Annotated in this window: 57 protein-coding genes and 3 pseudogenes (1 of these 60 running past the window's edge); 52 read left to right on the top strand and 8 right to left on the bottom strand. The window is 39.9% G+C overall.

Annotated features, from left to right (window positions below; genetic code table 11):
• The 35 genes and pseudogenes from ACIQXV_RS23585 to ACIQXV_RS23415 all read left to right on the top strand — a co-directional run.
• Positions 1–160: the final stretch of an aromatic-ring-hydroxylating dioxygenase subunit beta gene (locus ACIQXV_RS23585; RefSeq protein WP_402962791.1), read on the top strand. 323 nt of this gene lie to the left of the window's left edge; the window shows 160 of its 483 coding nt (coding positions 324–483); its start codon lies beyond the left edge, outside the window; the stop codon is at positions 158–160.
• A 31-nt stretch (positions 161–191) separates the two neighbouring features.
• Positions 192–1,406 carry a benzoate/H(+) symporter BenE family transporter gene (locus ACIQXV_RS23580; protein ID WP_402962788.1) on the top strand — a complete coding sequence of 405 codons (1,215 nt, stop codon included), beginning with the start codon at positions 192–194 and terminating at the stop codon, positions 1,404–1,406.
• A gap of 104 nt (positions 1,407–1,510) precedes the next feature.
• Positions 1,511–2,467, top strand: coding sequence for a CobW family GTP-binding protein (locus ACIQXV_RS23575; protein WP_402962786.1), 957 nt, complete (start codon positions 1,511–1,513; stop codon positions 2,465–2,467).
• A 25-nt stretch (positions 2,468–2,492) separates the two neighbouring features.
• Complete coding sequence (locus tag ACIQXV_RS23570) at positions 2,493–3,197, top strand: isochorismatase family protein (RefSeq protein WP_402962783.1); 705 nt, start codon at positions 2,493–2,495, stop codon at positions 3,195–3,197.
• A 29-nt stretch (positions 3,198–3,226) separates the two neighbouring features.
• Positions 3,227–4,030: a DUF3891 family protein gene (locus ACIQXV_RS23565; protein ID WP_402962781.1), complete on the top strand. Its 804-nt coding sequence runs from the start codon at positions 3,227–3,229 to the stop codon at positions 4,028–4,030.
• Positions 4,031–4,046: 16 nt separating this feature from the next.
• Positions 4,047–5,186, top strand: a complete 1,140-nt coding sequence (locus ACIQXV_RS23560) for a zinc-dependent alcohol dehydrogenase (RefSeq protein ID WP_402962779.1) — start codon at positions 4,047–4,049, stop codon at positions 5,184–5,186.
• Complete coding sequence (locus ACIQXV_RS23555) at positions 5,159–5,929, top strand: maleate cis-trans isomerase family protein (RefSeq protein WP_402962776.1); 771 nt, start codon at positions 5,159–5,161, stop codon at positions 5,927–5,929. Before ACIQXV_RS23560 ends, ACIQXV_RS23555 begins: the two co-directional genes overlap by 28 nt.
• 375 nt (positions 5,930–6,304) lie before the next feature.
• Positions 6,305–6,676: a DsrE family protein gene (locus tag ACIQXV_RS23550; protein ID WP_402962774.1), complete on the top strand. Its 372-nt coding sequence runs from the start codon at positions 6,305–6,307 to the stop codon at positions 6,674–6,676.
• Between the two features lie 99 nt (positions 6,677–6,775).
• On the top strand, positions 6,776–7,222 hold the full coding sequence (locus ACIQXV_RS23545; protein ID WP_402962771.1) for an SRPBCC family protein: 447 nt from the start codon (positions 6,776–6,778) through the stop codon (positions 7,220–7,222).
• 37 nt (positions 7,223–7,259) lie between these two features.
• Positions 7,260–8,141, top strand: coding sequence for an FAD binding domain-containing protein (locus ACIQXV_RS23540; protein WP_402962768.1), 882 nt, complete (start codon positions 7,260–7,262; stop codon positions 8,139–8,141).
• Entirely contained in the window at positions 8,138–8,656 is a 519-nt protein-coding gene (locus ACIQXV_RS23535) for a (2Fe-2S)-binding protein (protein WP_402962766.1), read from the top strand. The genes ACIQXV_RS23540 and ACIQXV_RS23535 overlap by 4 nt, the downstream gene beginning before the upstream one ends.
• A gap of 17 nt (positions 8,657–8,673) precedes the next feature.
• The gene (locus ACIQXV_RS23530; protein ID WP_402962763.1) at positions 8,674–11,031 is read left to right on the top strand and encodes a xanthine dehydrogenase family protein molybdopterin-binding subunit; all 2,358 of its coding nucleotides are present in this window, start codon (positions 8,674–8,676) and stop codon (positions 11,029–11,031) included.
• A gap of 102 nt (positions 11,032–11,133) precedes the next feature.
• Entirely contained in the window at positions 11,134–11,988 is an 855-nt protein-coding gene (locus ACIQXV_RS23525) for a branched-chain amino acid ABC transporter permease (protein WP_402962760.1), read from the top strand.
• Entirely contained in the window at positions 11,988–12,974 is a 987-nt protein-coding gene (locus tag ACIQXV_RS23520) for a branched-chain amino acid ABC transporter permease (RefSeq protein WP_402962758.1), read from the top strand. Before ACIQXV_RS23525 ends, ACIQXV_RS23520 begins: the two co-directional genes overlap by 1 nt.
• Positions 12,952–13,716 carry an ABC transporter ATP-binding protein gene (locus ACIQXV_RS23515; protein WP_402962755.1) on the top strand — a complete coding sequence of 255 codons (765 nt, stop codon included), beginning with the start codon at positions 12,952–12,954 and terminating at the stop codon, positions 13,714–13,716. Before ACIQXV_RS23520 ends, ACIQXV_RS23515 begins: the two co-directional genes overlap by 23 nt.
• Positions 13,703–14,407 carry an ABC transporter ATP-binding protein gene (locus ACIQXV_RS23510; protein WP_402962752.1) on the top strand — a complete coding sequence of 235 codons (705 nt, stop codon included), beginning with the start codon at positions 13,703–13,705 and terminating at the stop codon, positions 14,405–14,407. The genes ACIQXV_RS23515 and ACIQXV_RS23510 overlap by 14 nt, the downstream gene beginning before the upstream one ends.
• Positions 14,408–14,420: 13 nt before the next feature.
• Complete coding sequence (locus tag ACIQXV_RS23505; RefSeq protein ID WP_402962750.1) at positions 14,421–15,671, top strand: ABC transporter substrate-binding protein; 1,251 nt, start codon at positions 14,421–14,423, stop codon at positions 15,669–15,671.
• A 111-nt stretch (positions 15,672–15,782) separates the two neighbouring features.
• The gene (locus tag ACIQXV_RS23500) at positions 15,783–16,382 is read left to right on the top strand and encodes a TetR/AcrR family transcriptional regulator (protein ID WP_402962747.1); all 600 of its coding nucleotides are present in this window, start codon (positions 15,783–15,785) and stop codon (positions 16,380–16,382) included.
• Between the two features lie 360 nt (positions 16,383–16,742).
• Positions 16,743–18,338 carry an FMN-binding glutamate synthase family protein gene (locus tag ACIQXV_RS23495; protein ID WP_402962744.1) on the top strand — a complete coding sequence of 532 codons (1,596 nt, stop codon included), beginning with the start codon at positions 16,743–16,745 and terminating at the stop codon, positions 18,336–18,338.
• 97 nt (positions 18,339–18,435) lie between these two features.
• A pseudogene (locus ACIQXV_RS23490) lies at positions 18,436–18,624 on the top strand (Lrp/AsnC ligand binding domain-containing protein); the annotation flags it as partial.
• A 121-nt stretch (positions 18,625–18,745) separates the two neighbouring features.
• The gene (locus ACIQXV_RS23485; protein ID WP_402962741.1) at positions 18,746–20,350 is read left to right on the top strand and encodes a phosphodiester glycosidase family protein; all 1,605 of its coding nucleotides are present in this window, start codon (positions 18,746–18,748) and stop codon (positions 20,348–20,350) included.
• Between the two features lie 268 nt (positions 20,351–20,618).
• On the top strand, positions 20,619–21,503 hold the full coding sequence (locus tag ACIQXV_RS23480; protein ID WP_402962738.1) for a PHP domain-containing protein: 885 nt from the start codon (positions 20,619–20,621) through the stop codon (positions 21,501–21,503).
• Positions 21,504–22,148 carry a DapH/DapD/GlmU-related protein gene (locus ACIQXV_RS23475; protein ID WP_402962736.1) on the top strand — a complete coding sequence of 215 codons (645 nt, stop codon included), beginning with the start codon at positions 21,504–21,506 and terminating at the stop codon, positions 22,146–22,148.
• Positions 22,149–22,260: 112 nt separating this feature from the next.
• On the top strand, positions 22,261–22,962 hold the full coding sequence (locus ACIQXV_RS23470) for a GntR family transcriptional regulator (RefSeq protein WP_402962733.1): 702 nt from the start codon (positions 22,261–22,263) through the stop codon (positions 22,960–22,962).
• Positions 22,963–23,128: 166 nt separating this feature from the next.
• Positions 23,129–23,554, top strand: coding sequence for a phosphonate C-P lyase system protein PhnG (gene phnG, locus ACIQXV_RS23465; protein WP_402962731.1), 426 nt, complete (start codon positions 23,129–23,131; stop codon positions 23,552–23,554).
• Positions 23,532–24,164: a phosphonate C-P lyase system protein PhnH gene (phnH, locus tag ACIQXV_RS23460; protein WP_402962729.1), complete on the top strand. Its 633-nt coding sequence runs from the start codon at positions 23,532–23,534 to the stop codon at positions 24,162–24,164. The genes phnG and phnH overlap by 23 nt, the downstream gene beginning before the upstream one ends.
• Entirely contained in the window at positions 24,164–25,309 is a 1,146-nt protein-coding gene (locus ACIQXV_RS23455; protein WP_402962728.1) for a carbon-phosphorus lyase complex subunit PhnI, read from the top strand. Before phnH ends, ACIQXV_RS23455 begins: the two co-directional genes overlap by 1 nt.
• A complete protein-coding gene (locus tag ACIQXV_RS23450) occupies positions 25,293–26,162 on the top strand; it encodes an alpha-D-ribose 1-methylphosphonate 5-phosphate C-P-lyase PhnJ (RefSeq protein WP_402962726.1) in 870 nt (289 codons plus the stop codon). The genes ACIQXV_RS23455 and ACIQXV_RS23450 overlap by 17 nt, the downstream gene beginning before the upstream one ends.
• Positions 26,149–26,994 (top strand): ATP-binding cassette domain-containing protein, encoded by an 846-nt coding sequence (locus ACIQXV_RS23445; RefSeq protein ID WP_402962724.1) that lies wholly within the window; start codon positions 26,149–26,151, stop codon positions 26,992–26,994. The genes ACIQXV_RS23450 and ACIQXV_RS23445 overlap by 14 nt, the downstream gene beginning before the upstream one ends.
• 27 nt (positions 26,995–27,021) lie before the next feature.
• Positions 27,022–28,200, top strand: coding sequence for a phosphonate metabolism protein PhnM (gene phnM, locus ACIQXV_RS23440; RefSeq protein ID WP_402962722.1), 1,179 nt, complete (start codon positions 27,022–27,024; stop codon positions 28,198–28,200).
• 52 nt (positions 28,201–28,252) lie between these two features.
• Positions 28,253–28,963 (top strand): phosphonate C-P lyase system protein PhnL, encoded by a 711-nt coding sequence (locus ACIQXV_RS23435; RefSeq protein ID WP_402962720.1) that lies wholly within the window; start codon positions 28,253–28,255, stop codon positions 28,961–28,963.
• 140 nt (positions 28,964–29,103) lie between these two features.
• The gene (phnD, locus tag ACIQXV_RS23430) at positions 29,104–30,165 is read left to right on the top strand and encodes a phosphate/phosphite/phosphonate ABC transporter substrate-binding protein (RefSeq protein WP_402962718.1); all 1,062 of its coding nucleotides are present in this window, start codon (positions 29,104–29,106) and stop codon (positions 30,163–30,165) included.
• A 40-nt stretch (positions 30,166–30,205) separates the two neighbouring features.
• Complete coding sequence (gene phnC, locus ACIQXV_RS23425; RefSeq protein WP_402962717.1) at positions 30,206–30,994, top strand: phosphonate ABC transporter ATP-binding protein; 789 nt, start codon at positions 30,206–30,208, stop codon at positions 30,992–30,994.
• A complete protein-coding gene (locus tag ACIQXV_RS23420; protein ID WP_402962950.1) occupies positions 30,984–31,769 on the top strand; it encodes an ABC transporter permease subunit in 786 nt (261 codons plus the stop codon). Before phnC ends, ACIQXV_RS23420 begins: the two co-directional genes overlap by 11 nt.
• Positions 31,769–32,629 (top strand): PhnE/PtxC family ABC transporter permease, encoded by an 861-nt coding sequence (locus tag ACIQXV_RS23415; protein WP_402962715.1) that lies wholly within the window; start codon positions 31,769–31,771, stop codon positions 32,627–32,629. The genes ACIQXV_RS23420 and ACIQXV_RS23415 overlap by 1 nt, the downstream gene beginning before the upstream one ends.
• Before the next feature lie 87 nt (positions 32,630–32,716).
• Here the strand turns inward: ACIQXV_RS23415 and ACIQXV_RS23410 are convergent, their stop codons facing one another.
• The 3 genes from ACIQXV_RS23410 to ACIQXV_RS23400 all read right to left on the bottom strand — a co-directional run bounded on the left by ACIQXV_RS23410 (position 32,717) and on the right by ACIQXV_RS23400 (position 36,407).
• Positions 32,717–33,709, bottom strand: a complete 993-nt coding sequence (locus ACIQXV_RS23410; protein ID WP_402962713.1) for a metal-dependent hydrolase — start codon at positions 33,707–33,709, stop codon at positions 32,717–32,719.
• Between the two features lie 46 nt (positions 33,710–33,755).
• Positions 33,756–34,904 (bottom strand): glycosyltransferase family 4 protein, encoded by a 1,149-nt coding sequence (locus tag ACIQXV_RS23405; RefSeq protein ID WP_402962709.1) that lies wholly within the window; start codon positions 34,902–34,904, stop codon positions 33,756–33,758.
• 312 nt (positions 34,905–35,216) lie between these two features.
• Entirely contained in the window at positions 35,217–36,407 is a 1,191-nt protein-coding gene (locus ACIQXV_RS23400; RefSeq protein ID WP_402962706.1) for an MFS transporter, read from the bottom strand.
• 183 nt (positions 36,408–36,590) lie between these two features.
• On the opposite strand from ACIQXV_RS23400, the gene ACIQXV_RS23395 reads away from it, so the two are divergent.
• From ACIQXV_RS23395 to ACIQXV_RS23335, 13 genes are all read left to right on the top strand, one after another.
• Positions 36,591–36,872, top strand: a complete 282-nt coding sequence (locus tag ACIQXV_RS23395; protein WP_402962704.1) for a hypothetical protein — start codon at positions 36,591–36,593, stop codon at positions 36,870–36,872.
• Between the two features lie 456 nt (positions 36,873–37,328).
• Entirely contained in the window at positions 37,329–37,820 is a 492-nt protein-coding gene (locus ACIQXV_RS23390; protein WP_402962701.1) for a hypothetical protein, read from the top strand.
• Between the two features lie 26 nt (positions 37,821–37,846).
• The gene (locus ACIQXV_RS23385) at positions 37,847–38,359 is read left to right on the top strand and encodes a hypothetical protein (protein WP_402962698.1); all 513 of its coding nucleotides are present in this window, start codon (positions 37,847–37,849) and stop codon (positions 38,357–38,359) included.
• A 147-nt stretch (positions 38,360–38,506) separates the two neighbouring features.
• Entirely contained in the window at positions 38,507–39,331 is an 825-nt protein-coding gene (locus ACIQXV_RS23380; protein ID WP_402962695.1) for a M55 family metallopeptidase, read from the top strand.
• 13 nt (positions 39,332–39,344) lie between these two features.
• Positions 39,345–40,277, top strand: a complete 933-nt coding sequence (locus ACIQXV_RS23375) for an ABC transporter permease (protein WP_402962693.1) — start codon at positions 39,345–39,347, stop codon at positions 40,275–40,277.
• Positions 40,277–41,230: an ABC transporter permease gene (locus tag ACIQXV_RS23370; RefSeq protein ID WP_402962690.1), complete on the top strand. Its 954-nt coding sequence runs from the start codon at positions 40,277–40,279 to the stop codon at positions 41,228–41,230. Before ACIQXV_RS23375 ends, ACIQXV_RS23370 begins: the two co-directional genes overlap by 1 nt.
• A gap of 4 nt (positions 41,231–41,234) precedes the next feature.
• The gene (locus tag ACIQXV_RS23365) at positions 41,235–42,233 is read left to right on the top strand and encodes an ABC transporter ATP-binding protein (protein ID WP_402962687.1); all 999 of its coding nucleotides are present in this window, start codon (positions 41,235–41,237) and stop codon (positions 42,231–42,233) included.
• A 26-nt stretch (positions 42,234–42,259) separates the two neighbouring features.
• On the top strand, positions 42,260–43,894 hold the full coding sequence (locus ACIQXV_RS23360) for a peptide ABC transporter substrate-binding protein (RefSeq protein ID WP_402962685.1): 1,635 nt from the start codon (positions 42,260–42,262) through the stop codon (positions 43,892–43,894).
• Positions 43,895–44,000: 106 nt separating this feature from the next.
• Entirely contained in the window at positions 44,001–44,924 is a 924-nt protein-coding gene (locus ACIQXV_RS23355) for a S66 peptidase family protein (RefSeq protein WP_402962682.1), read from the top strand.
• Between the two features lie 14 nt (positions 44,925–44,938).
• Positions 44,939–46,039, top strand: coding sequence for a dipeptide epimerase (locus ACIQXV_RS23350; protein WP_402962679.1), 1,101 nt, complete (start codon positions 44,939–44,941; stop codon positions 46,037–46,039).
• Positions 46,032–46,946, top strand: coding sequence for a C40 family peptidase (locus tag ACIQXV_RS23345; protein WP_402962677.1), 915 nt, complete (start codon positions 46,032–46,034; stop codon positions 46,944–46,946). The genes ACIQXV_RS23350 and ACIQXV_RS23345 overlap by 8 nt, the downstream gene beginning before the upstream one ends.
• 2 nt (positions 46,947–46,948) lie before the next feature.
• The gene (locus ACIQXV_RS23340) at positions 46,949–47,953 is read left to right on the top strand and encodes an ABC transporter ATP-binding protein (protein WP_402962674.1); all 1,005 of its coding nucleotides are present in this window, start codon (positions 46,949–46,951) and stop codon (positions 47,951–47,953) included.
• 3 nt (positions 47,954–47,956) lie between these two features.
• Entirely contained in the window at positions 47,957–48,733 is a 777-nt protein-coding gene (locus tag ACIQXV_RS23335; protein ID WP_402962671.1) for a serine hydrolase, read from the top strand.
• A gap of 155 nt (positions 48,734–48,888) precedes the next feature.
• Here the strand turns inward: ACIQXV_RS23335 and ACIQXV_RS23330 are convergent, their stop codons facing one another.
• A complete protein-coding gene (locus ACIQXV_RS23330) occupies positions 48,889–49,941 on the bottom strand; it encodes a M14 family zinc carboxypeptidase (protein ID WP_402962669.1) in 1,053 nt (350 codons plus the stop codon).
• Between the two features lie 316 nt (positions 49,942–50,257).
• Here ACIQXV_RS23330 and ACIQXV_RS23325 point away from each other — a divergent pair, with 316 nt between their 5' ends.
• The 4 genes from ACIQXV_RS23325 to ACIQXV_RS23310 all read left to right on the top strand — a co-directional run bounded on the left by ACIQXV_RS23325 (position 50,258) and on the right by ACIQXV_RS23310 (position 53,895).
• Positions 50,258–50,698, top strand: a complete 441-nt coding sequence (locus tag ACIQXV_RS23325; RefSeq protein ID WP_402962666.1) for a YaiI/YqxD family protein — start codon at positions 50,258–50,260, stop codon at positions 50,696–50,698.
• A gap of 193 nt (positions 50,699–50,891) precedes the next feature.
• A complete protein-coding gene (locus ACIQXV_RS23320; RefSeq protein WP_402962663.1) occupies positions 50,892–51,626 on the top strand; it encodes a sulfite exporter TauE/SafE family protein in 735 nt (244 codons plus the stop codon).
• Positions 51,627–52,091: 465 nt separating this feature from the next.
• Positions 52,092–53,033, top strand: coding sequence for an HPr(Ser) kinase/phosphatase (gene hprK, locus ACIQXV_RS23315; RefSeq protein ID WP_402962661.1), 942 nt, complete (start codon positions 52,092–52,094; stop codon positions 53,031–53,033).
• Between the two features lie 64 nt (positions 53,034–53,097).
• Positions 53,098–53,895 carry an ABC transporter substrate-binding protein gene (locus ACIQXV_RS23310; protein WP_402962658.1) on the top strand — a complete coding sequence of 266 codons (798 nt, stop codon included), beginning with the start codon at positions 53,098–53,100 and terminating at the stop codon, positions 53,893–53,895.
• 313 nt (positions 53,896–54,208) lie between these two features.
• On the opposite strand, the pseudogene ACIQXV_RS23305 reads toward ACIQXV_RS23310, so the two are convergent.
• From ACIQXV_RS23305 to ACIQXV_RS23290, 4 genes and pseudogenes are all read right to left on the bottom strand, one after another.
• Positions 54,209–55,057: pseudogene (locus tag ACIQXV_RS23305) on the bottom strand (IS4 family transposase); the annotation flags it as partial.
• A 161-nt stretch (positions 55,058–55,218) separates the two neighbouring features.
• Positions 55,219–55,365: a hypothetical protein gene (locus ACIQXV_RS23300; protein WP_402962656.1), complete on the bottom strand. Its 147-nt coding sequence runs from the start codon at positions 55,363–55,365 to the stop codon at positions 55,219–55,221.
• A gap of 300 nt (positions 55,366–55,665) precedes the next feature.
• Positions 55,666–56,910: an MFS transporter gene (locus ACIQXV_RS23295; RefSeq protein ID WP_402962654.1), complete on the bottom strand. Its 1,245-nt coding sequence runs from the start codon at positions 56,908–56,910 to the stop codon at positions 55,666–55,668.
• A 224-nt stretch (positions 56,911–57,134) separates the two neighbouring features.
• Positions 57,135–57,671, bottom strand: a pseudogene (locus ACIQXV_RS23290) (aromatic ring-hydroxylating dioxygenase subunit alpha); the annotation flags it as partial.

Here is a 57,671-nt window from a genome sequence, read left to right as displayed (position 1 = left end):
TTTCCTGCTTGTGGAATTAAGAAGAGGAATACAAACGATGTTTGCTGGCAGAAATGAGCATCATTTGCTCTTCGAAGGAAATGGTTTGAAAATCGGCTTAAAGAAGGTTGAATTATTAAACAATAACGAACCACTTGGGAACCTAAGTTTTATTTTATAAGGCTGCCTTATGATTGAGGGGTTTGCACTTTATGGAAACGGAAGCCTATCTGGGTAAGAAAACTGGTATTCATAGACCCAAACAAAGGCCATTACAAGATCTGACAACAACTAATGTCTCCTCCGGAATCATATCCGCTATGCTTGCAATGACGGGACCGCCCGCTATTATACTAGCAGCAGCTGATGCCGGACATTTTACACATGAACAAACGATATCCTGGATGTTTGCGGTATATTTTTTTGGAGGGCTCTTCAGTATCCTCTTTCCATTAATTTATAAAATTCCAATTACAGGGGCACATTCTTTATCTGGTGTGGCGTTTCTTGTTACAATTACCCCTTATTATTCATTTTCTGAACTAATTGGTGGATATATGATAACTGGGTTGATCATTTATATTGTAGGAGTTTCCGGGCTCTTCACAAAAATAATGAAATGGTTTCCTAATGAAATTATCGCAGCCATGTTAGGCGGAATGATTACAACCTATGTTGTTCGTCTAATATCATCAGTCAATGACTTAGCCATTGTTGGTATCCCAGCAGTGCTATGCTACTTTATTTTTATAAAATGGGTTAAGCGTATACCAGCTGTTCTTGGTGCGGTTTGTATTGCACTTCCAATTATACTTTTTACACAAAATATCGAAGTTTCAGCAATGGAAACTTCATATATTTTTCCTAGCGTATTTAAACCGGAATTTTCTTTAATTGGAATCTTTACAATATCAATACCGCTGGCACTACTTATATTAAGCAATGATGCAGCTCCGGGAATTGGTGCATTAGAAAGTACAAACTTTAAACCGCCAACCCAAAAAATAATATCAGCAAGCGGAATCTTTACAATGATAACAGCTTTCTTTGGGGGGCAAAGTGCAAACATTGCAGGAATGATGTCAGCAATATGTGCAAGTGATGAGACAGGTCCTAGAGAGAAAAGGTATATGGCATCAGTTGTTTCTGGTGTTTTGATTCTTCTATTCGGCATTTTCGCCTGGAAAATTATTCCTTTTATTAAAGCGTTACCAGTTTCATTTGTATCCATGTTGGCGGGATTTGCTCTTATAGGAGTGCTCGGATCAAGTTTACAAATGGGTTTTTCAAAGCAAAAATTCCGCTTAAGCTCAACGTTTGCCTTCGTCATTGCGTTATCAAATATTTCTTTTTTTCATATTAGTGCACCAGTTTTAGCTTTAGTAATGGGCTCCTTTATTGCAAAAGTCGTTGAAAAGCAAGATTAAGTATTGTAAATGATACGGGATAGCTGTTTTTTTATAACAAGGATATTAGTTAGTGCTAACTAATTAATGAAAATAGGGTAGGACTCTAACTGGTGAGGTAAAAAATGAATAGAATTCCTGTTGTGATTTTAAGCGGTTTTTTAGGAAGTGGGAAGACTACTTTACTATTAAAATTGTTAACTGAAACGAAAAAGTACGATTTTAATTACGCCGTGTTAATTAATGAACGAGGTAAGGTAGATGTAGACGGTTTGCTCGTTTCGAAGAGTTTTGATAGTGAAAAAATTGATTCCTTACTGGATGGATGTATATGTTGCAGCAAAAAAAGTGAAATTACACAAAGTATCGATGCACTTTTACAAAAAAAGCCCGATGTCATTTTTATCGAGTTAACAGGGGTGGCAAATCCCGAGGAGGTAGCAAATACACTCAATGAAAGAGAGATTATTGCCAAAGTAGAGTTGAAAAGCATCATTACAGTCCTTGATGCAGAGTTTCTACTTGATGCTCATTCCCATGCTTTCAAAGATACTTTGTATTATCAACTAGAATGTGCCAACCATGTTGTGATCAATAAAATGGATTTGGTTAGAGAAAGTGCAGGGGATGAAATCAAAAAGATCATCAAAAAACGGAACTCTGCTGCAGAAATAGAGTTTGCTCAATTCGGTGATATCGATTTTGAAAAGCTATTGAAACATATATTTTCCACCAATAATGTAAAGCAACACAGTCCAGATAAAGGGAATAGCATGCAAAAAAACTATTCCAGTATGACAACGTTGGTTCTACCTGCTGATCGTTCACTTACAAAAGCAGCTGTAAAGGGGTTTCTCACTAGGCATGCCGACAAAATCGTTCGTGCCAAGGGGTTTGTTCAGATTTTGGAGGAGGGGAAAACTACTTCAAATTTGTTTCAATATTCAGGTGTGAGAAGAATGGAATGGAAGTCAGAAAGCTCCGATCAATATTTTTTGATTTTAATAGGGATTGATCTTGATTCAGGTACGTTAAAGAGCGAGTGGTTGAAAACAATCGGAGCCCAACCTGAATTCGTATAGGACTTTTTAATTAAGGAGGATGGAAATGGGGAAAAGAATTTGGGACCAATATTTAGACGAAAGGGACCAAAAAGTTTATTATGGTGCCGGATTAGGTAAAGTAAATGGACTTGGCAAGAAACCTGCTTTAGTCATCATTGATGTAACGTATGGCTTTACAGGTGAAGAATCTGAGGAAATTGAACAGTCGATTAAAAAATACCCTACTAGTTGTGGAGCGGATGCATGGAAGTCAATCCCTTATATTAAGGAACTGTTGACTGTGTGCAGGGAGGTTAATATACCGATCTTTTATACGATTATTGAAGGACATAAACATAATTCAAATGAGAAAACAGCTATTAAAGGGAATGTTTTTGGACACCCGACATTAGTGGAAGGCGGAAAAGGAACAGAAATTGTCCAGCAGCTAAAACCGATTCCTGGAGAAATTGTTATTTCAAAAAAGAAACCAAGTGCATTTTTCGGAACACCTTTCATCTCGTATTTAGTTGATCAAAATGTTGATACATTAATCGTTGCTGGTACAACAACTAGTGGTTGTGTACGCGCTTCAGTCGTTGATGCGTTTTCCTACAATTTAAATGTTGTCGTTCCCGAAGAGTGCGTATTTGATCGTGGGATCACAACCCATGCCATGAACCTTTTTGACATGTCGCAGAAATATGCAGATGTCCTTTGTACCAATGAAGTGATTACAGCCCTGAAGAAAAAAGTCCAACATGCATAGTTTAAAATATTGTCTTTAGGAGGAAGAGTATGTTTGTTACGAAACACGATAACGAAATTTGGTTAGTCGATCAGTACCATCATTCGATACAGGCTGGTGAAGTAGCAAGTCATTGGGGAAATGAAGAATTCGCAGCACCTTCCCAATCATTAATTACTGCTGTTGAGAAGCATGATATTGGTTGGGTGGAGCCCGATAAAGAAGTTCTATTTAATGAAGAAACTGGGAGACCTATTAATTTCATCAATATTAATGTTAAGCAGCATGTCCAGTTTTATTCAAACGGGTATAAAAAAATGTTAGAAGAGGATCCTTATGCTGGTATGTTAATCGGAATGCATTGGATTGGCTTATATACGAGTCGATTTGGTTACGATCCAACGTTTACCTATAAAATTCCTGAAGATTTAAAGGACTTTATGCAAAATGTAGTCATTGAAACGCAAAAGGAATGGGTCGACGTTAAAATGAAATATTGGCAATTTAATGAAAAGCGCAGCGGATTTGAAGAGAAAATATGGATGGATTATGAATTTTTGCAATTAATGGATCGAATGTCACAACTCGTCTCACTAAATAGACTTCAAGATCAGGCAGAAGCGACGCTAGGCCCTGTTCGTAAAAATCAACATGGTGAAGGGATTCATCTTTCCGTTCAACTACCTGGCAATGGGTCAGTGTTCATTGAGCCGTTTCCGTTCAAAGAAGAATTTGAAACATCAGTTAAGGTTCGAAAAATCCCTGACAGAAAATATGAGAGTCATGAAGAACTATGTCAGGAAATAGAAAACGCTCCATTTGAAGTTATCAAATGGAAGATTAGGAAGAAGTGATGGAGGAGGTTAATAAATGACTAGACCAACACATGCCAAAGCAGCAGTTTTGACGGGAAAAGAACAACTTGAAATGATGGAATTTCCAATACCAGCGGTAGGAAAAGACGATGGTCTATTACGTGTAGAATCTTGTGGTGTTTGTGGGCTGGATAGTGAAGGGTATTTACACGGTGGAAACGCTGTATTTAAACTCCCTTGTATCATTGGTCATGAAATCGTAGGCTATATCGATGAAATTGGACCAGAAGCAGAAAAACGATGGAATGTACAAAAGGGAGATCGTGTCATTGTGGAGGAGTATATCCCATGTGGGCACTGTGATCCGTGTTTAACAGGAAATTATCACCTTTGCTTTGATTTAAGATATGGTGCGATGAGCATCCATAATGAGAAAACAGCACTCTGGGGTGGCTTCGCAGAATATATGTATTTGCATCCCCATTCTATTATTCATAAGGTAAGCGAAGAAGTACCTGCAGATCTATTGACACTATTTATCCCCATTTCTAATGGTGTTCATTGGGTTCAGCAGGTTGGAAATACCACCGTTGGAGATACAGTCGTCATCCAAGGTCCGGGACCAATGGGACTTGGAGCTGTAATCGGGGCTAAGGAAGCAGGTGCCGGAACCATTATCGTTACAGGCCTCTCAAAAGATGCTCATCGTTTAGCAATTGCGAAAGAATTTGGTGCAACCCATGTCCTTTATGCTGACAAACAGGATCTTGAAAAGGAAGTATCAAAAATTACGAATGGTAAGATGGCTAACACGGTGATCAATGCTGCAACAACCCCCATTCAATTCAAGGTATGTTTAGATCTAGCAGGATACCATGGGACAATTGTTCATTCAGGTACAGATCATTTTCTTACAGACGAAGTCATGTCTAGTAAAATCACATGGAAGCTTTTAACAATCAAAGGTGTACTAGGCCGTCCGAAAAAAGCAGTAGGAGTGGCTTTAAAGATCATTGAATCAGGCCGTTATCCGCTAGAAAAAATGATTACACATGAATTTGACGTATCTGAAACATTTAAAGCTGTAAATACCCATGCTAAAGGTTTGGATGGCTGTATACATGTTGCGGTATTGAATCAAGTAACAAATAAGGAAGGGGAAAAATCATGCAAAAAAACTATCGGGTTGGTTTAATTGTACCAAGTTCTAACACAACAATGGAGACTGAAATTCCTGCAATGCTTAATAGCAGAAAGGAATGGTTTCCAGAGGAATCATTTACCTTTCATTCTAGCAGAATGAGGATGCTGCATGTCACGAAAGAAGAATTAAAAAAGATGGATCTTGATAGTGACCGTTGTGCAATAGAACTCTCTGATGCCAAATGCGATGTGTTAGCCTATGCATGTTTAATTGCCATCATGTCCCAGGGTTCAGGATATCATGTATCCTCAGAAGATCGTCTATGTCAAGTTGTGAAAGGCAATAAAAGTATTGCTCCAGTTGTAAGTAGTGCAGGTGCACTTATTGAAGGAATCAAGGAAATTGGTGCTAAGAAAGTATCCATTATTACGCCATATATGAAACCGTTAACAAATATGGTGATTGAGTATCTAAATACGAGTGGCATTGAAGTCATTGACTCTATTAGTCTTGAAGTATCTGATAACCTAGAGGTAGGTAGATTGGATCCAATGAATCTTGTAAAACATGCTAGAAATTTAAATACGAACGGTGCAGATGCAGTTGTCTTGTCTGCGTGTGTACAAATGCCGTCCTTACCAGCTATTCAAATTGTTGAGGACGAAATTGGACTGCCGGTTTTATCTGCTGCAACATCAACGGTATATCAAATCTTGAAAAACCTTGGTCTAAAACCAGTTGTACCAAACGCTGGGAGGTTATTGGCAACAGAAAAATCCGTAATATCAAAATGATGAAAGAGGCTGTCCTGAAAAAGGCTGGCTTGTCCACGTTTGATTTTATTTATCTATTTGTAGCGTTGGAGTGCCCTGCTCTTTGTTTTGGGAAAGCCTCTTTAAATTGCTATTAAAAGGGTATCTTCATTAATAGAATCTGCTGGGAAAAATTTAACTGCAAAACCGAAAATGTCTTGAAAATTCCGAATGTTTAATTTATGATGTATTTAACAAGTTGTTCATAGTGATAAAGTAAATAGCACACAAATGTTAGTTAGTACCCACCAATTTAATTCAAACGGAGATTTTTCTTTTTCTGGCTATTAAGTTTTTCCAGTTCAATAGTGTGAAAGTCTATTATGAATACAATTTAAATAGAAGGGAGAGAACAAAATGGCGAAAATACTTGTACATTTAACACATGGTCCTTCTGCACCTACTCAGGCCGATCGTGCCTTTCTTATTGCAAGAACAGCAATAGAGGAGGGCCATCAGGTTTCAATGTTTTTAGCAGGGGCTGCTGTAGAACTCATCCGTGATGAAAATTTAAATAAAACACTTGGGATCGGAGAAACAGCTGTTACGTTAAGAGATTCAGTGGAGAAAATCATTAAGGGCGGCGGAAAGATTGTATTATCAAAAGTTTCCTGTGGAGCTAGAGGTATGGAAGAAGCGGATTTAGAAGGCAAAAAAGTAGAATTGGGAATGCCAAATGCACTCGTGAGAATGACTGTTGAAAATGATCGTGTGATTACCTATGGATAAACTTTATTTCGATTAACGCAGTATCACTAATTGATAAGAGTTAGGAAAATAAATATTATGTTTGTTAGTGCTAACTATAAATCAGGAGGATCATAAATAATGGAGTTAAAAGGAAATAGGGAATTTGGACACCAAGTAAAAGTCATTTGGAATGCGTTACATGATCCAGAAATTTTAAAAGAAGTAATACCAGGCTGCCAAAAGTTAGAACTTGTTGGTGAAAATGAATACGAAGTGGTCATGAAGCTGGGGGTTGCTGCTGTTAAGGGTGAATATGTTGGGAAAGTAAAGCTAGAGGAAATCGAAAAGTTTCATTATTATGTATTTAATGCCGAAGGAAGTGGTTCGCCAGGGCATGTAAAGGCGAAAATGGACTGCAAGCTCAACCCAACTGAAAAAGGCTGCGTTCTTGAATGGGATTGCCAAGCGGACGTGGGAGGCATGATTGCAAGTGTCGGAAGCAGGGTGTTGAGTGGCATTGCTAAATTTATGGCAGGGAAGTTCTTTAAAGATGTTGAGAAGGAAACTGGGAAAAAAAGTGCCTAACTAATTCCCACCCGATTTACATAGGGGAGGTTTAATAATGAAACCGGCAAAATTTGAATATTTACGACCAGCTACGATTGAAGATGCACTTCAATACTTAGCAGATTATGGGGAAGATGCAAAAATTATTTCTGGCGGACAAAGTTTAATTCCTGTTCTAAATATGCGGTTATCTACGCCGAAGTATTTAATTGATGTCAGCCGCATAAAAGAATTAAATTATATAAAAAAAGACGGTTCAGTCATTGCGATTGGCGCATTAACAAGACATTATGAGGTAGAAGAATCGGAGTTGATCAGTAGATATTGCCCACTATTAATTGAGGGCATGAAAAATGTAGGCCATCCACAAATCCGGAGTCGTGGAACGATAGGAGGAAGTATCGCTCATGCGGATCCATCTGCAGAGTTACCGTGCATCTTAAGTGCGCTGCGCGGGGAAATCGTAATTATCGGCCCAGAAGGGGAAAGGACAGTTCCAACAGACGAATTCTTCCTTACCTATCTTCTAACAACGTTGGAACCGACCGAATTAGTGAAAGAGATTAGGTTTCCTATTATAAACGAGAATTTTGGTTCCGCTTTCATAGAAATGACTAGAAGACATGGTGATTTTGCCCTTGTTGAAGTAGCGGCAGTAGTTGGACTCGATGAAAAAGGTTACTTCTCTTCTGTTCAATTAGCTGTTGGGGGTGCGGGACCAACACCCATCGTCTTAGATGACATTGAAGACTTTCTTATTGGAAAAGAGCCAACGGAACATGTAATAACGGAAGCTGTAGGTTCAATAGAAGACTATCTGGATCCTGAAGGTGATCTTCACTCCTCGGTAGAATATCGGGTTCATTTAGCCACAATTTTAACAAAGAGAGCATTACAGACTGCAATTAACAGAGTACCGAAGGGGATGATGGCATGACCCTCGAAAAGATCGAGTTAACTGTCAATGGAAAAAAAGTTATTAAAGATGTTGAATCGCGTCTTTTACTAGCAGATTTTTTACGTGAAGAATTAAGACTAACGGGTACTCATCTTGGGTGCGAACACGGAGTATGTGGGGCATGTACGGTAAAAATGGATAATAGGCCTGTCCGTTCATGTTTAGTCCTTGCAGTCCAAGCAGATGGAGCGGAAATTGAAACCGTTGAATCACTTGCAGCGGATAATGGCACGCTTCATCCACTACAACAGGCATTTTCTGATAACCATGCGCTGCAATGCGGTTTTTGTACACCAGGATTTCTCATGTCTTTAGTATGTGATTTGGAGAAAAACCCCTCACCGGATGAAAGTGAAATAAGAGAAATGATTTCTGGGAATTTATGCAGGTGTACGGGATATACAAATATCATCAAGGCAGTCAAGCAGTATACAACAGAAAACGTGTCAAATCAAAGGGTAGATAAGAAAGAGCAGGTAGCAGTGAAGTCATAATGAAAAGGGGTGAAATGATGACAAAGTATGTAGGCCAAAGTTACAAGCGGAAAGAAGACTATCGATTACTTACAGGTAAAAGCCAATTTGTCGCAGATATAAAGTTAACCGATATGGTTGAAGCAGTAGTGATTAGGAGCACATATGCTCACGCACTCATAAAAAATATTGATAAAACGGCTGCTGAACAACATCCAGGAGTTCACGCCGTTATTATTGCAAGCGATATTGAAGGGAAGGTAAAGTCGCTCCCTTCGCTTTCAGAGTTTTCTTTACCAAAAAGTTTAATAGATTCCATAAAACCTGTAATAAAACCTTGTCCTGAAGACTTGCTTGCGAAAAAGCATGTAGTGTATGTGGGGCAGCCAGTTGCAATCGTGGTTGCTGAAGATAGATATATTGCTGAAGATGCGGCGGCATTAGTGAAAATAGATTATGAAGCTATGCAGCCTGTTACAGATCCTTATAAGGGAATGGCTGAAGATGCTACAGTTATACATCCTTATTTAGGCAACAATGTTCAAGCACATTTTGACTTATCTATTGGCAACACGAAAGAGGCATTTGCAAAGGCAGACCATGTTTTAGAGACTAAAATTAAAACCCCTCGTGTTACAGCAAATCCAATGGAAACCCGCGGAGTAGTAGCTACGTATAACACAAGATTAGAAAGATTAGAAGTTTGGACATCTACACAAGTCAATTATATGGTAAGGACAAATTTATCCCGATTATTAAGTATAGACGAAAACAAAATAAGAGTGATAGCCCCTGATATGGGAGGCGGCTTTGGTGCAAAATGTGCAGTATATCCTGAAGAAATACTAATCCCATATTTATCTATAGTTTTGGAAAGACCCGTAAGATGGATTGAAGATCGATTAGAGCATATGTTAAGTACTAGACATGCCAGGGATCAAATTCACAAAGTCAAAGTCGCTTATAAGGACGATGGGACAATTACAGGAATTCAAGATGAATTTGTTGTTGATAACGGAGCATATAATCCTTTGTTATTAACCGTTTCCTATAATACAGCAGCACATATGAGAGGTCTTTATAAGATTGATCATTTTGACATTAAAGGATACTGTGTGTTGACAAACAAAGCACCAAATATTGCTTATCGTGGAGCTGGACGTCCGGAAGCAGTGTATGTAATGGACCGTATTATTGATATGGTTGCCGAACAATTAGAGGTGGATCCGATTGATATTATGTTGAAAAACATGATTAAGCATGAAGAGATGCCTTATGATCAAGGAATGTTTTATCGGGATGGTTTCAAACTCATTTATGATAGTGGGGATTACCCCGCCAGTTTTAAGAAAGCACTTGAACTAGCAGACTATGAAACATTCCGCAGTAAACAAAAGGAGTTAAAAAGCCAGGGGAAATACGTAGGCATTGGAATATCTTCCTTCGTAGAAGGAACTGGGATTGGTCCGTATGAGGGAGCAATTGTTCGTTTAGATGAAACAGGGAAGTTCATTGTAAGTGTGGGATCAACTCCACACGGACAAAGTCATGAAACCACATTTTCGCAAATTTGTGCGGATGAACTAATGGTGAGCCCAGATGATATTACTGTAAGAGCGGGTGATACAGATGTCGTTCCCTTCGGTGTAGGAACATTCGCTAGCCGCAGTGCGGTAACAGCTGGAAATGCGGTTCACATTGCTTCGGCAAAATTGCGTGAAAAAATCATTAAAATTGCAAGTGTGTTATTAGAGGAAAATACTGAACAATTATTATTGGAAAATGGGAAAATATTTAATCCATTAACACAGGATGTATTTGTCACATTCAACGATATCATTAGTGCTTCAAGACCCGGACCAAACTGTAAACTTCCTGAAGGTATGGATCCAAACTTAGAAACTTCTCATTATTTTTCACCAGAAACGGTTACGTATTCTTCTGGGTTTCATATTGCAATTGTCGAAGTTGATAAAGAAACAGGGTTTGTTACGATTGAAAAATATATCGTTGTAGATGATTGTGGAAGAATGTTAAATCCAATGATAGTAGCCGGACAGGTCCAAGGAGGGGTAGCTCAAGGGATTGGAGCCGCGCTTTATGAAGAAATTGTCTATAACGACTACGGTCAACTTATGACGGGAACATTTATGGATTATTTAATCCCGACTTCTATCGAAATACCAGATGTAATAATGGAAGATGTAACATCATTATCACCAAGGAATCCGATGGGAATTAAGGGGGTAGGAGAAGCAGGTACTATTTCTCCGCCAGCAGCAATTGCTAATGCTATAAGAGATGCCTTACATCCATTGAAAATTGAAATTACCGAGTTGCCGCTTAGCCCGAATCGAATATTCCATTTAATAAAAGAGGCAGAACATTCTCAGTGAAACGCTTAAGCTGCTTTAAGCGTGCTAAACACATAAAAAGGAATAGGTCTATTCATGCCTAAGTAGTCGCATAGTTCATTCAAAAGTACTGGGGGGTTGGAAATGGATTATCTTATATTTGGTATAGTTACAGGCAGTATTTTGATCATCGCTTCCATTGGGTTTTCTATGGTTTGGAAAACCGAAAACTTCTTAAATATTGCACACGGACAAACCTTATTAATTGGTGCATATTCTGCTTATTTATTCAAAGTGGTATTGAATCTTCCTTTTTTATTAGCAGCAATCGCATCAGTTATTTCGACAGCAATACTTGGGTTAGTTTTGGCGAAAATCTTTTATTTTCCAGTTCGAAAAAATGGAATTTTAGTATTATTGTTTACTTCAGTCGGACTTTCTTGGGTAATCTATGGTGTGGTCCAAGGAATTGTAGGTCCTGAAATCAGGACCTTTGGTTTAGAAACTAGTAAAATGATTGAATTATTTGGAACGCAAATCATTTCCTTCCTAGAGTTGAACATTATCATCACATCATTGGTTTGTATCGTTTCCCTTCATTTAATTCTTACAAAAACAAGAAATGGGAAAGGATTCAGGGCAATGGCAGAAAATCGTGACTTAGCCCAATTAAGAGGTATCAATTCGAAAAAATTATCAAATTATGTTTGGCTGTTATCTTCCGGTTTAGCAGGGTTAGCTGGTATTTTTCTGGCGATGACTGGTACGCTTAATATGGAATTGGGGTGGCACCAAATTTTAGTCATCATGTCAGTGGTAATCGTTGGAGGAATGGGGAACCTCTATGGTACAATGCTCGCTGCATTAATTATCGGATTGAGTATGGATCTAAGCACAATAGTTATTCCGACTTCCTATCGTACAGCCGTTGCGTTCATCATTGTCATTATCGTTTTACTTGTTAGACCGCAGGGATTATCAAGAGGAGGAGCATCATAATGGATATACTCGTCTTTATATCGGGGCTTGTTGCTTTAGGTGGAATTTATGCCATGCTGTCCATTTCATTAAATATTAATGGTGGTATTCTAGGATTGTGGGATCTGGGATTAGTTGGGTATTTTGCAATAGGTGCCTACTCATATACGGTATTGTCGACTGGAGCTCCGTATGGATTAGGTTTACCTATGATCGTAGGGATTATTGGATCTGCAGTGATAACAGGTTTATTCAGTCTATTTATCGGATTTACATCCTTAAGATTGCGAAGTGAATATTTGTTAATTACAACGTTTGCATTTGCTGAAATTATTCGAATCGTTGCGACGAATGAGAAATGGCTTACAAATGGAAATGTTGGAATGTTCGGATTGGCAAAGCCCCTTCAGGATATCATTCCAGGTGAAGTTTATATGGTGTTCTTTGCTGGAATAGTCCTTGTAACCTTAGCTATATTTTACTACTTTGCCCAAAGATTGGCTGAATCTCCAATCGGACGTTACTTAAGAGCTATTCGTGAAAATGAACAAGTAACTCAGTCTATTGGAAAGAAGATATTTAGTACGAAATTAAAGGTATTTGTTCTTAGTAGTTCGATGATAGGGGTAGTTGGCTGCTTTTACGTTTGGTATATGTCGATTATTGCACCTAATATGTTTGGTTCAGCTGTTACCTTTACCGTTTGGACTGCACTTGTTTTAGGGGGTATAGGGAATAACCGTGGTGCGATATTGGGGGCTTTCGTTCTTATATTTGTTCAAGAAGCAACCCGTTTCATCCCAGTGCCAGCCGAGTATAGTGTCCTTTTAGCGGGAATGCGTCAATTAATATCAGGTGCTATGTTAATTCTGGTTCTTCGATTCCTTCCGCAAGGATTGATTGCAGAGAAATTCAAATCCGTAGAAAAGTTATTGAAGTTTAATCAGGATAGAGGAATTGTGCTAACGGAAGGTGGCAGTCCAAATGTTGCTCGTAAATGGAATTAGTAAAAACTTTGGTGGTGTGCAAGCTGTTAAAAATGTATCGATGGAAGTCCATCAAGGGGAAATAGTAGGATTAATTGGTCCAAATGGTGCTGGAAAAACGACACTTTTTAATATGATCAGTCTTTTTCTTAACTCGAACAAAGGGAAAATTAACTTTTTAGATGAAGAAATTACGAATGTCAAGCCGGAAGATCTAGTTGGAAAAGGACTACTCCGAACATTTCAAACGCCTGTAGGATTTCCAAAACTGAGTATTCTAGAAAATTTAATGGTTGTGCCAACACAAAAGGGTGAAGGGATTTTTAAAACGTTTATATATAAGAAAAATATCGAAGAAACAGAAAAGAAAAATTACTATATAGTTTGTGATTTACTGAAACAGTTTAATTTATATGATAAAAGAAATGAACTAGCAGAAAACTTAAGTGCGGCTGAACTAAAATTATTAGAGTTATGCAGACAACTGATGGCTAATCCCAAAATAATGCTATTAGATGAACCGGCTTCTGGTGTTAATCCAGGTATGCTTGATAAAATGGTTGAACATATTTTACGACTTAGAGAAGAAGGAATGACATTTCTAGTTATTGATCATAATTTAGGTTTTATTTATCGGATATGTGATCGTATTTATTGTTTGGCAAATGGTGAACTGATTGCATCAGGCACTCCGGAGGAAATATCAAATAACGAGCAGGTAAAATCCGTCTATTTAGGAGTGAGCAATAATGAGTCTTCTTGAAGTGAAAGAAGCTGTTTCAGGATATGGAAAAATACCTATATTACATGATGTAAGTATTAAGGTGGAAGAGGGGGAATTGGTAGCAATAATAGGTTCAAATGGCGCAGGCAAGACAACGCTTATGCATACTATAAGTGGTTTGTTGCCTCTGATGAAAGGATCTCTTCGTTTATTTGATAAACGGATCGATAATCTGCCGCCAAGTGAAATTGCCAAAATGGGTTTAGGTTATGTGCCTCAGCGTAAAAATGTATTTAGAGAATTAAGTGTAAGAGAAAATCTTGAAATGGGAGCTTATACTCTAAAAAATCCACAAAGCAGAATTGAAGAGATGCTTGATATGTTCCCTCGTCTAAGAGAAAGAATAAATCAAAAAGCTGGTACATTAAGCGGTGGGGAAAGACAAATGTTAGCTTTATCAAGTGCATTAATTGTAAATCCAAAGTTACTCCTATTAGATGAGCCGATCACTGGGTTGGCACCGCAAATTATTAAAGGGTTAATAGAGTTGATAGTGGAAATACGCAATAAAGGAACTACCATCATCTGGGTTGTTGAAGAGAATCCAAAAGATGTCCTCATCCATGCAGATCGTGTTTACCTAATGGATTCAGGAGTAATAAAAATGGAGAGAACAGGAAGACAATTTATGGAAGAAGAAAATTTGGAAGAATTATTTTTAAGACATTAAGGGGGGAAACGAAGTGAGAAAAAAAATGAAAAGCCTATTTTTAATTGGTATGAGTGTTGCTGTTGTAAGTGGATGTACAAGTGCAGCTGGCAATACGACTGGGAAAAGTGCGAGTAAGAGCGGGGGTCAAGTAAATATTGGTTATTTAAGTGGTTTGACAGGCTGGCTAGCCTCATTCACGAAAGAAAATATGAATTCGATTATTTTAGCTCAAGAGGAAATAAATGAGGCAGGCGGTATTTTAGATGGAAAAAAAGTTAAAATCATTGATGTAGATACAGCTTCTACTGTTGAAGGGGCAATCAAAGGATATCAGAAGCTTGTAAGTGCTGACAAAGCTGTTACAGCAATTGGGCCTGAAACAGAGTCAATGCTTGCACTTTTAAGTGAAGCTCCAAAATCTAAAGTCCCAGTCATGTCACCATTTGCAGGTTCTACTGAATTAGATAAAGTAGGAGGAAATTATGCTTTCCGTACAGCTGCTTCCGATTCCGCCATTGGAGCTGTCAGGGCAAAAGTTTTTATGGAAAATGGGTATAAAGAAATAGCTGTTATGGTTGGCAACTATGAAGGAGCCCAAAGTGATGTCGCAATGTTTAATGAACTATATAAAGAAAATGGAGGAAAAATATTAAAAGAAGTTACTTTTAATACCGGACAAAATACGTATAATGGCGAATTAAAGAATATTGCCAATGTTAAACCAAACTTAGTCTACTATTCTGGTGGAATTGATACAGCCCCAATGATTTTCAAAACGGCGAAGCAAAAAGGTTACGACTGGTCTTGGTATGTAACACCTGACGTTGCAGTTCAAGAATTTATCGATGTTATTGGTAAAGATGCAGCAGAAGGTATTAGGACAATTATTCCAATGGAAGATGAGAAGAACATAGCATTTAAGACCTTTAATGAAAAATATAAAGCCCGTTTTAATGCTGCACCATCAAGTGGTTATTACAATGCTAATGCTTATGATCTTGTAATTGCTACTGCGCTTGCTATGGAAGCGGCAGGTGAAGCCAGTGGCTCAGCTATTAATGATAAAATTCGTGAAGTAACAAACCCTCCTGGTAAGGAAGTAAATAACTTTAAAGATGCTTTGAAAGAATTGAGAAAAGGTAACGATATTAACTATCAAGGAGCTTCAGGCCCTATTGATTTTGATGAACACGGAAATATTTCTTCATCGTATGCATTAATGGAAGTAGTCGATGGTAAATGGAAGCAAGTTAAGTTCTTCGCAGCTGATTATTTGGAATAAAAATTCAGAAGTTTCTAATAATTAATTCGAGGAACGTATATTCCTTTCATTGACAATCAATATGCGCTTAAAATATTATTACATTAAGCGACTAATATTGAGGTGGGAATTTTGGGTATAGATATGTCAGATACTAGTGATCGTCTATTGTATGCAGCAATAAATTTAATTGCTGAAAAAGGTTATAAAGCAGTTTCAACAAAGGAAATTGCAAAAGAAGCATCTGTTAGTGAAATGACATTATTTCGTCATTTCGGAACAAAGCAAGGTATATTAGAAGCGGCGATTGACCGATTCTATTATTCTACTTCGATGAAAGAACTATTTGAGAAAAATATTGTTTGGGATTTAGAAAAAGATTTGTTTATGATAAGTGAATCTTATCATAAACTAATGAAGAAAAATCAAAAGGTCATTCTAATTGCATTTAAAGAAGGGAATTCAATTGATGGGTTGTATAATCAAATTAATAAACACCCACGTCAATTAAAAGAACTTCTTATCTATTACTTTTTAGAAATGCAGCAACAAGGAAAGATAAAATTCGATGGCAATGTTGAAAGTTTGGCAATGACCTATTTGTATATGGTGTATGGCGAATTTGTTTCACGTCATTTTGTAGAAGGTCATCAAATTACTTCAATAGACAGCGATGAATTTATTTATTCTGCAGTTCAGTTATTTGTTAATGCACTGAAAAAAAGTGATTAATAACTTTCCAACGTATGAAAGTTAATTAAATTACAGACATTTTGTCAAATGTTTGTGAGTTATTGCAAACTAACTTTTACGTTACAAAAATAATATAATTGGGGAATAGCCTTAATTATACCATTATTCTCCAGAGTGATTTCAAAAAGAGCGAACAGATTCTGTTCGCTCTTTTATTAAGAGAAAACAGTTTACACTTTATAGATTGTGATAATAACTCTTTCATCCAAAAAGCGTAGTTCATACAAGCGGTTTTTTTTCTGGGAAAAATGGCTGGGTGTTCTGTTGAATAAATTCCCAAGCGGGGGAAAAAATATGAATAATTATTAAATCCAGTCCATCACATAGGAGCCATGTGAAATGAATATTGCTGATATATTTGTCATCATTGTATTTGTCTTTTTGGTACTTGTACTATTTGCGATTATTGCTTTTATCGGATATTTACTTATTTTCGACCGAAATCAAAAGAGGCACTCTATTTTAAGGAATTTTCCTGTATTGGGCCGGATACGCTATTTTTTTGAAAAAATTGGTCCGGAAATGCGGCAGTATTGGTTTAACAGTGATACGGAGGGTAAACCGTTTTCCAGGGATGATTATGAGCACATCGTAAAGAGTGCCAAATATCAGCGGGATGTTGTTGGATTTGGATCCAAACGTGATTTTGACGAAGAAGGCTTTTTCGTTCGAAATGATATGTTTCCAAAATTAAACGAAGAAATCAAAATGGATCACGAAACTACTGTTACCACCAAAAAATATATTTTGCTAAAAGATCCCCTGTTTACGGATAGGGAGGAAAAGTGGGAAGATGATGAATCACTCGCCAACTTACTTCATGATGACGATGCGGTGGTCATTGGCCCAAATACCAAATACCCCTTTGTGGTTAAAAGCCTGATTGGCATGTCAGCGATGAGTTATGGGGCATTGGGGAAAAATGCTATTACTGCTTTATCTAAAGGCTTAGCTTTGGCAAAGGGCACCTGGATGAACACTGGGGAAGGCGGTTTGTCTCCTTACCACTTAGAGGGCGGAGTCGATATCATTATGCAGATTGGTCCGGGTCTGTTTGGCATCCGTGATAAAAATGGTGATGTAGATTGGGATGAATTGAAACGAAAAAGCGAGATTCCGCAAGTGAAAGCATTCGAAATCAAACTGGCTCAAGGAGCAAAAACGCGCGGTGGGCATATTGATGCGGAAAAGGTCAATCCAGAAATTGCTGAAATTCGGAAAGTGGAACCCTACAAATCTGTAGACAGCCCAAACCGGTTTAAACAATTCGGCGATATTGCCTCCATGTGTGATTTTATTGAAAAAATTCGCAATCATACAGGAAAACCGGTTGGAATGAAGATTGTCATTGGAAGCAATGATAGCGCGGAAGAATTGGCAAGATATATGAAGGAATCTGGAAAAGGCCCGGACTTTATTACCGTAGATGGGGGTGAAGGCGGTACAGGAGCATCTTATCAGGAGTTAATTGATAGTGTGGGCCTGCCAATTAAATCAGCCCTCCCTATTTTAGATTTAACTTTGAAAAAATATGGTGTGCGTGACCGCGTGAAAATCATAGCTTCAGGTAAACTGTTCACCCCCGACCGAATTGCCATTGCATTGGCATTTGGCGCAGATTTAGTTAATATTGCCCGTGGATTTATGATTACAGTGGGCTGTATACAAACATTAAAATGTCATTCCAATGCTTGTCCGGTTGGTGTTGCTACAACTGACCCAGACATGCAAAAAGCCCTCGTCATAGATGAAAAGAAGTACCGTGTCGTCAACTATTTAGTTACCCTAAGACAAGGACTATTTCGTATCGCTGCGGCGGCTGGTCTGGATTCGCCGGTTCATTTCCGCCCGCAGCATATTTGTTATAAGGATGACAAGGGTGTTGTCATTTCTCTAGAGAGGGTCCTCGCTGAAATGGAACAACAGATTAGTTAAAGCAGGGAACTACTAGACCTTTACGGTTTTCATTGCCCGAATGGTAGTACTTTCATTCGATTTGGTTAATATAACCGGGTTTCATTTACCGTTTGATAGTACTCATCATCAACCGTATCTCTCATTTATAAAAACACAAGAGAAATACATCCTACATAACTATAAAATCAGTGGAGATGGTTGTTATCTTCTTGAATGTAAATTCCCATCTAATGAACTGTTAGATCAATTTTTGGTAGACTTAAACAAGTATGCAAATTATAAATTATCGATGGTTATTAAATAAAGTGTGCATTTTAGTGGGAATTTTACAAAAACTAAATAAACTCTTGGCAATGAATTAATCATCCTGTAATCTCCGTTTGTTAAAATCAATGATAAATAAGGTTATTAAAGGAGAGAGGGAAATGAAAAGGTTAAGGAAAAAATTCATATTACCGGTTGCCACTATTAGTTTGGCAGCGGGGCTGCTTGCTAACACCACTCACCAACTTCCTGTACAGGCACAATCCAACGAACTTCTGCAAATACATAATGAAAAAACGGCTCTGCCGCTTGGAATTCCTAGCCTGCAAGAACAAAGAACGACAAAGACTTTGGCTCCCGGAGTGACTTATACAAAAGTGATCCGCGGGAAAGTATCAGCCAAGGACTATTACACAGTCGATGCAGCATTTGTTGAAACACATGAACAGGCGAAAGCTTTATCGAAAAAATTAAAAGAGGATGGCTTTGAAAATATTCAAATTAACAAGGTTTCAGATCGGGCAATGGATGACCAAGCAAAAGGGCCGCTCGGATATGTAGTCCGTACCGGCAGTTTTCAACAAGAAACGGAGGCCAAAGAATTACAGCAAAGGCTGGCAAAGCAAGGCTACACAGGTCTGCGGGTTGTCTATACTGGTGAAGATGGCGGGAAAACTACAGGGCCATGGGTTGTCAATATCCTTGAAGTAAATCCGGCCGGCTTCCATGGAAAGCTGCAGCCCGTATTAGCAAATGATCAGATAATTGGAAAAGAGACCTTAACCCAAATGGCAGGAAGGAATAACACGATCGCCGGAATTAATGCCGGGTATTTTGTAGTTGGAGCGAATGATGGTACACCAGGCGATCTGGCCGGAATTTCAGTGATCAATGGAAAACTGATAAGTGAGGCAATCAATAGCAGAACCAGCCTGCTGCTCTCGCCTACTGGCTTGAATACTGAAATTGCAAAGATTTCTACTTCTATTCAAGCCATTTCATCCGACGGGGCAGTAAGAGAGGTTGATGGACTAAACCGCAAGCCAGGGCTGATCCGAAATTGCGGCGGTGTCGGTGGAGACACAACAACAGAAAAGCCAAAGCATGATTTTACCTGTAAGGATGACAGCGAGCTTATCCAATTTACGCCGGAATTTGGCGGAAAAACGGAATCGGGTATAGGCGTTGAAGCTGTCATCAATGATGCCGGCGTTGTAACGGATGTCCGCAATGAACGGGGCACTGAAATTCCTGAGAACGGCTATGTCCTCGCGGCAACAGGAGATGCAGCAGATTGGCTTAACAGTCATGCAAAAATAGGCATGAAAATTCAAATCAACAGTGAGCTTTTAGCGGATGGGAAACCAGTAAAATTAGATTCGACAACCAATATCGTTAATGGCGGGCCGCGTTTAATCAAAAACGGCAATATTTCCATTAATGCAGTGGAAGAAGGATTTCATTGGCAAGAGGATTCCGGGTTTTATTATCGCTTTGGGGAACGCCGCAATCCACGGACCCTCGCTGGAATCAAGGAAAATGGCAACCTCTTATTCGTGACCATCGATGGCCGTGCACCGGGATGGAGTGTGGGAGCCAGTTTTGAAGAAAGTGCCGAAGTCATGAAATCATTAGGAGCGGTAGAAGCAATTAATCTCGATGGTGGCGGATCAACCACCATGACAGTGGATGATGATTTAGTGACAAGGCCATCTGATGCAGCGGGAGAACGCCCAATTGGCGATGGGATCCTTTTAGAAAAATAATAATATACTAGTCTGATAAATAAACCTGAGAACCAGCCTGGCAGCTTGAACTGCCAGGCTGATTTCATCTACCCTTTAAAAGGGAGTTTTTACTAGCAAACGGATATATATAGATGCTGAAAATCCTTTGTCTCTAGGAAGCATCTTTTAACGTATAAACAGCTTTATAATGTTTTAACAATATATTTACGTTGGATTAACCTTTTCGACTTGGCATCAAGTTAAGCTATAAATGAAAAGAATGCCAGTTGGAATGGGGGAAGCTAAGATGAAAGTTGATTTACACTGCCACACGAATATCTCAGATTGCTCTTTTTCTTTCGAAGAGATTGTACAGCATGCACTGAAGGAAAATGTAACCCATCTAGCCATTACAAACCATGACACAACAAAAGGGCTGGAGGAAATGACTGTCTTAGGAAAGGAAAAAGGAATCGAAATTATCCCGGGTATAGAAATATCCGCCTATGACTTTAATAGAAATCGAAGAATCCATGTTCTTGGTTACTTCATTGAACCTGGACATTCCGCGATTCAAGACCTTTGCGAACCGCTACTTAAGGAACGCCATCAGGCTTCTTACATCATGGTTCAAAATTTAATAGAAGCGGGTTATTCCATTACATGGGAGCAGGTAGAAAAATATGCAAAAGGCGGAACGGGTGTTTATAAACAGCACATCATGCATGCCTTAATCGATAATGGTTATACAGATTCCATTTATGGAGACTTATATAAAAAGTTATTCTCCCGCGGTCAAAATGGCGAAGCTCCGGGAATTGCCTTTGTTCCTGTCAAGTATGTCGATGTCCAATCGGCCATCCAGGCGATTCTTCAAGCCGGAGGAGTGCCGGTACTTGCCCATCCTGGCCAATACAAGAGCTTTGAGGCTGTGCCTGAGCTTGTGGAAGCTGGCCTTCAAGGAATTGAAGTATGGCACCCGCTTCATTCTCCAGTGGATGTGGAAAGAGCGAAACAATTTGCAGCAGAATATGACCTAATTATGACCGGAGGCACCGATTTTCATGGATCTTATGGTGAAAATGAGGTGGTACTTGGCTCGAAAGATCCGGGAAAAAAGGCAGTCGAGGGATTAAAGAAACGGAAAGAAGTCTTGACATCTTTAACTTTAGTCGAAAAGGGAAGGATGTAAATGAACTTTATCCATCAGCCTAAAAAAGAGAAAATCCAGTTGTCAAAGCCTATGGTCGACCCAACCAGTCATATCGTAAATACCTATGCAGGAAACTGGACATCCATTGGTCCAAGCAATAAAATTATTGAATCAAAAATTGGGGATTACACTTATACCATGGATGATGTAACCATTAATTATACGGAAATTGGCAAGTACTGCTCGATTGCTTCCTACGTCTGTATCAATCCTGTCAATCACCCAATGGACCGTGTGACGCAGCATCACATGACTTACCGCCGAATTTCATATCGACTTGCTGACACAGATGATGAGGAGATTTTTAACTGGAGACGGCTGAATCGTGTCACGATTGGCCATGATGTTTGGATTGGGCACGGAGCTATTATTATGAAAGGCGTAAAAATAGGAAATGGGGCCGTCATCGCCTCCGGAGCAGTGGTGACAAAAGATGTCGAGCCATACACGATTGTGGGCGGAGTACCGGCCCAACTAATTAAAGAGCGCTTTTCAAGAGAGATTGCAGAGAAATTGCAGCAAATTGCCTGGTGGAATTGGCCGAGAGAAGTGATAGAAGAGCGATATTATGAACTAAATGATTTGGAAAACTTCCTTGAGAAATATGAACAAAAAGAGAAATAATTCTTGGCTGAAGGCGGTGTTACCGAAAAAAGGTAGACCGTCTTTTTCAATTATCCTTGCATAAAGTTGCTTTGATATACTAATGAAGAACAAAGCTTTCGGAGGGATGGTTATGGTAGACGAAATGTTAATTGTTGATGAAATGATTGCAGATATCCAATCAGGAAAATATGGACAGGAGGAGAAGCTTCCTTCGGAAAATGAGCTGGCTGATCAGTATTTGGTTCCCAGAATGACGATACGGAAGGCATATGAAAGGCTGCAGGAGCTTGGCTATATTTATTCCAAACAAGGGAAAGGGAGCTTTGTGAAAGACAGAAAAAAACAAATTCCTCTCATGCTTTCCGGTAATGTTTCCTTCAGCAAAAAAATGAGCGAACTGGGCTATCCTTTTGAATCTAGAACCATCTTCTGTGAGAAAACCGATTATAATAAGATGGTTTTCCAGTTTTTGGGTGCTGATGAGATGGACAAAGTATTTAAAATCGGCAGGCTTAGGCTGGTAGATCAAACACCGATAGCCTTACATATTTCTTTTGTGGCTCAATCGGTGTTTCAAGATATCGAAGCCGAGGGACCAGGTATTACGTCGATGTTTGATTATTATCATAAAAAAGGGTTTTCGGAATTTACTTCAGCTTCCAGTACTTTAAGCGTGATGTTCCCAACTAAATTTGAAAGGGAGGTTCTTCGCTGCTCGAGCTTGGTACCGCTGTTAATTTTAGAATCTGGCTGCTTGGATCAAGAAACAGGAACTGTATTGGAATGTACTAAAATTATCTATCGAAGTGATCGATTCACTTATGTCATATAACCAACCAGCAGAAATGCTGGTTATTTTTTTTGCGACAAAAGCGTTGAAACATTCATTTACACGTGGTTAACAATACATTATCGCTTTTAACAGTCTCTTAACATTCACCAGCTTGGCAACAAGGTACATTGGAAATAGGAAATCTATTAAAAACGGAGGCAGGCTGATGAGAAGAAAAAGAAGAACAGAGATTTTAATCAACGGTTCTAAAAAACTGGCAGCCGCAATGGCAAACGAAATACTAGAAAACTATAAAGCCTCAATAATGGAGGAGCCGAATGATGGGCTCGTCATGGTGAAGGTTAGAGAATCCGCCAAGAAAAGCCTTTTCTATATAGGTGAAGTTTTTGTTACGGAATGCAAAGTTCGCATTCATGATTCCTTGGGTATTGGGGTGGTAACCGGCCACGAAAAAGAGCTTGCCTATCAATTGGCTGTCATTGATGCAGCCTATACAGCCAGACTGAAAGAAACGGAAGGCTGGGAGAAACTGTTGCTGGAGGAAGAGAAAAAGATTGCCATGGATCGGGCCGACAAATTGAAACAGGTCCTGAAAACGAAGGTAAGCTTTGAAACAATGGATACGGAATAAGGATGGTGACATGATGAAATTTGATTTAGTTCATGATATACAAAGTGCCTATCGCAAGGTAGTTGATTCGATTTCTAGACCGGGTTTGATTTCCACCCTGCAGGAAGAGACCGCCATGATTGAGTTTCATACAGGCTGTTTTCCCTCAACAAAGGTTTTAGCCCTGATGCTTCTGGATATAGAAGTAACCTTTAAGGTGGTTTCAAAACGGGAAGAGGAAATAACTGGCATGCTGAATCAGTTAACCTATGCAAAAGCAGCAGAGGCCAATGAGGCTGACTTTATTTTTATCTTAAAAGATTGTGATCGGAATCAACTTGAGACAGCAATCAGATCAGCCAAGACCGGAAGTCTCATGAATCCGCATGAATCAGCCATTCTGATTATTGAAACGGAAAGTGTCAGTACGGGCATCGACCTTGTTATGACCGGATCCGGGATTGAAACAGAGCAGGAAGCAAGTATTGATGGAGCTGATACATGGCTGGATTTACGGGCTGAAAAAAATAAGGAATACCCGCTGGGAATTGACACCATCTTAACAGATACCAGCCATTCTATTCTTTGTTTGCCTAGGACCACTCAAATTAAGAAACGGGTGACAATTTAATGGGATACGTTGCGGTAAAAGGCGGAACACAGGCCATTGAAGAATCGATCAAGCGCTTGAAATATGAAAGGTTAAAGCATGGAACCGTTCTGGAAATAGAAAAAATCGAAGCGGGAATGAGAGGGTTGATTGACCAAGTAATGTCAGAAAGCAGCCTTTATTCACCGATACTTGCTGCCATAGCCATCAAACAGGCGGAAGGGAATCCTGAAGAAGCTGTATTCCAGCTCAGGGCCTACAGGTCCACACTGCCAAGAAAGCATTACACCAGAATTGCCGATCCTGAGGAAATGGTAATCGAAAGAAGGATCTCAGCAAGTTTTAAAGATATACCAGGAGGACAGGTTTTAGGGGCGACAACGGACTATACCCACCGTCTGCTGGATTTTGATCTTGTTTCGGAAAAGGATGAGGATGCTAGGCAATGGCTTCAAGACTTTCAGCTTGAAAGCCTGCAGATTAATGATAGTAATCATACAGGACGTTTTCCAAAAGTTCTCGACTATATAAGAAAACAAGGGTTAATGGCAGAGTGCAGCCCTAATGACAGAGTGCCTGATGACATCACAAAAAAAAGTCTGGAGTTCCCAAGTACTAGAAGCCAGCGCCTGCAAATTTTAACACGCGGTCAGACCGGGGCTGTAACCTCGCTTGCTTATGCTGTTATTCGCGGGTATGGAGCCCTGCACCCAACGGTCGGTGAACTTCGCATCGGGAGTCAGCCGCTCTACATCGATAATCCAGTGGATGAGTGGAAGGAAGAAGAGGATTCCTATTATATTGGTGAAATCAAAGTGACAGAAGCGGAAATGCTGATTCCTGTGCCGATTCAGAAAGGAAACGGGAAGGAAGAGATTGAGTTTGAAATCGGCTATGGCATTTGCTATGGACAAAATGAAACAAAAGCCATCGCCATGGGAATTCTCGATCACAGCCTTGAAAAAGGCAATGCCGAGTTTCCTACACAGGACGAAGAGTTTGTCCTTTACCACATTGATTCCGTGGAATCTACAGGATTTATTTCACATCTGAAAATGCCGCATTATGTCACGTTCCAATCGAAGCTGGACAGTGTCAGAAAAACGAAAAAACAGGAAGAGTTGACGAACAGGGAGGAGATCGGTACAAATGCAATTAAAATATAACTTTGGTTTTTTTGATGAGGGCTCCAAGCGGGAAATCAGGAGAGCAACGTTAAAAGCCATCGCTATTCCCGGGTATCAGGTGCCATTTGCCTCAAGAGAAATGCCCATAGCCAGAGGCTGGGGGACAGGCGGGCTTCAGTTAACACTCTCCCTTGTCGGCAAAAACGATAGTTTAAAAGTGATTGACCAAGGTTCTGATGAATCTGTCAATGCAGTCAATATCAAAAAGCTTGTTTCCGATACAACCGGAATTGAAGTGACCGAAGAAACCGAAAAGGCAACGATTATTCAATCTAGACACCGGATTCCGGAAGTCCCATTAAGGGAAAATCAGATTCTAGTCTTACAGGTCCCTCTTCCAGAACCCCTGCGTTTTTATGAGCCGAGTGAATGGGAAACGAAAAAGCTTCATGCTGAAAAGGAATACAGCGGGGCATGGGTCATGCTGTTCGAGCAGATCATGAAATTTGGGACAACCACAACAGATGCCGACCATCCGGTCATGGTCTACGACCGTTATGTTATGGCACCAAGTCCAATTCCAAGATTCGATAATCCTAAAATGCACAAGTCTAAGGGCTTAATTCTGCTGGGCGCAGGCCGGGAGAAAAAAATCTATGCTGTGCCTCCTTTTACGGATGTCGAATCGCTGGCTTTTGAGGATTATCCATTTGCAGTGGAATCGTTTGAGGATAAAAGCTGCCGGATGTGCGGCTCCACAGGGGTCTTTATGGATGAGCTTTTCGATGATGAAACAGGCGAAACTTACTTTCAATGCAATGATACCAGCTATTGCTTGTCCCAAATGAATCAAAAACAAACAGTAGGAGGTGAGGGAAATGAGCAGCATTGAGGCGCCGATCCTATCGATAAAAAACGTAAACAAACAATTTGGCGCTGGCTGCAGTATTTGCCGGGACCAGATGGGAAGGGCACTGATTAAAAATTATTGCAAGGCATGCGGAACAGTTTACGCCTGCCAGGATATCAGCTTTGACTTGTATCCCGGAGAAATCTTAGGAATTGTTGGCGAAAGCGGGAGCGGCAAGTCCACGCTGATGAGATGTCTTTATTTTGACCAGGAAGTAACAAGCGGTGAGGCTTATCTGAACCAGTATGAAGGAGGGGCGAAGAATCTGTTTCAGGAATCTTCGCAGAAAAAACGGTATATTCGTAATCACTTAATAGGAAAGGTGTACCAAAACCCTTTGCTAGGTCTGAAAATGAATTTTTCTTCTATCGGGAATATTGCCGAAAAACTGATTGCAGCCGGGAATCGGAATGTAGGGCAGATGGAATCGAGAGGAAAGGAACTGCTCGAATATGTGAATATACCGGATTACCGCATGAAAGAAGCACCAAAAAATTTTTCCGGCGGTATGCAGCAGCGGGTCCAGATCGCGAAGGCACTTTCCAATAATCCACCAATCCTGCTGCTAGATGAGGTGACGACCGGGCTGGATTTATCTGTCCAGGCAAGCGTTTTGGATTTAATCAAACATTTGCAAAGGGAGCTTGCCATCAGCATGATTATTGTCTCTCATGACCTTGGGGTAATTCGGATGCTTGCGGACCGCACGTTAGTCATGCTAGATGGGAAAGTTATCGAACAGGGATTAACGGATCAAATTCTTGAAGACCCGCAAGGTCCTTACACGCAACAGCTCGTTCAATCGCTTCTTTAAGTTCTGTATAGAAGGAGGAAAAAAAGGATGTACCTGATTACAAACGGTAAAATCGTGACAGAAGCAGCCATATTGGAGGGCTTTGACCTGCTCATCAAGGAAGACAGAATTGAACAAATTGCTTTCAGGGGTGAAATACCGGTTGAGGAAACGATGGAGGTCATAGATGCTGCTGGCGGCTTTATTTCCCCGGGATTTATTGATCTTCACTCAGATTATATAGAAAATATGGCAGCACCACGGCCTACTTCCTTGATGAATTTCCATTTAAGTCTGAGGGAAGCGGAAAAAGAGTTAATTGCCCATGGCATTACTACCATGTTTCACTCCCTTTCCTTGTTTAAATTTACGGAGTATGCCTATAAACCGATTCGTGAGCCTGAAAACGTCAGGAAATTTATTGACCTGATTGAACAGAGCCATACTAACAGCCATCTAGTGCGCCATCGCTTTCATGCGAGGTTTGAAATCGACAATGTGGATGAGGTTGATAATCTAAAGTCCTATATTGCCGAAAAAAAGGTACACCTGATTTCCTTCATGGACCATACCCCGGGGCAGGGACAATATCGTGACCTGGAAGTCTATCGGCATACAGTGAAAGGCTACAACGATATTAGTGATGCAGAGATTGATAGAATTATAACCAAGCATCTGACCAAAGAGAAGGTTGCGATTGAAGCAATGCAGGAAATCGCCCAGGCAGCAGCGGAAAATCATATTGCCATTGCTTCACATGATGATGATTCACTAGAAAAGCTGGAGTTGGTTAAAAGCTTAGGTGCGCAAATCAGCGAATTTCCGATTACAATGGAAATCGCTAAAAAGGCAAAAGAACAAGGGATGTACACGGTGGCAGGAGCGCCAAATGTCTTGCTGGGAGGCTCGCACAGCGGGAATCTTTCCGCGGCTGAAGCCATCAGGGAGAAGGCCATCGATATTTTATGCAGTGATTATTACCCAGCAGCGATGCTGCATTCCATTTTTGAGCTGCATCAGATATATGACCTTGATTTAGCTCAAATGTTCAAGCTGGTAACGATCAATCCGGCAAAGGCAGTAAACCTTGATCATGAAATAGGGTCGATCAAGGAAGGTAAAAAGGCAGATTTGCTCATTATTGAAAAAATCCAGCCTGATTTTCCGGTGATTACTGCGGTAATGGTAGACGGGAAGCTGATTCAAAAAACAAACTACCGCATTTGACAGGAAGCAGAAGCGGCAGAGTTGGTTTATTTTAATGAAAGAAGGTGGATTAATGGAAAACATCCTATCAATTGAAGGTTTAGCCAAATCGTTTAGGCTGCACAATCTGAACAAGCAGATTAAAGCAATTAATAATATCTGTCTTTATGTTAAAGAAGGGGAATTTATCGGAATAACAGGTAAAAGCGGCAGTGGGAAATCGACCATTTTAAAATGTATATATCGCACCTATTTGTCCGATGAAGGTGATATTTGGTACAACTCAACGAAATTCGGCCCGATTAACCTAGCCTCAGCTAATGAGCGGGAGATTGTTGATTTGCGAAAGCATGAAATTGGTTATGTGTCGCAGTTTCTTAATGTGATGCCTAGAACAACTGCCAGAGAGCTGGTGAAGCAATCTATTATGGAAATGGGCTGTCAGGAAAACACCGCAGAAATGGAAACAGTGAAAATGCTTGAGCATTTTGAATTAGATAAGGAACTTTGGGATAGTTATCCAGCCACTTTTTCAGGAGGAGAGAAGCTGCGTCTTAACATTGCTAGAGCAATGGTCAAGCGGCCAAGGCTTTTGCTCTTAGATGAACCTACGGCAAGTCTTGATGGGACCTCCAAACAAAAAGTAAAGGTGTTAATCAAACAGCTGATGAAGGAAGGAACCACAATGCTTGGTATTTTTCATGATCTCGAATTTATGAAGGATTTGTGCGACAGGGAATACAATATCCAGGCGGGGAAATTTCTCATTTCAACGAAGTCTTAATAATTTTTTACCATAACTTAGCAAATTCAAAATAGTAAATTTACAGTCTATTAATAGTAGCTTTGTATAATTCAGTTGTCTAGGCATGAAAGGAAATTGAAAAGACCAAAATCTTGTATCCCTAGGAGGGGTTTCTACAAATGAAGAAATCACTATTGAAAAGTGCGTTGTTAGTTTCTATGTCTGCTTTAACCATTTTTGCAGCGGGATGTTCATCGAAAACAGAAGGGGCTGCTGCAGGGAAATCAGCTGATGACAAGATTACGATTGCTTGGCTGCCTAATGAATCCGGTGCAGATTTAGAAGCAGCTAGAACAGAGATTGGAAAAGAAATTGAAGCAGCAACAGGGAAAAAAGTAGAACATAAGACGACAACGGATTATATCGTTGCGATTGAAGCCATTGCAAACGGAAATGCGGATGTGGCATTCCTAGGGGCACAAGGTTATATTGAAGCACATAAGAAAAATGAGAAGGTGCTTCCACTGGCCGTTCCGAGCGGTGAATCGGGCACGCTTGATGATGCCGTTTACTACAGCTGGCTGGCAGTAAATAAAGGTGATGCAAGTAAATACAAAGACGGTAATAAATTTTCTCTTGATCATATTGCTGGAAAGAAATTTTCTTTTGTTTCGAACAGCTCTACGTCTGGGTTTAAGGTTCCTTCGACAGGAATTGTTGACTATTTCAGCAAAAAGGGTGACTACAAGGATTTAAAAGCAGAAGATTTGCAAGAAGGTGGAAAGGACAAGTTTTTTAGTGAAGTGTTATATGGAGGATCTCATCAGGGCTCTGCAGTCAATCTATTAACGGGTAAAGCTGATATTGCTGCCTTTTGTGATACATGTGTAAACAACTATGTAGAACTTGCCAATGGAGATGAAAACAGACCTGGGGCTATTTACAAAGTGAAAAAAGATGCTGCTGAGCCGTTTAATACTCTTCCAGGTAAAGAATTTGAGCTTATTTCTGTTACACCAGTTTTAAACGCACCATTTGTTGTTAACACAAAGGAGATTAATGAAGAGGATCAAAAGAAGATTCTTGAATTATTAACGAGTGATAAAATAGCTGGAAATGAAAAAGTATTTGTGCCTGCAGACTCTAAATTTTCCGGGCTGTTCAGCAAGAAATCAGGAAAAGAACGTTTGTTAAAGGTTGAAGATAAATTTTTTGACCCAATTCGAGAACTGTCTAAGTAATCGAAGAGTGAAAACTAATTGAATGCAAGGGGTGTTAACGATGACTGTGCTATTAGAACTGAAAAGTGTATCAAAGCAATATGGGAAGGATACAAAAGCGCTATCGGATGTTAATTTCTCTGTTAAAGAAGGGGAGTTTGTTTCCATCATTGGGCCGTCAGGAGCAGGGAAATCAACTCTCCTTCGCTGCATCAATAGGATGATTGATGCTAGCAGCGGAGACATCATTTTTGATGGTAACAATGTTTGTACACTCGGAAAAAAGAATCTGAAAACACTCCGAACTAAAATTGGAATGATTTTTCAACATTACAATCTAGTTAAACGATTGAGCGCCATGGAAAATGTTCTCCATGGAAGATTAGGCTATAAATCAACCTTTGCTGGTGTATTGGGAATATACAATCAAGACGAAAAAGAAATGGCCTTGAACTTGCTTGAAGGATTGGGACTAGGGGAACAGATTTATAAACGAGCTGATCAACTGAGCGGTGGACAAAAACAGCGTGTAGGAATTGCCAGAGCTTTAATCCAGGAGCCAAAAATGCTGTTGTGTGATGAACCGATTGCTTCACTTGATCCGAATTCATCCAAAGTCATAATGGATCATCTAAGAAATATCACAACTTCCTATGGTATTACATGCCTGGTTAATCTTCACCAGGTAGATGCAGCATTAAAATATTCAGATCGAATTATTGGAGTTAACCAGGGGAGAGTGGTTTTTGATGGCGCTCCCGAAGATATAACAGATGAGATCATCCACAAAATTTACGGCTCTGAAGCCGGGGAACTGATTTTTGAAATGGGTGGCAGAAATGCAGGCTGATATTTTTTTATCAAAAAAGATTCGTTCATTGGCATTTATTATATTGCTCGCAGCCGCCACGATTGTAGCTGTCGTCATGACAGAATTTAATCTGGCTAGGGGCCTTTCCTCCATTCCAGAGGCGATTGTATGGTCCTTCTCAAATTTTTATCCTGATGCGGCTTCAATGGAGAAACTGCCAAATATATTGGATAAACTTCAGCAAACAATATTAGTTTCTATTGCAGCAACAACGGTTGCTTCTATCCTAGCATTGTTTTTTTCCATCGCAGGTTCGACTGCAACTCAATTTAATTCTTTCTTAAGTAAAATCAGCAGAGGAATTGCCACCGTATTTCGGAACATTGATATTTCTGCATGGTCGATGATTCTGCTGTTTTCATTCGGGCAAAGTGCGTTAACGGGTTATTTTGCTTTGTTTTTTGGTTCTTTCGGTTTTCTGACCAGAGCCTTTATCGAATCCATTGATGAAGTCAGTAGCAGTTCAGTGGAAGCACTCCGGGCAACTGGAGCCGGCTACTTTTCGATTATCTTTCAATCAGTCATTCCATCCACTATTCCTCAGTTGATCAGTTGGATTCTATTTATGATTGAGACCAATATCCGCAATGCCACTTTAGTAGGAATTTTAACGGGTACGGGTATTGGATTTGCTTTTAATTTGTACTATAAAAATCTTGATTATAACAGTGCATCCTTAGTGGTAATCGTGATTATCGCAGCGATATTTATGATTGAATGGGTTTCAAATTATATCAGAAGGGTGATTTTATAGTGGAAATAAAATCGTTACCGGTTGGCACAGGAACCAGACTTCAAGCAAGTGGATCAAGACCAAAAAGAGTAAGGACAATAAACAAAACGTCCTCGGTGATACCTGCAACCCTTATTTCTCTTGTGATTTTGACGATTTATGGATTCTATAGCTTTGATTATAAGGATATTAACTTCGCCAACGCTGCTCTCTCTACAGTAGAAAATGTCAAAACGATGTTCCTTGAACCCAAATTCAGCCATTTCACATTTGGAAAGGCTGTCTATCAGGTAGCGGTGACCCTTGGTCTTGGGTTTCTAACCACATTATTTGGGGCTGTGATCGCCCTGTTCTTTGGTTTACTTGCAGCACAGAACTTAACGAATAAAAAAGTATCGACAGCAATTAAGGGAGTGGTAACCTTCATCCGATCGGTCCCGACAGTCCTATGGGTGTTAATATTCGCCGTTGCTGCAGGTCTGGGAAGCGAGGCTGCGGTAATTGGAATGACATTTCACTCTGTCGGTTATTTAATCAAAGCGTATTCCGAGGCATTTGAGGAAATGGATGAAGGGATAATAGAAGCGCTCCGGGCAAGCGGAGCAAATTGGTGGCAGATTGTCTTTCAAGCCGTTATCCCATCCACCATTACTTATTTAATCTCATGGACTTTCCTGCGTTTTGAAATTAATTTTGCAGTGGCAGTTGCGATGGGTGCTGCTGCAGGCGCAGGCGGAATTGGATTCGATATGTTTATGGCAAGCGGATTTTATTATGCTATTAGAGAAGTCGGTGTAATTACTTATTTCATCTTAATCGTTGCCATTGTCCTAGAACTAGCAGCGACTAGAATAAAACAAAATTTGAAAACCCGTGGATAACCTATCGAATGAAGAAATCCAACTGGTGTTTAATCGGAGAAAAGATGACCATGGTATTTGGGGCCCATGGTCATCTTTTTTCTGTTTTTATTTAATTGAGGAGGTCGAATTGGATAAAACTCTATGCACCTTTTTATAGTGTTTTAACGAGTGGACTTTGCCTATATAGCTATTCTTACGTTTGAAATCAGAAGAAATAAATTGAATAGCCAGGTAGGGAAAAAATTTTTTCGTTCGAAAGCGGAGATCCTTCCAATAAATAAAGTATCCGTCTTTTCTTACATCCACAAACGGGTAGGCATACGTTGTACAAGCAAGAAAATCTGAAATAGACTGGTCCATTCGACTGTCTGAAACTAACACGGGAAAATCAATTTTTTTAGAAAGTGTGTGCTCTATAGCTAGACTTTTTTCAGAGTAGACGCCAAATAAGAAATCTTCATCGGTTTCAATGATGACATCCCATTTCAATAGAGTCATACGCGGAATCAGCTTAATTCCGATAGCATTCATAAAATGGTGGTATAAGTGACGTCTTGCTGCTGCCGTTAAATACGCCCGAACCCCTAAGTATAAAAAAATAAATAGATATATCGCCAAAAATGTTAGGCCAGGTTGATAGAAGAAGAGTAAACCAAATCCTAGAAAATGAAGCGTTAGAATGTAAGGGTCGATTAATGGAACCGCATCAAAGGAAATCCATTTTCGAGAAAAAGGCAGCAGGATTTGGGTTCCATGCACATTGAAAAAATCAAATAATACATGCAGAATGACCGCTAAAAGCGTCCATAAAAATAAATAAAGGAAATCCATACCTGGGATGAACGTATACAGCAAACCTGATACCAGGATGGCCCATAAAGGAAGCGCAGGCAGGGAATGAGACAAGCCCCTGTGATGACGGAAGTAACTGCCTTTTCCTTTTAGGCGGTAGATAATATCAAAATCAGGCGCGTTTGAACCAATGACGGTACCTATTAGGATTGCATGTGATAGAGTTTGATTCTCAGAGACAACAGGATCAATCTGAGCAAGAGCACCAATGCCAAAGCCAATCACAATATGTGAAAAAGTATCCATCCGGCCACCCCTTAATCTTATTAATTGGATAAACCCCCGTTAGCAATCAAGCATATTTTTCTATGTTTGTATCCTCGAAAACGGATTGATAATGCCAAAGTAATTGGGATAAAATCGCATCCCAGCTTTGTGCTAAAGCATAATCTCTCCCTTCACGAGCAAATTGGCTTCGCAAGCCCTCATTTTCTAGTAGCTTGAAGATGGCATCTGCAAACGCTGCTGCATTGCCTGTTTCACACAAATAACCTGTAGCCCCTTGCTTGATTATATTTTTTACACCGCCCGAATTAGCCGTAATAACAGGAGTACCGCTTGCCAACGCTTCAATCACAACATTTCCAAAGGTTTCAGTAGGAGAAGGAAACACAAATAAGTCAGATGCGGAGTAAATTTCCGCTAACTCTACCCCTGTTACGTATCCTGTAAATGTCATATTGGTGGGGGCATCAACCTCCAGTTCTTCCCTTAACGGACCGTCTCCAACTACTAACCATTGAATCTGCTCATTGATCTTGGCGGGGAGTGATTTGGCTGCGGTCATGAGTGTCTTGACATCCTTTTCCGGTGCTAATCTGCCTACAAAGGTTAAAAGGTACTTTTTGGTGACCCCACGTTTCTCGCGTATTGCTTGTTTGTCGTAATGTGGATGGAAAAGCTGACAGTCTACTCCGTGGGGCCAAATTTCTAAATTAGCAAACCCACGGCGATGGAGTTGAGTAAATGTTTCCTGTGACGGCACAAATAATTTTTTAAACGGCTTATGAAACCATTTCATGTATTTCCACAGGATTTTTGAAAAAAATTGAAGGTCATAAAATTTCAAGTAATAGTCAAAATCGGTGTGATAGGAGCCAACAAGCGGAATCGATAATTTTTTGGCAAGATAGATACCGCAAAGCCCCATGTTAAATGGTGTCGCGACATGGATGATATCAGGAGAAAAGGCTTCTAATTCAGACTTAATCCGAAACAGATTAGGAAAAGCCAGGCGGCACTCAGGATATAAGAAAAAGGACCAGCTTTTAAAGCGGCTGATATGGGACGAGATGTATTCATTTGCATTGGCTTCCGAATCTGGTGCAAAGACTTTATAGGAGATGTTTTGTTTCTCTAAATAATTGGTAAAGTGCTTAAGCGTTCTCGCCACACCATTGATATCCGGATAAAAGGTATCTGTGAAAATAGCAATTTTCATAACATTCTCCTCCTTAACAGATTAAAGTTGCCGCAAGCGGCCTACACTCGTTCCTTAATGAAGATTCTTCTAATGTCAATTCCTCTTAATTGTATTAGATATCTGGAGGGAATCTTCTTAAGATGCTGTAAAATAATTGTAAAGATTCTGTGAATTAAAACCGCATTTAGGGTCTACTTTAACATTTTGCGTGGAAAATCATAAAAAGGTCGAAGTAGAATGTCTCTACTTCGACCTTTAAACTTAGGCGGGCTGCCTCAACAAGTATGAATATTTTTTCAGGAAGCCAGAAGAATCCCTCTCATGCTTCCACTACTTGGACATAGAAGCAACAGAACTGCCGCCATGCTTCCTCTTTGTCCAGACAAATGTAAGGAAGAAACATCCGAGTAATATAATTGCGCCAACTGTAAAAGGTAAATTCATATGCCAGTCGAATAAGGTCCCGGCTAATGCAGGTCCAATCATGTTGCCTAAACTCATGTAAGAATTATTCATACCGGCAGCATACCCTTGTTCATCGCCGGCTGTTTTTGAAATTAACGTATTGACCGCAGGGCGAATTAAAGTAGTGGCTGTCGAGAATAGGGTGGCGACCAATAGAATGATGAAAAAGCTGCTAACATATAACATGCCATATAGACTAATCGCTGCAACAAGTAAACCAAATAGAATGATTTTCATTTCACCGAACACAGAAAAAAGCTTATTTAGTACAAAGGCTTGTACAATAACGCCGAAAAAGCCGCCAGCCGTCATGACAATGGCAAGATCATTTGGGGTGTAATTAAATTTATAGGTTAAGAACATTGTTAATGTTGATTGGAAGTTAGCAATTCCAAAAGAGAAGACAAACACAACGATTAATAAAACAAAGTACTTAGTTTTGATGGAGCGTGCCATTTGTTGAAATAAATTTTCACTTTTAACTTGCTCTTTTATAACAGGTTTGATGGATGGCAGGAAGATGAAAGATAGAATTCCAGCAATGATGGTTGCGGAGCCTCCAAAATAGAAAGGGAAGTGCAGGCTGACATTTGACAGAAATCCGCCAATCCCAGGACCGATCATAAAGCCTAATGAAATCGCAGCACCGATCCAGCCCATTGCTTTCCCTCGTTCCGCATTTGATGAAAGATCAGCCGCATAGGCCATAATAGGAGGCACAATAAAGGCTGAACCGACGCCCGTAAAGAATCTGCAAACAAAAAGCATCCATAGTTCTGTGGATAGCCCAAAGCCAATTTGTGAAAGTCCATTCACAAAAAGACCGAAAATGATTAAATTTTTACGGCCATGGCGGTCAGATAAATTCCCTGCAACCGGTGAGAATATAAACTGTGCAAAGGCGATCACGGCAATAATAAAGCCTAATGCCTGCCCAGCTGCACCAAAGGTTTTTAAATAGGCTGGCATAACGGGGACGATGAGTCCAACCGCACTAAAGGTGATAAACATATCAAACATTAATATATATAGAGCCAACTTATTTGAAGATTTCATGTATTTCTCTCTTTCTGATTTTATTCGTATACCTAAGTAAAAATTATACAGTTGTCTATTTGGTTAAACAACAAAAAGAACCTGTAACATTCTGTTTTGAAAAATTTGAGTAAAAAACCGTCCTCTTGCTTCAAAGTGCGTGTTTTGCTAGAATTATTACAAAACAGTACGAGGAGTTAAGCGATGAATATTGTGGAAAATGACATCTTAGTAAATAAAGCCATTGAGAATGCTCCTTCTTGGTTAAATGAAGACCTTGAAAATATAGCGAATAAAGAAAAAGGCAAATTAAGAATCAGCTTTGTCATTTCTGAACTTTATTCAAAATACACATTTAGCTATCGCCATATCTTCTCATCTATGGGTCAAAGTTCAGAATGGGCTGTTATTGCTCGCGAAAGACTAAACTTCATTGATAACAATATTGATTTGATTGAATACATGCTTAGAAGGGTTCAATATTAAAGAAAAAACACACTCGAAATCCTATATGATTTCGAGTGTGTTTTTTTAGGTTGTATTCGTTAATATATATGAAATTAATTAACAGTTATCTTTTCATCGGAATTGTTTAACAACCCAATGAATGAATTATTCCTCTTCCGTATATGCTTCCACCGTCGTATCTCTGCACTCCCAGCATTCAGTCCGATTCCGCTCCATAATTGATAATTCCTTTCCACAAGAAATGCATTTATCCATAGGTAAAGATTCCCCTTTCTAGTGAAAATGTTTTATAAATATATGTTTGCAGATATTCATTTATGTCCCTTTGTGAGTTTTGTTTGAAAATTTAATTTAACTCAAATAGATTTAAGATACTCCAATACTTATCATAAGGACAGAATAGGACTGAATATTTTACCTTGAAGGGATATTGAATAGCAGATGTACTATCGGTAGAAAGGAGAGAGGATTTATTTGAATTTAGGGAGTAGTCAGTGGAATGGTTACCTTGATGCTATAGATGCTTCCTTAGGGAAAGGGATGGCTGCAAAGGAAGTCGTTTGTTCCATTACGACTGGTTTTCGTGTGATTCCTTCATTACGGAATGCTCCGGGACTGAACCCATATCATGCTTCTGTAGCAGATATCGGCTACGGGTTTGATGCTGTAAGGGGGACGATTGGGCGGCTCCGCAATGGTGAAATGATTTCTCTAGGAAAAGAAATGCTTGTTTTTGACCTCGACACATTACGTATTAGCGAAAAACAATTGAGCCCTAATTTTGAGCTAGTAGCAAAGGACGCCGGACCAGATACCTATTATTTAATCGAGCAAAGCCGTTTTTTAAACCGGCAAATAGCTGAAAAAATTAACGAGGCCATCAAGTTTGGCAAGGATCTTTTGGGCCCGGAGTGGTATGTGATTCTGAAAAAAGTTCAAAACATTCAGGCCATCCCACGCCTGTAGCAGAATAGTCAAAGGGAGAGAATGAAATGCCGGAAAATTCTTCTGTTCATATGAGTGAAGAGGAACAACAACGTTTATTCGAGTGGTGGGAAGCGACAGAGCAAGGGACAGTAGTAGTGAAACGGTTAGTTTCATCTATTACGGAACTCAGACTGCATCCTGAATCAAGCCGTGCAGATGGGATGATTTTGTTTTATCGTGCCGCATCAGAGGTTTCCTATGGTTATGCAGGAATGAGGGGCTGCATCCGCCGTTCTTTCACATCTGAATATTCCGAGTTCCTCCTGCATAATATTGTCAGGTGTCATGGCTTTGCGCGGATATTTTCGGTTGATACAAAGGTTCTTCTAGAGCGGGTTGCCAAACAAATCAGCGGTGCAAACGCGATGCAAATTGTAGAACGTATCCGAGAAATACTTCGTGAAAATGATGCAATTCTAATAGAAATAGAGAATAAAGCGAATGCATTCTTTGGTGAAAAAATGTTCCAATCGTTGCAAGCAAGCCATATGCAATCAATTACCCTGCCTCCATCATAAATTTTGGTGCCTGATCCCCGATGCGTTAACACATTAACGCATCGGGGGTCAGGCACCTTTAACCGCACTTTATGATAGGTTTGTAAAATGGAAGAAAATATTTTATAATAATAAGAAAATTGTAAATTGATAGAAAGGGGTTTGGGGATGAAATTATATATTTCAGTTGACATGGAAGGAATCACAGGGATGGTTGACCACACTCAAGTTGATTCTGGCAAGCATAATTATGAACGCAGCCGTATTATTATGACGGATGAAGCGAACCATGTCATAATGTCTGCATTTGATTCAGGGTGTAATGAAGTAGTAGTAAATGATAGCCATTCTAAAATGAACAATCTATTAATAGAGAGACTTCACCCTGAGACACAATTAATAACGGGTGATGTGAAACCGTTTTCAATGGTCCAAGGACTAGATAGGTCCTTTACGGGGGCAGCATTTGTTGGTTACCATGCCCGCGCCGCATTAAAAGGGGTCATGTCCCATTCAATGATTTTTGGCGTTCGCAATATGTACATAAATGATGTAGCGGTGGGCGAACTAGGATTAAACGCCTATGTCGCAGGATATTACGATGTACCGCTTTTGATGGTTGCTGGCGATGACCGTGCTGCCATAGAAGCAGAGCAGTTGATCCCGGGTGTGACAACCGCAGTTGTAAAAGAATCTATCTCAAGGTCCGCAGTCAAATCGTTAACACCAGCTAAAGCGGGGCAGCTTCTCCGTGAAAAAACAGCTATCGCACTAAAGAATAGAGATAAGGTAAGACCACTTACACCGCCGGATAGACCACTTCTATCAATTGAATTTACCAACTATGGGGAAGCGGAATGGGCTAATTTAATGCCGGGCACAGAAATTGTCCCAGAAACAACCATTGTTCGTTTTCAAGCAAAAGACATTTTGGAAGCATACCAAGCAATGTTGGTAATGACGGAAATGGCGATGAGAACTACATTCTGTTAGGAAGTGGACAAGCATGAATTCATATTTCATAAAACGAATTGCAGCGATGATCATCACGTTATGGCTCATCATTACAGCAACCTTTTTCTTAATGCATTCAGTACCAGGTTCACCATTCAATGAGGAACGAACAACAAATGAAGCCGTCCAAAAGAATCTCGAAGCCTATTACCATCTAGATCAGCCACTCATAGTCCAATATGGTAATTACTTAGCAGCACTTGTAAAATTAGACCTCGGTCCGTCGATTAAAAGATCATCACAGACCGTTAACGACCTGCTGGGAAGAGGATTTCCAGTATCATTTGAACTTGGATTTTATACACTTTTAGTGGCTGTTTTTTCAGGGATATTACTTGGAGTGATTGCTGCCCTTCGGCATAACGGAATCCTCGATTATGTAGCGATGAGTATCGCAGTAATCGGAATTTCGATACCGAACTTTGTCATGGCTACTTTTTTGATTGAGGAACTAGCAGTAAGATTCCCGTTATTTCCAGTCGCTACATGGTCTAGCCCGAAACATATGGTATTGCCGATTTTGGCGTTAGCAACAGGACCAATGGCGATTATCGCCCGCTTAACTCGCACATCTATGCTGGAAGTATTAACACAAGATTACATAAAAACGGCAAAAGCAAAGGGATTATCCCCAGTTAAAATTGTGTTCAAGCATGCCTTAAGAAATGCTCTATTGCCGGTTGTTACCGTTTTGGGTTCATTAGCTGCCAGTATCTTAACAGGTACCTTTGTTATTGAAAAAATATTCGCGATCCCTGGGATGGGGAAATATTTTGTTGACAGTATCAATACGCGTGATTATCCAGTCATTATGGGAACAACAGTCTTTTATAGTGCCATTTTGATTCTGATGCTGTTAATAGTCGATCTCGCATACGGGGTATTGGATCCGAGAATAAAGCTCAATAAAAAGGAGGCGAAATAATGGAACTTCGGAAACATGACAACAGAAATATTTCGCCAGATGTTCCAGATGAATGGTTTGTTCCTAAAGCACGAAATCAAACAGCGGCTGAAGCAGTCATAAGACCTAGCTTGTCGTACTGGAAGGATTCTTGGCTAAGGCTTTTAAAAAATAAATTAGCGATGGCCGGCTTAGTTTTCTTAGCCTTCCTAACCTTATTGGCGATTTTCGGACCGATGATCTCACCACATTCGGTGGAAAAACAAACGTTAACACTGCAGAATTTGCCTCCATCAAGTAAATTTTGGTTTGGGACGGATGATTTGGGGCGAGATGTGTTTACAAGAACATGTTATGGTGCGCGAATTTCATTATTCGTCGGATTGATGGCTGCCCTTATTGACTTTATTATTGGCATTGTTTATGGCGGTTTCTCCGGTTACAAAGGAGGCCGAACTGATAACCTGATGATGAGATTTGTGGAAATCCTATATGGCCTTCCATATTTATTAGTAGTCATTTTAGTTATGGTCGTTATTGGACCGGGATTAACTACTATTATTCTAGCTTTGTCCATAACCGGTTGGGTTGGGATGGCAAGAATTGTTCGTGGGCAAGTCTTACAAATTAAAAACTATGAATTTGTTCTAGCATCGAAAACGTTTGGGACAAAAACGGCACGAATTATCCGGAAAAATCTGCTGCCAAATACAATGGGTCCTATTATTGTCCAAATGACGCTAACGATCCCGTCAGCTATTTTTGCAGAAGCATTTTTAAGCTTCATCGGCCTCGGAATCCAAGCGCCGCATGCAAGCTGGGGGGTAATGGCTAATGATGGCTTATCTACTATTCTCTCAGGATACTGGTGGCGTTTGTTCTTTCCAACATTGTTTATTTCATTAACAATGTTTGCGTTTAATGTTTTAGGTGATGGATTGCAGGATGCCCTAGATCCTAAACTGAGGAGGTAGCAACATGGAGAAAATTCTTCAAGTGAAGGATTTACACGTATCCTTTTCCACTTATGGCGGCGAAGTAAATGCCGTTCGCGGTGTCAGTTTTGACTTACATAAAGGTGAAACATTAGCGATAGTAGGGGAATCAGGCTGTGGGAAAAGTGTAACTTCTCAAAGTATTATGAGGCTTATTCCCAGTCCTCCAGGAAGAATTACCGGAGGAGAAGTCCTTTTCCAAGGCAAGGATTTAATGAAGTTAAAAGAAAAAGAACTGCGGAAACTTCGCGGTGCCAATATATCGATGATTTTTCAAGATCCGATGACTGCTTTAAATCCAACGCTTACAATTGGGGAACAAATCATGGAAGGAATTATCCAACACGACAAGCTTTCTCGGGACCAGGCAAGAAAAGTGGCAATCGAGATGCTGAACCTTGTGGGAATTCCAAGTCCTGAACAACGGCTGAAACAATATCCTCACCAGTTTAGCGGCGGGATGCGGCAGCGAATTGTCATCGCCATGGCCCTTGTGTGTCGTCCAGAGGTATTAATTGCCGATGAGCCGACAACCGCGCTTGATGTTACGATACAAGCACAAATTTTGGAGTTATTTAGAGATATCCAAAAGAAAACGGGGGTATCCATCATTCTTATTACCCATGATTTGGGTGTAGTAGCACAGGTTGCTGACCGAGTTGCGGTTATGTATGCAGGAAAAATCGTTGAATTAGGGACAAGGCGGGAAATTTTTTACCAACCGCAGCATCCATACACGAGGGGATTACTTCAGTCTGTACCACGCTTGGACATGGAAAAGGAAGAACTTGTTCCGATACCAGGAACACCGCCAGACTTATTTTCCCCGCCGGTTGGATGTGCTTTTTCAGCCCGCTGTCCATATGGGATGGAAGTTTGTGATAAAGCATACCCATTTAAAACCCATCTTAGCAGCGATCATCAAGTGGATTGTTGGCTGCAGGATGAACGGGCAAAAAAATTGGTTTCAACATTTGTTTAAATATAAAAAAAACGAGGGGGAGAATCATGAAAAAGTTTATGACATTGTTGGTCACTTCTTTGCTTGTATTTGCATTAGCAGCTTGTACAGCAAACAAGGATGCTGGAAGTGAGCCAGCAAAGGATAAAGGTAAAGAGGGGTCTAAGGAAAAGGTAGAAAAAGTCCTAAACCTTAATAATAGTCAAGAGCCAACATCTTGGGATCCGGCCATTGGATTCGATGCAGTTTCTTGGAATTCTTTGAACAACATTATGGAGGGTCTGACTCGTTTGGATCAGAACCATGAACCAAAAGCTGCAACAGCTGAAAAATGGGATGTATCTGAGGATGGTAAAACCTATACCTTCCATATTCGTGATAATGCGAAATGGTCTAATGGGGATAATCTGACTGCGGGTGACTTTGTATTTGCCTGGAAACGTCTTTTAGATCCAAAAACAGGATCTTCGGCTGCATTCTTGGGCTATTTCATTGAGGGTGGAGAAGCATTTAACACTGAACAAGGGACAGCTGAAGATGTGAAAGTAAAAGCTGTCGATGAAAAGACGTTTGAAGTAACATTGACGAGCCCACAGGCATATTTCTTAAGCGTCATTGCCAATCCTGCCTTTTTCCCAATTAATGAAAAAGTTGCAACGGCCAATCCAAATTGGTTTGCTGAAGCAAGCTCATTCGTGGGTAATGGTCCTTTTAATTTAACTGAGTGGAACCATGATAGTGATTTTACATTTACAAAGAATGAAAAATATTGGGATGCGAAAAATGTAAAATTGGATAAGGTTCATTGGGCTATGGTTGATGACCCAAATACAGAATATCAAATGTACAAGACTGGAGAGTTAGATACGTCTGATGTTCCTGCCGAACTTGCAGATCAGTTGTTTAAAGAAGGTGACGTGAAGGTTGAAGATCAAGCGGGTGAATATTTCTACCGTTTTAATCTGACAAAAGAACCTTTCCAAAACGAGAATATCCGCAAGGCATTCGCGATGGCTGTTAACCAAAAGCAAATGGTTGAGCTTGTAACAAAAAATCAAGAAAAGCCTGCCTATGGTTTTGTCTCCTACGGATTTAAGGACCCAGCAGGAAAGGACTTCCGTAAAACAAGTGGTGACCTTATTAAAACAGATGTAGAGAAAGCAAAAGAACTTTTGAAAAAGGGTATGGAAGAGGAGAAATACACGCAACTTCCGGAAGTAACTCTTACTTACAGCACAAGCGATGCACATAAGAAAATCGCTGAAGCTTTACAGCAAATGTTTAAAGAAAATTTAGGTGTCGAGGTGAAGCTTGCCAATATGGAAAGCAGCGTTTTTGCCACTGATCAAAAAGCATTAAAGTTCCAGTTATCACGCAGCTCATTCCTTGCTGACTATGCAGACCCAATAAACTTCTTAGAAAACTTTATTACTGGATCTCCAATGAACCGCACAGGCTGGAGCAATGCTGAATTTGATAAATTAATTAAAGATGCAAAAAATGAAAAGGATGAAAAGAAACGCTTCGATATGATGTATCAAGCTGAAAAGATTTTATTCGATGCAGCACCAATTATTCCAATTCACTTCTATAATCAAGTTTATTTACAAAATAAGGATGTAACAGGTATCGTACGTCATCCAGTTGGATATTTAGAATTAAAATGGGCAGATAAGAAATAAGGGTGGAAGAGCAGAGTTTCTTTTTCTTAAAAAAGGGGTGTTCAAATGAACATCCCTTTTACCCTAGAAACATAGACTTATAGATGGTGTCGAAAGGGGTTTTTAAATGAATGCAGTAAAGCCAAAACGGCTTAAAAAGGGAGATACCGTTGGGATCATTGCCCCAGCAAGCCCGCCAAACCAAGAAAATCTAGACCGAGGAATAGCTTTTTTGAAGGATTTAGGACTAAACGTCAAGGTTGGAAAACATGTTTCGCGAATAAATGGCTATTTAGCCGGTTACGATCAAGAAAGACTTGAAGATTTCCATGGAATGTTCACCGATCCTGAAGTTAAAGCCGTCATTTGTGCCTGCGGTGGTTTTGGAACAGGAAGAATTGCCGAGCAAATTGACTATGAACTGATTAAAAAGAATCCCAAAATTTTTTGGGGCTACAGCGATATTACTTTTTTACATACGGCCATTCGGCAGCAATCGGAGCTGGTCACCTTTCATGGGCCAATGCTAGCTTCAGATATAGGGAAAGAGGACACACACCCATTATCAAAAGAAGGGTTTTTGCAATTATTTGAGCCTTCCTCATTAGTCTATACGGAACAAATCTCTCAATTGGAAGTTTTAGTAGATGGTGAGGCAAGGGGAGAAATTGTGGGAGGGAATTTGTCGCTTCTAGTCAGCACTCTCGGAACAGCATATGAAATAGATACGAAGGAAAAGCTGCTGCTAATCGAGGATGTGAATGAGGAACCTCGGTCTGTTGATCGGATGCTCAATCAGCTTTATTTGGCTGGAAAGTTAAAGGATGCTTGCGGCATTCTTATTGGAGACTTTTGTGATTGCACGCCAAAAAGGAATCTTTCCTTATCACTCGACGAGGTCATCACACATTACGTTCAACTCGCACAAAAGCCGGCGATAAAGGGATTCATGATGGGGCATTGTAACCCTCATATCGCGCTTCCATTAGGCGTACAAGCATTCATGAATACGAATGAAAAAAAATTAATTGTCGATAGCGGCATCTTGTAAAGGATGGTTTACCTATGATTATTGAGCAAATTGAAACATTCCGTGTCGCTGTACCGTTAAAAAAGCCGTTTAAAACGGCGCTTCGAACGGTGACGACAGCAGAATCCATTTTTGTGAAAATTACCTGCGATAATGGAATCGTTGGCTGGGGTGAAGCACCTCCTACTGTTGTCATTACAGGCGACAGCCTCTCGAGTATTGAATCGGCCATCCACCATGTGATCAAGCCATTTTTACATAAGAAAAACCTTTTTCAATATGAAGTGATTTTTCAGGGATTAAAAACACTTATGGTTGGAAATCCAAGCCCAAAAGCTGCTGTGGATATGGCCATTTATGATTGTTTATCCCAATATAGTAAACTACCGCTCTATCAATTCCTTGGCGGTCATAAAAAGGCAATGGAAACAGATTTTACCGTTAGCGTGAATGGGCCTGAGGAAATGGGCGAGGATGCTGTTTCTTATATCCAAGAGGGATTTAATGTCCTTAAGGTAAAGGTAGGCAAGGATGATATTGCTGCAGATCTGGAACGAATCCAGGAGATTAGAAGGCGGGTAGGAAAGGATATTAAAATCCGCCTGGATGCGAATCAAGGCTGGACAGCGAAGGATGCAATCCGTGCCATCCGTAAAATGGAAGATAGTGATTTACGGATTGAATTAGTGGAACAGCCTGTCAAAGCGGACGATATTGATGGTCTGAAGCAGGTAACGGATGCAGTTGATACACTGATTATGGCCGATGAAAGTGTGTTTACACCGAAACAAGCCTTTCAAGTATTGAAAACAAGAAGTGCCGATTTAATTAATATTAAGCTGATGAAGGCTGGCGGAATTTTTCAAGCCCAAATCATCAACCAACTTGCTGAAACATGCGGTGTTGAGTGTATGGTCGGCAGTATGATTGAAACTCGGCTTGGTATTACAGCAGCAGCTCACTTTGCAGCAAGTAAGCAAAACATTACTCGTTTTGACTTTGATGCACCGTTAATGCTGGCAAAGGAAATAGTTGAAGGCGGAGTACAATATAATAGTAGATTTATAACAATGCCGGAGGCCCCGGGCCTAGGGATTAAGTCTATAGACATAAAAGGGGGAGTCTTCATTGGCTAAATGGATTGTAAATGTACCTGTAGCAACCGTCTGGACGTCTTTTGATTCACCACGAGAAATTGACCATGCTGCCGTAACTAATCCAGTTTCGCTCGACGCGTGGTTAGATGGATTAACTTATGAAACCAGGCTGGGATTGTGTGATCAAAACCTTGTTCAAACGCAGCTATTATATTGTGAAGAAGTGGTGGTTGCGGAGGAAAATGGTGATTGGGCGCATGTAATCATTCCAAGTCAGTCAACATCTAAGGAAGACCGCGGCTATCCAGGCTGGGTTCCAAAAACTCAGTTAGTGGAGGTCGTTGATGACTGGAATATGGCGGATGTCCCAGTCGCGATTGTGACGAGCCGAAAGGCCAAGTTGTTTAAAGAGAATCATCAATCTAGTTTAGAACTCTCTTACTTAACAGCCTTACCCTTTTTATATGAGCAGGAAGGAAAGATTATCGTTAAAACCCCTGATGGGACTGGTGTGCTAGATTCGAAGGATGTCGTTATCACGGATTCTCCAGCAAAAGGAAATGGCCATGCGATTGTATCCGCTGGTGAACAATTTCTTCATTTACCCTATTTATGGGGCGGGATGAGCAGTTATGGCTATGATTGCTCTGGGTTAAGCTACTCGATGTGTAAGGCAAATGGATATGTGATTCCCCGCGATGCCCATGACCAAGCAGCTGCCGGCAAAAAAGTTGAAGTAGCAGACATCGAACCAGGTGATTTATTATTTTTTGCATATGAAAAAGGAAAAGGGAAGATCCATCACGTGGGCATTTATTACGGAGATGGAAAATTACTTCATTCCCCAAATACCGGCAAAACAGTGGAAATTATTCCTTTAGAAGGAACGATATACGAGCAAGAACTATGTGCAGCAAGACGCTACTGGGTTGAGACGGAGGCATAATCATGGAGAAGTTATTACAGGTAAACAATCTCAAAAAGCATTTTCACTTAGGGAAAAATCAAGTGTTAAAAGCCGTTGATGGAGTGAGCTTTCACATTAATAAAGGTGAGACATTCGGAATTGTAGGGGAGTCAGGGTGCGGGAAGTCCACGGCAGGCAGAACCATTATCGGGCTTTATGACGTAACTGATGGTGAGGTTGTCTTTAAAGGGAAAAATATCCACAACTTTACATCGAAAGAGCGATTTGCTTTTCACAGACAAATGCAAATGATCTTCCAAGACCCATATGCGTCATTAAACCCAAGGTCAACGGTAAGTGAAATCATTTCTGAGCCGATGGAAGTGCACGGCTTATATCCAAATAAGCAAGAACGATTAAATCGGGTCTATCAATTATTAGAGGATGTCGGTTTAAATCGTGAACATGCCAATCGTTATCCGCATGAATTTAGCGGTGGGCAGCGGCAGCGGATTGGCATCGCCCGGGCACTTTCCCTTGACCCTGATTTTATTATTGCAGATGAGCCAATTTCTGCCTTGGATGTGTCCGTTCAGGCCCAGGTCGTTAATTTGCTGACAAAATTGCAAAAGGAAAAAGGATTAACCTATCTATTTATTGCCCATGACCTTTCGATGGTAAAGCAAATTAGTGACCGGATTGGTGTCATGTATTTGGGACAATTAGTGGAATTAACGACAAGCGGTGAATTATATAAAAATCCGATGCATCCATATACACAGGCATTGCTCTCAGCCATCCCTATTCCTGACCCCGACATTGAGGACAAGCGCGAAAGGATCATTTTAAAAGGGGAGCTTCCAAGCCCAATTAATCCTCCAAGCGGATGTGTATTTAGAACCAGATGTCCGATGGCCATGGAGGTTTGCGCCAAGGAGAAGCCTGTCTGGAAGGAAGTCGAGGGAGGCCATTACATCGCCTGTCATTTATATGATAAAAATAAAACCGGTGATCATGATTATTCCCAGGTCGCTGTCACGAGGTAACCGATGGATAGATTAACGAAAAAAATCGAAGAAGAACTCCATGGCCTCAGCGGTCGAGCTGGTTTAGCTATCGAAATTGAGGGCAAATGTATTTATGTAAAGAGCGAGGAAGTTTTTCAATCTGCAAGTCTTATTAAGGTTCCTATTTTAATAGAAGGACTTCGGCAGAGCGAGAGAGGTAAACTGAATGTTGATCAATTGGTACCGATTACGAATCATGTAGGGGGGTCCGGAGTTTTACAGGCATTATCTTGTGATGCGCAGCTGACAATGAAGGATCTCATGACATTAATGATCACGGTCTCAGATAATACAGCTACCAACCTTCTAATAGATAAATTGGGAATGGAAGTAATTAATAGTTCCATGGGAAAAATGGGACTGCAGCAAACCATGCTTAATCGGAAAATGATGGACTTTGAGGCCATGGAGCAAGGGCTTGATAACTATACAAGTCCTTTGGATATGGTGACATGTTTGAAAGTTTTCAATGAAGGATCGTATTTAACAGAGGAAAGCCGAGCGGCTGCCTTACAAATGATGAAGTATCAGCAATTTCAAGATAGACTTCCAGCTATGATGGACTTAGAAAGGGTAATGGCGGCCAATAAAACAGGCAGTCTTCCTCACGTTGAACATGATTGTGCGTTGATAACCTATAAGGGGAAAACGGCTTATGCGGCGGTCTTAATGGATCAGCTTGACAATGTGTTTGCGGCAAAGCAAACAATAAGTAGAATAGGGAAGCATATCTATGATTATTTGTTTGAACCATCGTAAAATGAACTAGAATCCAAATAATGATGCTTGACCCCCGATGCGTTTATACTTTAATGTATCGGGAGTCAGGCACCATGGCTAAGTTAGAAAAGGAATAATAAATATTACGAACCCCTAGCGAACAGTGACAGCCAGTGTTCGCTGTTTTAAAGTGTTTATTCTGTTTCTTCCCCAGAAGGTCGAGTCGTTTGGGTTGGAAGGGTATCCCAAAAGCTTGTATTAGCTTTCTCAATTGAACCATCGGCGATGGCTCTAGTTGTTGCATCCAGGGTGGTTATCGTTTGCTTAATCAAATAACCATTGCTTTTTTGTCCGAGCACGTAAGACTCATAGTTGTGATCAGACATGCCTCTCATTTCAAAAAGAAGTGTTGAAATATCGTATTGAACTGCGGCTCCATTGCGGCCAATTGTTTCCTCTGAACCGCCATTGTATTTTCCAATATTCCCCCATCCCTTTGCGTTAATAGCATTGAACACGACAGCTCCTAATTTTTTAGACCGTTCTAGTACCTCCGGCTTTACATTCCGATTTGTCGGATAAAGGATGGAACCTGATACATATTTCCCATCTATTTCACTTTGAGTTCCTTGATGATGGAGATCAATCATATAATCAATTTTGTACTTTTTTAACACATTATTATGCAATGCTTGGGTCTCAGGGTGTATTTTGGCAACATGGTCACGGTTTAAATCAGCACCTACAGCATTATAGCGAGTCAAATGCCTTCCGCCGTCAGCGACATAGTCATCAAGGGAAAAGTTGACATCGCCCATGGCCCCGTCAGCATTTAACATTGGTACGACTAGTATGTTTACGTTCTCAAGAACACCTTTCATTTTATTCGTTCCTAAATGTTTAATGAATTCTAGAGCCCCTTCTGTTGTCAGCTGTTCATTTCCATGTTGTTGGGTTAAAAAGAGAATAGTAGGATTGCTAGGGTTAGAGATATATTTTGCAAGGTAAATATCACGGCCCTTTACAGTTTGGCCTATGACTTCTAGTTGCATGGCATTCTGTTTTGCGTCTTGAGTTTTAAGAAAATCAACGAGTCCTTGGTATGTATGTAGGATAGAAGTCTGAACAGACTCATTTCCGCCATAGACTGGTCCTTCACCCACTGCACCGGCTGGAGTGGGAACGCTTACAAACCCGCAAATTGCCATTAAACCAGTTAAAGATAATGCTAGGACTTTCTTTTTCATTTTAAAACCTCCAATGAATATAATTGTGGCAAAATTTAAAACATTCGCTACACGAAGAATATTACCTATAAAATGGTAGCATGTACATAGTGATTAACTCCTGTATTTCTTATCCTACCATTTCCCTATTCGGGAAATTTTTTCTAATTCATGGTGTATTCATAAATAATTGCAATGTGAAAAATCAATTCGGGACTAGATCTCAGGAGTGCTTAATGTTGCTTTTGAGAGCACAAAAGGATTTACTTTTTTGACATAGGTCAAATTTATTCATATTATCATTATAAATTCGAACTCATTTACAGGAGAGATAAAGATGAAAATTTATGTTGATGCAGATGCTTGTCCAGTAAAAGATATTATTATCTCTGAAGGTACCAAAGCGAAAATTCCTGTAATCCTTGTTACGAGCTTTTCACATTTTTCTAGTGCGGAACAACCATCAGGAGTGGAAACCATTTATGTTGATTCTGGAGCAGATGCTGCGGATTATCGGATTATGAAGTTAGCTGAAAGAGGGGATATTATTGTTACGCAAGATTATGGTCTTGCTTCTCTCGGTTTAGCAAAAAGGTGTTTAGTCCTTCACCATAAGGGCTTTACCTATACAAATGAAAACATTGATCAATTATTGCAAACACGTTATTTAAGTGCAATGGCTCGAAAAAGCGGAAAGCGTACAAAGGGACCAAAGCCTTTTACAGCAGAAGATAGGGAGCAATTTAGGGAGCTTTTTAAAAGAGCTATTTCTCACTAAGCATAAACATAGATCTAATACAGGTTCCTTGCCCCATTGCAGTATGAATAGCGGGCAAGGCACCTTTGCCATCAGTATAATTAATTTCGCACTTATTATAAGAAAATCTTATTGCTTTTCATTAAAAAGTTTGAATTTATTTATTGTTAAATTGATCCTATACTTGTATTAGATGGAAAGGGGGTGGGATTTGATGGAATATGTAATTCTATTTTTCATTGGACTTTGTGCCACGACAATGGGTACTCTGGCCGGAGGAGGGGGATTAATCAGCCTTCCGGTGATGCTGATCATGGGGATACCAGTTCACTCAGCGATTGGGGCAAATAAAGTATCAAACACCGTTAGTTCGTTCTCAAGCTTTTTTTACCTTCTTAAAAAGAAGGAAATCTCCCTAAAGGAATCATTTTGGATGATCCCTGTCAGTATTTGCGGTGGAATCAGCGGGGGCTATATTGCGTCACGGGTTTCAGGAGAAAACATGTATATTGTTGCGATTGTGCTCCTTATCTTTGCGTTTATTGTCTCGTTTATAGGAAAAGGGAACTTCAACGGAAAAGAACCTTTGAAGTTAAATAAAATCAGTGTGCCAGGACTCTACAGTATTGGAATCTATGATGGTCTATTTGGTCCAGGTCAAGGGACATTGATGCTTTATTTGTTTGGCTATTTAAATATCGGTTACATTCGTGCGGTAGGTTTGGTTCGCCTTGCTACTTTTTCAAGTTGTTTTGGGGCAGCCATTACCTACATCGCTACAGGTAAAATCATTTGGCCTGTTACACTGGCGTTGCTGCTAGGATCCCTATCCGGTGCGCAAATAGGTGTGAGGATTGCGCAAAAACTAAAACCGCAATATGTAAAACCAATATTAAGAATTGTGACAGCAGCGCTGATCATTCAAATATTTGCTGAAAATGTTCTCTAACTCGGACCGTCTATCCTTTATTTCAGTAATAAGGAAACTAAAGATTAAGGCTTTTTTATAAAAGTATGGTGCTTTTTTCAATTCGCCGATAAAATTAAAAATTCGCCGATAAAGTGGTTAAATTCGCCGATAAACTTACAAAAATAGCCGATAAATTAGATTAACTTGCTAATGAGGTGTAGTTTTACACCTCACTAGTCACTTTTTAGAGTTTGAACATGGGTAATAACAACATTCTTTACGAAAACAACCAAGATTAAAAAAATATATTTGTAAGTTAATAAGGTTTTGAGAGGCGATTCCTGATCACAACATTAGGCATCGCCTTTTACATTTTGGTACATTGTCCATATACTCACATTGATACGATCTAGCCTTACAGGAAAAAGTTCGGAATTGGGTGACGATTTCATTTTTCTTAAGTATAATTCAAATAAAGAAGGCGAATATGGCGGTGAGTATAGGGTGAAAAAAATAACAGTTGAAAACTTAGTTCGGAAGTTTTCCTTGAAAGTAGTGGCCGGTGAAAGTCAACTGCAGAAAATGATTACGCAATCACGGGTGCATCGTCCGGGCCTGGAATTTGTGGGCCATTTTGATTTTTTTCCGACAGAACGAGTTCAAATTTTAGGAAAAAAGGAAATTACCTATTTACATAAGTTAAGTCATGAAGAACGTAAAATACGAATCGGTAATATTGTCCATTATCATCCACCGTGTTTTATCGTAACGGCTGGGGAAGAAGGGCTTACCTATCTAACCCACCATTGCATTGAACAGGGTATCCCCTTGTTAGTAACTAACATACCTGAGACAACTTCAGAGTTTATCACTAAATTGGATGCGTATTTGATAAAGGAATTAGCACCAGAAATTGCTGTGCATGGAGTTTGTATGAATGTGTCTGGCATTGGGATCTTACTTCGCGGTAATTCAGGGGTAGGAAAAAGCGAGACGGCTCATACGTTAATTCGCCGGGGACACAGGCTAGTTGCAGATGATATCGTTGTCCTAAAGAAGCTTAGTCCGCAAACCATTCTTGGTACGCATGATGAGAAAACCAAGGAGTTTTTGGCTCTTCGGAGTATTGGTTTATTGAATGTGGTTCGCTTATATGGTCGTAAGGCTTTCCAAGATGAATCACGAATTGCTCTAGATATTAATTTGACGAAATGGGAAAAAGATGCCTTGTATAATGAATTGGACCAGAAACTTCACTATACAGACTATATGGGTGTTAAGATTCCATCAATGGAAATCCAACTACAGCCTGGACGGGACGTGGCAGGGTTAATTGAAGCAGCAGCAAATAACTGGTATTTGAAGCAGCAGGGATACAGCGCAGCAGAAGAATTCATGAGCAGGATCGAGGCTGAAATCCACGGGGACGGTTCTCATGGCTTTTAATGAGAGTGGTTCGACCACAAGAACCGTCTCCATGGGTTAACGACTTATTTAGGGGGTAAATTCGATGACACATTTTTTAACTGATCATATTGGGAGGCAGGTGAGTATTTCCACTGCACCCAAGCGCATTATTTCCATTTGTCCTGCCATTACGGAGACACTCTTTGCCCTAGGCCTCAAGGATGAAATAGTTGGCCGCACAAAATATTGCATTTTTCCAAAAGAAATGGTAGAAAAAGTCCCAATTGTAGGTGGTACAAAAGAAGTAATTGTGGACAAAATACGTGATTTACAACCTGATCTCATCCTAGCTGAAAAAGAAGAAAACACAGAGGAAATTGTGCTTGCACTTGAAAAAATTGCTCCAGTTTTCGTTTTGGAGGTACAAAAGATAGACGATTCCTACCGGTTGATCGAAACGCTGGGATTACTGACAAATAGAGAAGAGGCAGCTAACCGCCTCATCACATCCTGCAAAACGTCCTTCCCTGACCGTTCATGTAAGCAGCATCTAAATGCCGCCTATGTTATTTGGAGAAAACCATATATGGTGGTTGGTGGAACGACATACATTAATGATGTCTTACATACAATTGGTTTCCAAAACCCATTCGAAAAGGGGGATGCAAGGTATCCCTCGGTTACAAAAGAGGAGCTTGCAGATGCAAATCTTGATGTGCTTTTGCTCGCTTCCGAACCATTTCCATATCAAGAAAAACATATAGCAGAATTTCAATCATTTCTTCCCAATACAAAAATCATTCTAGTGGATGGCGAAATGTTTTGGTACGGTGCGAAAATGTTGGTTGCAGGGGAATATTTGGAAAAATTAACAAAACAAATAAAGAGGAGCGCTATGTAAATTAGAAATAAATATTTAGTGCCTGACACATGGCGAACAGCGGCTGGTCCTGTTCGCCTTTTACCTCTAAAGTTACCTTGGTGACTTAGAACCAAATAGTAAAAAAGAAGAAGCGATGAAGCATTTAGAGCAAAGAATTCAATGAATATTGGCGCCTGCCCCCCATACGTTAACACATTAACGTAATGGGTGTCAGGCACCTTTTGGAATGACGGCAAAAGATTGAGTATTGTTGGCGATTTTATATAGATTACGAGGTGACCCTAATGTTTCTTTTTGAAAAATCATTACCAGAACATGTAGAGATAGAAAAAAGCATTTCTGATTCAATTCCCTTATTTTGGCCAATGTATGCCTCGGGGATTTCCATCGTTTCACCAGGGGTTAGACCAGACATAATTTGTGTCATATCAAGCTGGATGTATTCTGTTTGCTTTTTTAACGTGCCATTTTTGAAGTATTCTGGCTCAGGGTTCTTGATATAAATGCGTGTATTCAGCTTCAACCGCGAGATATAGTAAGCCTCTTTATCATGAATGACTTGTAAGTCTCCTAAATCGAAGTAACCAAGATCACGTAAACATAAATCGCCCTCCTCTACGGTTTCAAGGCAGATAGTACCGTATGTTTTATCATTATTCTTTCCCGGTCCTAGCTGCACGTTTAAAAATTGGCCACTCAGTAAATCGTATTCCAATTGGATTTTCACGCCTGCCGTATTACTACTCCCACCAGAGCCTTGATAATCGGTGGCGAAGGAATCAGGTAGCTGAAACACAGTCGCATCTAAAATCCGAATACGTTCGAAAGATGAAATCATGTGTGAAGATAGTGATTGTGTCGCACAGAGTTTTTGTGTTAGGAGTGAAGTAAAGACTTCTCGGAGGAATACAGCTGTTGGATTAAAACGTTGATTGAGTCCCTCTTGGCTCATTAGTACACCCGTCGAAGCCTCTAACCGACTACATAGTTGCGTAAGCGATGTACTAGCGACTTCTTGGCTGAGCCAAACGCAAAGGGCGATGAGTTCATTTGCTTGATACTTACTAGATCGCTGCACAAAACCAACTTGTTTGGCGGTTTCTTGTAGGACTATTGGAGATAGAAATCGTTGTAATTCTTGTGCGAAAAGTGTCAGTTCACTGGAGATTATAGGATTCATAAAAAACACCATCCTTTCTCGTAAACTTCTTACGATAAGCATAGCGTTTTTTCATTATTGGGGATATTGTTTTAACTTAGCTTGATGGGCATGGGGTAGTACCAACAAATTGAAATGTTGGCGATACTCCTATATAAACTATAGCCAAGGAAAGACTGTTACTAATTATAATCCGCATCTAGTTCTAAAGCCAACTTCAAGCGTTCAGCACTACTATTTCTTCCAATAATAATGACCGTTTCAGCTCCAGATGCTTTTACGCAAAAGCACATACAAGCCATTGTTGTCCGAGTAACTTCTACACACATAACCTACTCCCCCTATGAAAGCCGTTTGAAAAAGGTAATGTTAATGCTGCCTCAATCGTCGGAACATGAGAAGGAATTTTGTAGATTACGGCATTAGGATGTAGGTACATATATTAACTGAAACCAACATAAGGCGATGGTTCCATAGTAATTGGAGGAGCATCAAATCTTTTTCGATTAACTCTTGGATTCGGTTGGAACATAAGTGATTTAAACCGGTCCGACAAAGCTCACATTGGCACAAGGGATATACTCCTCCATGACAACACGATCACCTTCTTTAATCGCCCAGCGATTGTTTTATTTTACATTGACCATTTGAACTTCATCTACAGTATTTTGTTGAATCTTAGCAGCCTTTTTCTCCAATTTAACAAATAGGAATACCAAGCCTCCTAAAAATGGACCAATAGCCATTGTAGCAAAACAATAAAAGTAATTACCCGTCGCATCTATTACAGCACCAACAGCTAATGGTGATAGCATAGCACCTAATTGCCAAATTGCATTTACTAAGCCTGATGCTGTTCCCAATAGTCTTTTTTCTACCGATTGTCCAATTACGGTATTCAAAACTGGATAAAATGCATAGCCTAAAATCCCCATCATTGGAATGATCAAATATAACAACGATACATTTTGATTAAGTCCAAACCATAGTAACACTGGGCCTAATAATATTAGAATCCAACATGTGAGAATTTTACGATCAAGATAGTCCGACAAAATTCCTGTAACTGGTTTAGATAGTAATGCTGCAAATCCAAAGATAGACATAAATAGACCAGCTTGTACAAGAGAAAGATGCAGTGATTTATTTAAATACGAATTTGCCCATGTGAAAGTTGCTGTAGTGGCCCATTGCCCACCAAAACCAGCTAGGCCTGTTAAAATTAGATTCTTATTTTTCAATAGTGACAAAATTTCACGACCGGATGCCTTATCTCTATTACCTTCTTTTACCTTTTTAGAAATGGGAGTGGATTCCTTTAAATAAAAGAATGCAATCACTAATCCTATCAAAGGAAGAATACCTGAAACATAAAATGCAGATCTCCACCCAAATCCACTAGAAATGGTAGGGACATACAAGTTTACCAATGAAACAGCAAAAGAAGTAGATGTCATAAATATCCCGTTAGCAAGTCCACGTCTCTTTTCAGGAAACCAATCATTTATTACAACAATACCTGCAGAAAAAATAGCCCCTGAACCAATCCCTGCAATTATCCTTGTTACCATTCCCATTTCGTAACTAGGTGCAGCACCTGTTAGAAGTGTAGACACGCCAAGGATAGAAAAGCATCCTAATAAAACTTTCCGATAACCAAATCGGTCAATTAAAAAACCACCAGGAATTTGTGTAACAACATATCCAATATAAAAAGCTGTCATATAGCTTCCGGCTTGAGCAGCGTTTATCCCCAAGTCACTTGAAGCTAGAGGAATAATCGGTGACCACGATACTCTACTTACATATGAAAGTAAATATGCCAACCATGCAATCGATAAAGCGATAAAAGCTGTTTTCAACTTTGGATTCATCTTTTCTTATTCCTCCTAATATTTTATATATAAGATAATAATTAACAAAAACTAGATTTAAATGGAATTTTTCCACTACATTAAATTTAATGATCATTAAGGATTGCGCTTAATTTTTCTCGTTTGATAGTCCAATTAGGATTGAATTATACAAGTTTCTCAAAACGATTTCACTACTTTTCCAAATCAATTAGAATTGTAAATATTGATTGTTACCTTTCCTATTAAACTGATTCAAAGTCCTTTTCTCTTAGTTCAAAAGCTTCCTTAGCACCTTCTTGAAATGGCATACCCTTTGGAAGTAAAACAGAAGCAGAACGAATTCTATGGCTACTAGGATCCAGAGCCGGTAACTTTTCTCCCTTTTCGAAAGCCCTTACTGCTTTTAACAAACATTGTCTTGCTTTAATAATAGCTGTATCACTAGTTCCTAACTTTTCTTGAGATCGATCAACGATAGATCCCGCACTGACTTGAACGGCATGATCTTCCATTCCTACCCCAAATATTCCCGCAAACGATTCGCCCCTTTTTTGCATTTCTCGATCAATAAGATAATCATTTTCTTTATTCGCTTGTGTACGGAATGTACCAGGGATCAATAATGGGTGAATTCCAGCTCCAGACTTCATCTGCTTAATTTCCTCGTCTGTCAGATCACGATCAGGTGTCCAACTCCAGCTCCATACCCAACAGTTTTCATCATCAATAGGCACCCAAGCATGCCCTCCTCGTGGAGCTCCTCCAAACGGAGGTATCAT

This window comes from Neobacillus sp. NPDC097160, assembly GCF_044762155.1.
Classification (GTDB): domain Bacteria; phylum Bacillota; class Bacilli; order Bacillales; family Cytobacillaceae; genus Neobacillus.
This window is presented reverse-complemented; position numbering and strand designations above follow the sequence as displayed.

Excerpts from the sequence above, each read along its gene's own strand:
- ACIQXV_RS23580 (WP_402962788.1), top strand. The coding sequence starts at position 192 with ATGGAAACGGAAGCCTATCTGGGTAAGAAAACTGGTATTCATAGACCC.
- ACIQXV_RS23575 (WP_402962786.1), top strand. The coding sequence starts at position 1,511 with ATGAATAGAATTCCTGTTGTGATTTTAAGCGGTTTTTTAGGAAGTGGG.
- ACIQXV_RS23570 (WP_402962783.1), top strand. The coding sequence starts at position 2,493 with ATGGGGAAAAGAATTTGGGACCAATATTTAGACGAAAGGGACCAAAAA.
- ACIQXV_RS23565 (WP_402962781.1), top strand. The coding sequence starts at position 3,227 with ATGTTTGTTACGAAACACGATAACGAAATTTGGTTAGTCGATCAGTAC.
- ACIQXV_RS23560 (WP_402962779.1), top strand. The coding sequence starts at position 4,047 with ATGACTAGACCAACACATGCCAAAGCAGCAGTTTTGACGGGAAAAGAA.
- ACIQXV_RS23555 (WP_402962776.1), top strand. The coding sequence starts at position 5,159 with ATGCAAAAAAACTATCGGGTTGGTTTAATTGTACCAAGTTCTAACACA.
- ACIQXV_RS23550 (WP_402962774.1), top strand. The coding sequence starts at position 6,305 with ATGGCGAAAATACTTGTACATTTAACACATGGTCCTTCTGCACCTACT.
- ACIQXV_RS23545 (WP_402962771.1), top strand. The coding sequence starts at position 6,776 with ATGGAGTTAAAAGGAAATAGGGAATTTGGACACCAAGTAAAAGTCATT.
- ACIQXV_RS23540 (WP_402962768.1), top strand. The coding sequence starts at position 7,260 with ATGAAACCGGCAAAATTTGAATATTTACGACCAGCTACGATTGAAGAT.
- ACIQXV_RS23535 (WP_402962766.1), top strand. The coding sequence starts at position 8,138 with ATGACCCTCGAAAAGATCGAGTTAACTGTCAATGGAAAAAAAGTTATT.
- ACIQXV_RS23530 (WP_402962763.1), top strand. The coding sequence starts at position 8,674 with ATGACAAAGTATGTAGGCCAAAGTTACAAGCGGAAAGAAGACTATCGA.
- ACIQXV_RS23525 (WP_402962760.1), top strand. The coding sequence starts at position 11,134 with ATGGATTATCTTATATTTGGTATAGTTACAGGCAGTATTTTGATCATC.
- ACIQXV_RS23520 (WP_402962758.1), top strand. The coding sequence starts at position 11,988 with ATGGATATACTCGTCTTTATATCGGGGCTTGTTGCTTTAGGTGGAATT.
- ACIQXV_RS23515 (WP_402962755.1), top strand. The coding sequence starts at position 12,952 with ATGTTGCTCGTAAATGGAATTAGTAAAAACTTTGGTGGTGTGCAAGCT.
- ACIQXV_RS23510 (WP_402962752.1), top strand. The coding sequence starts at position 13,703 with ATGAGTCTTCTTGAAGTGAAAGAAGCTGTTTCAGGATATGGAAAAATA.
- ACIQXV_RS23495 (WP_402962744.1), top strand. The coding sequence starts at position 16,743 with ATGAATATTGCTGATATATTTGTCATCATTGTATTTGTCTTTTTGGTA.
- ACIQXV_RS23485 (WP_402962741.1), top strand. The coding sequence starts at position 18,746 with ATGAAAAGGTTAAGGAAAAAATTCATATTACCGGTTGCCACTATTAGT.
- ACIQXV_RS23480 (WP_402962738.1), top strand. The coding sequence starts at position 20,619 with ATGAAAGTTGATTTACACTGCCACACGAATATCTCAGATTGCTCTTTT.
- ACIQXV_RS23475 (WP_402962736.1), top strand. The coding sequence starts at position 21,504 with ATGAACTTTATCCATCAGCCTAAAAAAGAGAAAATCCAGTTGTCAAAG.
- ACIQXV_RS23470 (WP_402962733.1), top strand. The coding sequence starts at position 22,261 with ATGGTAGACGAAATGTTAATTGTTGATGAAATGATTGCAGATATCCAA.
- phnG (WP_402962731.1), top strand. The coding sequence starts at position 23,129 with ATGAGAAGAAAAAGAAGAACAGAGATTTTAATCAACGGTTCTAAAAAA.
- ACIQXV_RS23455 (WP_402962728.1), top strand. The coding sequence starts at position 24,164 with ATGGGATACGTTGCGGTAAAAGGCGGAACACAGGCCATTGAAGAATCG.
- ACIQXV_RS23450 (WP_402962726.1), top strand. The coding sequence starts at position 25,293 with ATGCAATTAAAATATAACTTTGGTTTTTTTGATGAGGGCTCCAAGCGG.
- ACIQXV_RS23445 (WP_402962724.1), top strand. The coding sequence starts at position 26,149 with ATGAGCAGCATTGAGGCGCCGATCCTATCGATAAAAAACGTAAACAAA.
- phnM (WP_402962722.1), top strand. The coding sequence starts at position 27,022 with ATGTACCTGATTACAAACGGTAAAATCGTGACAGAAGCAGCCATATTG.
- ACIQXV_RS23435 (WP_402962720.1), top strand. The coding sequence starts at position 28,253 with ATGGAAAACATCCTATCAATTGAAGGTTTAGCCAAATCGTTTAGGCTG.
- phnD (WP_402962718.1), top strand. The coding sequence starts at position 29,104 with ATGAAGAAATCACTATTGAAAAGTGCGTTGTTAGTTTCTATGTCTGCT.
- phnC (WP_402962717.1), top strand. The coding sequence starts at position 30,206 with ATGACTGTGCTATTAGAACTGAAAAGTGTATCAAAGCAATATGGGAAG.
- ACIQXV_RS23420 (WP_402962950.1), top strand. The coding sequence starts at position 30,984 with ATGCAGGCTGATATTTTTTTATCAAAAAAGATTCGTTCATTGGCATTT.
- ACIQXV_RS23410 (WP_402962713.1), bottom strand. The coding sequence starts at position 33,709 with ATGGATACTTTTTCACATATTGTGATTGGCTTTGGCATTGGTGCTCTT.
- ACIQXV_RS23405 (WP_402962709.1), bottom strand. The coding sequence starts at position 34,904 with ATGAAAATTGCTATTTTCACAGATACCTTTTATCCGGATATCAATGGT.
- ACIQXV_RS23400 (WP_402962706.1), bottom strand. The coding sequence starts at position 36,407 with ATGAAATCTTCAAATAAGTTGGCTCTATATATATTAATGTTTGATATG.
- ACIQXV_RS23395 (WP_402962704.1), top strand. The coding sequence starts at position 36,591 with ATGAATATTGTGGAAAATGACATCTTAGTAAATAAAGCCATTGAGAAT.
- ACIQXV_RS23385 (WP_402962698.1), top strand. The coding sequence starts at position 37,847 with ATGCCGGAAAATTCTTCTGTTCATATGAGTGAAGAGGAACAACAACGT.
- ACIQXV_RS23380 (WP_402962695.1), top strand. The coding sequence starts at position 38,507 with ATGAAATTATATATTTCAGTTGACATGGAAGGAATCACAGGGATGGTT.
- ACIQXV_RS23375 (WP_402962693.1), top strand. The coding sequence starts at position 39,345 with ATGAATTCATATTTCATAAAACGAATTGCAGCGATGATCATCACGTTA.
- ACIQXV_RS23370 (WP_402962690.1), top strand. The coding sequence starts at position 40,277 with ATGGAACTTCGGAAACATGACAACAGAAATATTTCGCCAGATGTTCCA.
- ACIQXV_RS23365 (WP_402962687.1), top strand. The coding sequence starts at position 41,235 with ATGGAGAAAATTCTTCAAGTGAAGGATTTACACGTATCCTTTTCCACT.
- ACIQXV_RS23360 (WP_402962685.1), top strand. The coding sequence starts at position 42,260 with ATGAAAAAGTTTATGACATTGTTGGTCACTTCTTTGCTTGTATTTGCA.
- ACIQXV_RS23355 (WP_402962682.1), top strand. The coding sequence starts at position 44,001 with ATGAATGCAGTAAAGCCAAAACGGCTTAAAAAGGGAGATACCGTTGGG.
- ACIQXV_RS23350 (WP_402962679.1), top strand. The coding sequence starts at position 44,939 with ATGATTATTGAGCAAATTGAAACATTCCGTGTCGCTGTACCGTTAAAA.
- ACIQXV_RS23340 (WP_402962674.1), top strand. The coding sequence starts at position 46,949 with ATGGAGAAGTTATTACAGGTAAACAATCTCAAAAAGCATTTTCACTTA.
- ACIQXV_RS23335 (WP_402962671.1), top strand. The coding sequence starts at position 47,957 with ATGGATAGATTAACGAAAAAAATCGAAGAAGAACTCCATGGCCTCAGC.
- ACIQXV_RS23330 (WP_402962669.1), bottom strand. The coding sequence starts at position 49,941 with ATGAAAAAGAAAGTCCTAGCATTATCTTTAACTGGTTTAATGGCAATT.
- ACIQXV_RS23325 (WP_402962666.1), top strand. The coding sequence starts at position 50,258 with ATGAAAATTTATGTTGATGCAGATGCTTGTCCAGTAAAAGATATTATT.
- ACIQXV_RS23320 (WP_402962663.1), top strand. The coding sequence starts at position 50,892 with ATGGAATATGTAATTCTATTTTTCATTGGACTTTGTGCCACGACAATG.
- ACIQXV_RS23310 (WP_402962658.1), top strand. The coding sequence starts at position 53,098 with ATGACACATTTTTTAACTGATCATATTGGGAGGCAGGTGAGTATTTCC.
- ACIQXV_RS23300 (WP_402962656.1), bottom strand. The coding sequence starts at position 55,365 with ATGTGTGTAGAAGTTACTCGGACAACAATGGCTTGTATGTGCTTTTGC.
- ACIQXV_RS23295 (WP_402962654.1), bottom strand. The coding sequence starts at position 56,910 with ATGAATCCAAAGTTGAAAACAGCTTTTATCGCTTTATCGATTGCATGG.